At 41.7% G+C, this 45,905-nt stretch carries 40 protein-coding genes; 20 read left to right on the forward strand and 20 right to left on the reverse strand.

Annotation, left to right across the window (positions count from 1 at the left end; all coding sequences use genetic code 11):
- Positions 1 to 351: 351 nt before the first annotated feature.
- The gene (locus tag GTU69_RS14925; RefSeq protein WP_166171642.1) at positions 352 to 921 is read right to left on the reverse strand and encodes a peptidylprolyl isomerase; all 570 of its coding nucleotides are present in this window, start codon (positions 919 to 921) and stop codon (positions 352 to 354) included.
- A 102-nt stretch (positions 922 to 1,023) separates the two neighbouring features.
- Here GTU69_RS14925 and GTU69_RS14930 point away from each other — a divergent pair, with 102 nt between their 5' ends.
- Positions 1,024 to 1,692 (forward strand): acetoacetate decarboxylase family protein, encoded by a 669-nt coding sequence (locus GTU69_RS14930; RefSeq protein ID WP_171522037.1) that lies wholly within the window; start codon positions 1,024 to 1,026, stop codon positions 1,690 to 1,692.
- A gap of 53 nt (positions 1,693 to 1,745) precedes the next feature.
- Here GTU69_RS14930 and GTU69_RS14935 read toward each other — a convergent pair whose 3' ends face one another.
- Entirely contained in the window at positions 1,746 to 2,816 is a 1,071-nt protein-coding gene (locus GTU69_RS14935; RefSeq protein ID WP_166171692.1) for an alpha/beta hydrolase, read from the reverse strand.
- A 1,105-nt stretch (positions 2,817 to 3,921) separates the two neighbouring features.
- Here GTU69_RS14935 and grpE point away from each other — a divergent pair.
- From grpE to GTU69_RS14955, 4 genes are all read left to right on the forward strand, one after another.
- Positions 3,922 to 4,470: a nucleotide exchange factor GrpE gene (gene grpE / locus GTU69_RS14940; RefSeq protein ID WP_086197579.1), complete on the forward strand. Its 549-nt coding sequence runs from the start codon at positions 3,922 to 3,924 to the stop codon at positions 4,468 to 4,470.
- Positions 4,471 to 4,592: 122 nt separating this feature from the next.
- A complete protein-coding gene (gene dnaK, locus GTU69_RS14945) occupies positions 4,593 to 6,539 on the forward strand; it encodes a molecular chaperone DnaK (protein ID WP_166171646.1) in 1,947 nt (648 codons plus the stop codon).
- Between the two features lie 104 nt (positions 6,540 to 6,643).
- Entirely contained in the window at positions 6,644 to 7,555 is a 912-nt protein-coding gene (locus tag GTU69_RS14950) for a matrixin family metalloprotease (protein WP_166171648.1), read from the forward strand.
- 119 nt (positions 7,556 to 7,674) lie between these two features.
- Positions 7,675 to 8,052 (forward strand): hypothetical protein, encoded by a 378-nt coding sequence (locus GTU69_RS14955; protein WP_166171694.1) that lies wholly within the window; start codon positions 7,675 to 7,677, stop codon positions 8,050 to 8,052.
- Positions 8,053 to 8,145: 93 nt separating this feature from the next.
- On the opposite strand, the gene erpA is transcribed toward GTU69_RS14955, so the two are convergent.
- The 4 genes from erpA to GTU69_RS14975 form a co-directional block, all read right to left on the reverse strand.
- A complete protein-coding gene (erpA, locus tag GTU69_RS14960; protein WP_086176706.1) occupies positions 8,146 to 8,481 on the reverse strand; it encodes an iron-sulfur cluster insertion protein ErpA in 336 nt (111 codons plus the stop codon).
- A 117-nt stretch (positions 8,482 to 8,598) separates the two neighbouring features.
- On the reverse strand, positions 8,599 to 9,609 hold the full coding sequence (locus GTU69_RS14965) for a putative solute-binding protein (protein ID WP_166171696.1): 1,011 nt from the start codon (positions 9,607 to 9,609) through the stop codon (positions 8,599 to 8,601).
- Positions 9,610 to 9,844: 235 nt separating this feature from the next.
- Positions 9,845 to 10,855, reverse strand: coding sequence for a putative solute-binding protein (locus GTU69_RS14970; RefSeq protein ID WP_166171650.1), 1,011 nt, complete (start codon positions 10,853 to 10,855; stop codon positions 9,845 to 9,847).
- Positions 10,856 to 11,090: 235 nt separating this feature from the next.
- The gene (locus GTU69_RS14975) at positions 11,091 to 12,098 is read right to left on the reverse strand and encodes a putative solute-binding protein (RefSeq protein WP_166171652.1); all 1,008 of its coding nucleotides are present in this window, start codon (positions 12,096 to 12,098) and stop codon (positions 11,091 to 11,093) included.
- Positions 12,099 to 12,338: 240 nt separating this feature from the next.
- Here GTU69_RS14975 and GTU69_RS14980 point away from each other — a divergent pair, with 240 nt between their 5' ends.
- Positions 12,339 to 14,273, forward strand: coding sequence for an ATP-binding cassette domain-containing protein (locus tag GTU69_RS14980; RefSeq protein WP_166171654.1), 1,935 nt, complete (start codon positions 12,339 to 12,341; stop codon positions 14,271 to 14,273).
- 375 nt (positions 14,274 to 14,648) lie between these two features.
- On the opposite strand, the gene GTU69_RS14985 is transcribed toward GTU69_RS14980, so the two are convergent.
- The 5 genes from GTU69_RS14985 to dnaA form a co-directional block, all read right to left on the reverse strand.
- Positions 14,649 to 15,032, reverse strand: a complete 384-nt coding sequence (locus tag GTU69_RS14985; RefSeq protein ID WP_086197610.1) for a hypothetical protein — start codon at positions 15,030 to 15,032, stop codon at positions 14,649 to 14,651.
- Between the two features lie 176 nt (positions 15,033 to 15,208).
- Positions 15,209 to 17,677, reverse strand: coding sequence for a DNA topoisomerase (ATP-hydrolyzing) subunit B (gyrB, locus tag GTU69_RS14990; protein ID WP_086197586.1), 2,469 nt, complete (start codon positions 17,675 to 17,677; stop codon positions 15,209 to 15,211).
- Between the two features lie 54 nt (positions 17,678 to 17,731).
- Positions 17,732 to 18,814 carry a DNA replication/repair protein RecF gene (recF, locus tag GTU69_RS14995; protein WP_086197587.1) on the reverse strand — a complete coding sequence of 361 codons (1,083 nt, stop codon included), beginning with the start codon at positions 18,812 to 18,814 and terminating at the stop codon, positions 17,732 to 17,734.
- Positions 18,815 to 18,841: 27 nt separating this feature from the next.
- Positions 18,842 to 19,987, reverse strand: coding sequence for a DNA polymerase III subunit beta (gene dnaN, locus GTU69_RS15000; RefSeq protein WP_086197588.1), 1,146 nt, complete (start codon positions 19,985 to 19,987; stop codon positions 18,842 to 18,844).
- Between the two features lie 109 nt (positions 19,988 to 20,096).
- Positions 20,097 to 21,476 carry a chromosomal replication initiator protein DnaA gene (dnaA, locus tag GTU69_RS15005; protein WP_166171656.1) on the reverse strand — a complete coding sequence of 460 codons (1,380 nt, stop codon included), beginning with the start codon at positions 21,474 to 21,476 and terminating at the stop codon, positions 20,097 to 20,099.
- A 661-nt stretch (positions 21,477 to 22,137) separates the two neighbouring features.
- Between dnaA and rpmH the strand changes: the two genes are divergently transcribed.
- The 5 genes from rpmH to mnmE all read left to right on the forward strand — a co-directional run bounded on the left by rpmH (position 22,138) and on the right by mnmE (position 26,237).
- Positions 22,138 to 22,272 (forward strand): 50S ribosomal protein L34, encoded by a 135-nt coding sequence (gene rpmH / locus GTU69_RS15010; protein WP_000831329.1) that lies wholly within the window; start codon positions 22,138 to 22,140, stop codon positions 22,270 to 22,272.
- A 30-nt stretch (positions 22,273 to 22,302) separates the two neighbouring features.
- Positions 22,303 to 22,692 carry a ribonuclease P protein component gene (gene rnpA / locus GTU69_RS15015; protein WP_166171658.1) on the forward strand — a complete coding sequence of 130 codons (390 nt, stop codon included), beginning with the start codon at positions 22,303 to 22,305 and terminating at the stop codon, positions 22,690 to 22,692.
- A gap of 9 nt (positions 22,693 to 22,701) precedes the next feature.
- On the forward strand, positions 22,702 to 23,022 hold the full coding sequence (gene yidD, locus GTU69_RS15020) for a membrane protein insertion efficiency factor YidD (protein ID WP_166171660.1): 321 nt from the start codon (positions 22,702 to 22,704) through the stop codon (positions 23,020 to 23,022).
- A gap of 5 nt (positions 23,023 to 23,027) precedes the next feature.
- Positions 23,028 to 24,782 carry a membrane protein insertase YidC gene (gene yidC / locus GTU69_RS15025; RefSeq protein ID WP_166171662.1) on the forward strand — a complete coding sequence of 585 codons (1,755 nt, stop codon included), beginning with the start codon at positions 23,028 to 23,030 and terminating at the stop codon, positions 24,780 to 24,782.
- A 99-nt stretch (positions 24,783 to 24,881) separates the two neighbouring features.
- The gene (mnmE, locus tag GTU69_RS15030; RefSeq protein WP_166171664.1) at positions 24,882 to 26,237 is read left to right on the forward strand and encodes a tRNA uridine-5-carboxymethylaminomethyl(34) synthesis GTPase MnmE; all 1,356 of its coding nucleotides are present in this window, start codon (positions 24,882 to 24,884) and stop codon (positions 26,235 to 26,237) included.
- 291 nt (positions 26,238 to 26,528) lie between these two features.
- Here the strand turns inward: mnmE and GTU69_RS15035 are convergent, their stop codons facing one another.
- Both GTU69_RS15035 and GTU69_RS15040 read right to left on the reverse strand, forming a co-directional pair.
- Positions 26,529 to 27,704, reverse strand: coding sequence for an MFS transporter (locus GTU69_RS15035; RefSeq protein WP_171522038.1), 1,176 nt, complete (start codon positions 27,702 to 27,704; stop codon positions 26,529 to 26,531).
- A 115-nt stretch (positions 27,705 to 27,819) separates the two neighbouring features.
- A complete protein-coding gene (locus tag GTU69_RS15040) occupies positions 27,820 to 28,086 on the reverse strand; it encodes a metal/formaldehyde-sensitive transcriptional repressor (RefSeq protein ID WP_086197612.1) in 267 nt (88 codons plus the stop codon).
- 54 nt (positions 28,087 to 28,140) lie between these two features.
- On the opposite strand from GTU69_RS15040, the gene dmeF reads away from it, so the two are divergent.
- Together dmeF and GTU69_RS15050 are read left to right on the forward strand one after the other, a co-directional pair.
- Positions 28,141 to 29,094: a CDF family Co(II)/Ni(II) efflux transporter DmeF gene (gene dmeF, locus GTU69_RS15045; protein ID WP_166171666.1), complete on the forward strand. Its 954-nt coding sequence runs from the start codon at positions 28,141 to 28,143 to the stop codon at positions 29,092 to 29,094.
- 132 nt (positions 29,095 to 29,226) lie between these two features.
- Positions 29,227 to 29,928, forward strand: coding sequence for a DsbC family protein (locus GTU69_RS15050; RefSeq protein ID WP_166171668.1), 702 nt, complete (start codon positions 29,227 to 29,229; stop codon positions 29,926 to 29,928).
- Between the two features lie 409 nt (positions 29,929 to 30,337).
- Here GTU69_RS15050 and GTU69_RS15055 read toward each other — a convergent pair whose 3' ends face one another.
- The 4 genes from GTU69_RS15055 to GTU69_RS15070 form a co-directional block, all read right to left on the reverse strand.
- Positions 30,338 to 30,595 carry a GlsB/YeaQ/YmgE family stress response membrane protein gene (locus GTU69_RS15055; RefSeq protein WP_086197596.1) on the reverse strand — a complete coding sequence of 86 codons (258 nt, stop codon included), beginning with the start codon at positions 30,593 to 30,595 and terminating at the stop codon, positions 30,338 to 30,340.
- A 177-nt stretch (positions 30,596 to 30,772) separates the two neighbouring features.
- Positions 30,773 to 31,300, reverse strand: a complete 528-nt coding sequence (gene hpt / locus GTU69_RS15060) for a hypoxanthine phosphoribosyltransferase (RefSeq protein WP_166171670.1) — start codon at positions 31,298 to 31,300, stop codon at positions 30,773 to 30,775.
- 222 nt (positions 31,301 to 31,522) lie between these two features.
- Entirely contained in the window at positions 31,523 to 32,839 is a 1,317-nt protein-coding gene (guaD, locus tag GTU69_RS15065) for a guanine deaminase (protein ID WP_166171672.1), read from the reverse strand.
- Positions 32,840 to 33,053: 214 nt separating this feature from the next.
- Positions 33,054 to 34,010: a TerC family protein gene (locus tag GTU69_RS15070; protein WP_166171674.1), complete on the reverse strand. Its 957-nt coding sequence runs from the start codon at positions 34,008 to 34,010 to the stop codon at positions 33,054 to 33,056.
- 380 nt (positions 34,011 to 34,390) lie between these two features.
- Here GTU69_RS15070 and GTU69_RS15075 point away from each other — a divergent pair, with 380 nt between their 5' ends.
- Positions 34,391 to 34,675, forward strand: coding sequence for a GNAT family N-acetyltransferase (locus GTU69_RS15075; protein WP_166171676.1), 285 nt, complete (start codon positions 34,391 to 34,393; stop codon positions 34,673 to 34,675).
- Positions 34,676 to 34,864: 189 nt separating this feature from the next.
- Here the strand turns inward: GTU69_RS15075 and GTU69_RS15080 are convergent, their stop codons facing one another.
- The gene (locus GTU69_RS15080; protein WP_166171678.1) at positions 34,865 to 35,950 is read right to left on the reverse strand and encodes a zinc-dependent alcohol dehydrogenase family protein; all 1,086 of its coding nucleotides are present in this window, start codon (positions 35,948 to 35,950) and stop codon (positions 34,865 to 34,867) included.
- Between the two features lie 231 nt (positions 35,951 to 36,181).
- Entirely contained in the window at positions 36,182 to 37,552 is a 1,371-nt protein-coding gene (mpl, locus tag GTU69_RS15085; RefSeq protein ID WP_166171680.1) for a UDP-N-acetylmuramate:L-alanyl-gamma-D-glutamyl-meso-diaminopimelate ligase, read from the reverse strand.
- Positions 37,553 to 37,808: 256 nt separating this feature from the next.
- On the opposite strand from mpl, the gene GTU69_RS15090 reads away from it, so the two are divergent.
- From GTU69_RS15090 to GTU69_RS15105, 4 genes are all read left to right on the forward strand, one after another.
- Positions 37,809 to 38,147: a DMT family protein gene (locus GTU69_RS15090; RefSeq protein ID WP_166171700.1), complete on the forward strand. Its 339-nt coding sequence runs from the start codon at positions 37,809 to 37,811 to the stop codon at positions 38,145 to 38,147.
- A 179-nt stretch (positions 38,148 to 38,326) separates the two neighbouring features.
- A complete protein-coding gene (gene purE, locus GTU69_RS15095; RefSeq protein ID WP_166171682.1) occupies positions 38,327 to 38,839 on the forward strand; it encodes a 5-(carboxyamino)imidazole ribonucleotide mutase in 513 nt (170 codons plus the stop codon).
- Positions 38,840 to 38,866: 27 nt separating this feature from the next.
- Entirely contained in the window at positions 38,867 to 39,988 is a 1,122-nt protein-coding gene (locus GTU69_RS15100; protein ID WP_086197604.1) for a 5-(carboxyamino)imidazole ribonucleotide synthase, read from the forward strand.
- Between the two features lie 664 nt (positions 39,989 to 40,652).
- Positions 40,653 to 41,942 (forward strand): lytic murein transglycosylase, encoded by a 1,290-nt coding sequence (locus GTU69_RS15105; protein ID WP_166171684.1) that lies wholly within the window; start codon positions 40,653 to 40,655, stop codon positions 41,940 to 41,942.
- A gap of 81 nt (positions 41,943 to 42,023) precedes the next feature.
- On the opposite strand, the gene GTU69_RS15110 is transcribed toward GTU69_RS15105, so the two are convergent.
- A complete protein-coding gene (locus tag GTU69_RS15110; protein WP_166171686.1) occupies positions 42,024 to 43,151 on the reverse strand; it encodes an anhydro-N-acetylmuramic acid kinase in 1,128 nt (375 codons plus the stop codon).
- 63 nt (positions 43,152 to 43,214) lie between these two features.
- Here GTU69_RS15110 and tyrS point away from each other — a divergent pair, with 63 nt between their 5' ends.
- Positions 43,215 to 44,447: a tyrosine--tRNA ligase gene (tyrS, locus tag GTU69_RS15115; protein WP_166171688.1), complete on the forward strand. Its 1,233-nt coding sequence runs from the start codon at positions 43,215 to 43,217 to the stop codon at positions 44,445 to 44,447.
- A gap of 526 nt (positions 44,448 to 44,973) precedes the next feature.
- On the forward strand, positions 44,974 to 45,267 hold the full coding sequence (locus GTU69_RS15120; RefSeq protein WP_166171690.1) for a hypothetical protein: 294 nt from the start codon (positions 44,974 to 44,976) through the stop codon (positions 45,265 to 45,267).
- Positions 45,268 to 45,905: the final 638 nt, after the last annotated feature.

Consider the following 45,905-nt stretch of genomic DNA (forward strand, 5'->3'; position numbering starts at 1 on the left):
GTAATTTCTACCATCAATCAATGAAAATAATTTCGATCAATCAACCAGTAAAAATCCACACAAGTTGTTCTTCATAATCTCTTAATGATCTGTTTCCTACCTCGTCAGTAGAAAATATAACGCAATAAACATTTAACAACTTAACTTGTTCAGCTAAGTTCGTTTGCTGTATCGCGTCTGGATGAGCTCATTATAGGGCAATTTCTTACCCATGCAAGTGCTTTTAACTGATTGTTTTATTGAGTGTTGTATTTTTATGCACTAAGTTGGTTCATTTTTATTCTAATTCAAATATAAACATATAATTTTAAAGCAAAAATATGAATAAAATATTTCTGCTTTATTTTTTTCTTAATTTTTCACCTCTGCTGCTTTAATGTTCACGCTGATAATTTTCACCACTTGTTTTGGTACATTTTGATGCATTCCAAAGTTTGCAGTCGGTACTTGAGTGATTTTATCGACCACATCCATGCCTTTCGTAACCTTACCAAACACGGCATAACCTGCATTCATCTGACTTCTGTTTAAAAAGTCATTGTCTACTGTATTAATAAAGAATTGGCTGGTTGCTGAATTAGGCATATTGGTTCGTGCCATGGCCAATGTGCCACGTGAATTCTTTAAGCCATTATAGGATTCATTTTGAATAGGCGCTTTGGTCTGCTTCTCGACCATGTTGGCATCCATTCCTCCCCCCTGAATCATGAAGCCAGGAATCACCCGGTGAAAAATGGTGCCGTTATAAAAGTTATCTTTTATATAGCTTTCAAAGTTTTTTGCTGAAATAGGCGCTTTATCATTAAATAGCTCTATTTCAATATTCCCCATTGAGGTTTTCATTTCTACCAGGGTATTTGCAGCCATCACCTGCAAACTCATACATGCAGAACCGATAGCAAATAAGGCCTTTTTTAACATTTCTTTACTCTTCTACGTTAAGTTGTCATTGTGAATGTCTATATATTAATCTTTCAATATAAATATAACAGCTTCTCTTTTTGATATAAAATGAGCATTACAATGAGCGAAGAATTAAATACAACTACTTTTTCCCTTTACCCACCTTGGCATTTACAGGGTGATGCTTTTATTTTTAATTACTGGTTAACGCCCAAATTTATTGCGCAGCATCGGAATTTTTATATTGCTCCTTCTCCAATTGGACGCGTGGTACAGGTCATATTGGTTCGTTATCATGATTCTCCTGTAGGCCCATATGATGAATTGCTGATCTTGGATCATCCTTTAATCAGTAAAAGACGTTTGTCTTCCATTCCGAAAATTTATGTTTCTACCGAAGCCTCTATGCTAAATGGTCAACATTTTTGGGGAATACCAAAACAGCTGGCCCAATTTGAGTGGCTCATCCATGATGATGTGGTGTATTGCAATATCTGCTTTGAGCAACAAGAAATGAGTTTGTGTTTGCAGAAATATAAACATAGCCAGACTTTTTATGTGAATAGTCATCATTTACCTGCACGACTGCTCAAGATCGATCAAGCCTGGCAAGGTTTACGCTATCAATTCACACTACAATTTCGCGGTAAACTGAGTAAATTAAAACAGGTGAGCTGGAAAAACACCCAGGACATTTTTCCCGATTTTTCTCAAGCCCGCTATTTACACAGCTTTTATGTGCCAGAATTTAGCCTCACCTTACCTAAAGCTAAAATCGAGAAAAAATAAAGGTGTTTCACGTGAAACACCTTTATTATAAATGAATGCCCAGCTCAAAAAATTTAAGCGTGTTTATCCCAAAACTTTCTATAATTTTTACTGATTTCAATAAAATACTTTTTAGCACGATAAGAAACGGGTGTGAGATTGACAAAACCATGCGCTTGATCGCTATATTCCTGATAATGCACCTTTACGCCACGATGACGTAATTTATGTGCATAAATTTCCCCTTCATCATGTAATACATCATGACCTGCAGTCACCACAAACGTAGGTGGTAATTTGTCATGCTGACCATAAGTTGGTGAAATCAGCGGATCATCGAGTTCAATCTGATGCGTATCTGCATAATAATGGGTGACAAAATCCACATCTTTACCGGTTAAAACCAGTCCTTCATTGTAGGCATAAAATGAAGGATGACGGCTTTTAAAATCAACTGCCGGATAGAGCAGTAATTGCGCTTGCGGTGCATACACTTTATGAGCTGTACGTTGTGCAACTACCGTGCTGATATTTCCTCCCGCACTGTCACCGGCAACTGAAATTCTATTTTTTAAGATTTTCAGCTGCTTTCTGTTTTGATAAATCCATGCCAAGGCATCTTCACAGCTTTGAATCAGTTGATTCGGACTTGCTTCAGGTGCTAAGGGATAGTCAATACTTAAAACCTGCACTCTTGCATGGACGGCAAGTAAACGGCAAACCTCATCATGCGAATCCAGACTGCCTACAACAAAGCCACCGCCATGAAAATACACCACCATAGGCAATTTTTTAGTGGGTGCAGGATGATAATGTCGCGCAAAGATGGTGCCGCTGTGTAAAGGTAAACGTAAATCTTCCACCTGTTTCACCGGTGTAGGTTTAGCTTTGATGGACTGCATTTGCAAATCAAAGCTTTTACGGGCCTGAATAATATCTTCACTGACCAAACCACTACTGCCCCGTTTTAACTGGGCTGCCATCATGCATTGCACCAAGGGATCAAGTTCAGGATATTGGTGCGGATATCTTAAAATTTTAACTAGAGATTTTTGTGCAAAACTGGGCAATCGATCTAAAGTACGTGCCGCTATACCTTGACCTTTTTCTAACATGGTCTGTAAAGTTCGGCTAAAAGCAACCATCATGGCACCTTCCTTTTATTTTAATCTTGATATTTTCTACATGATCAGCCAATTCGTGACCATACGCTTGTATCAGTCTAATTATCGGTATACACAGTAAAAACATTCATACGCTAATCTTCTTTTCATACCTTGTCATTGACAATTTCCATGTATATTTCGGCGTGTTTTTGCCACTCCAGCCCACAAAAAGAATGAACGTTATGGCTAAAACATGCCTTCTGCTATCATTAGCAAGGCGATTTTTAGCTGCATTATCCCCTTTCCTGAAAATGGCACTTATTAAAATGACTCTTATACTTGCTAGGATTGTCATTATAACCAAGCCTAGGGTTCAGGTTATGACTAGCAATATAAAGGGGAGTAATATCCTCAACGTTGGAAATATGATTCCTTCGCCTATTATTTAGATCCTAATTTAGAGGGGGGGTTCCGCTCAGAATCCTGATAAAATTTTGCTAAACAGATACATAAATTCTATTTATTCTGTATTTACTTAACTTTAGGCAAAAAAAAAAGCTTATCCAGAGGTTGGATAAGCCTAGAAAACACATTTCTAAATACCAAGAAGAAACTACAGCGATAGAATCTGGGTTAAATAATAAGCATATAAAGCATTTTTGTGAAATATATAATTTATTTAATATTAATCGTTTTTAAGTCTAATAAAATCATTGCGAAGTTCCTTCCTCTGCATGCGATCAAGCTTCTCAGATACATGGATAGCAATGCTTTACTTAGGAACAGCCTATTATAACTGCTGTTACAGTTAGTCAATCTATTATAGATCATAGTGTGTATCTATATCATGATCGGCTATTCAAAAGAGTGAAACCGGTAGCTGGCTTTAACCTAGGGTAAATTTAGATATTCACCCGCTACCCCCATCATTTTGCATTCTGGTTTAGAAAAAAATAATGCTTTTTAATAATTTTAATCAAATTAAACAGATTTAATCGCTTGTCTCGCTTGAATTTTTAGCGTCTGCCCCGAACTCTGTATTAATCATGAATTTTATCACTCATGGCAGTTCAGGATTAACGCAGTTAGCACTGAGGCCAAAAGGACTGACATGTTTAAAAACCCATTCAAACGGAGTAAATCTATGGCAACTGAGCAGAATCAAGACGCTCAAGATCTAGGGCAAGAGCAAGCTGAGCAACAAACAGTAGAATCTCAAGCTGAACCTGAACAGTCAGAAGTTACCGTTGAATCTTTACAAGAGCAGATTGCACAGCTTGAAGGTGACTTGAAGTTAGAAAAAGCCCGTACAGCCAATGCAGTTTATGAAGCACAAAAAAGCGTAGAACGTATTCAACGTGAAGCTGAAAAGCATAAAGAGACCGTGATTGAGAAGTTTGCTAAAGAGCTGCTCGACACTGTCGATAATTTAGAGCGCGCCATTCAAGCGGCTGGGGATATTGAATCGCCATTACTTGAAGGCGTTCAACTGACCCATAAATCATTACTCAGTACGCTGGAAAAATTTAACGTTGTAGAAGTCAACATGAACAATGGTTTCAATGCTGATTTACATCAGGCCGTCGGTATTGCACCTGACGTCAAAGCTGGTGAAATCGGTACCGTATTACAAAAAGGTTATGCCCTTTCAGGCCGTTTACTGCGTCCAGCAATGGTCCTCGTAGGTCAATAAGGTATAGAAATTCGAGAGTTTTTCTATTTTTTTCATGCAAACAACTTGAAAAATTTTGAATGGCTCTCATATCGGATAACAAGCAAAAACATTGCAAAAAATAATTTTGAGGAAACATCCAAATGGCTAAAATCATTGGTATTGACTTAGGTACAACAAACTCTTGTGTTGCCGTACTTGAAGGCGACAAAGTTAAAGTAATCGATAACGCTGAAGGCGCGCGTACAACTCCATCTATTATTGCCTATAAAGATGGCGAAATTCTGGTTGGTCAATCTGCGAAACGTCAGGCAGTGACTAACCCTAAAAATACATTATTCGCGATCAAGCGTTTGATCGGCCGTAAGTACCAAGACCAAGCAGTACAAAAAGACATCGGTTTAGTGCCTTACAAAATCATCCAGGCAGACAATGGCGATGCATGGGTGGATGTAAATGATAAGAAACTTGCACCACAACAAATCTCTGCTGAAATCTTGAAAAAGATGAAAAAAACTGCAGAAGACTATTTAGGTGAAACAGTTACTGAAGCGGTAATTACTGTTCCTGCTTACTTCAACGATGCACAACGTCAAGCCACTAAAGATGCAGGTAAAATTGCCGGTTTGGACGTTAAACGTATCATCAACGAACCAACTGCTGCAGCTCTTGCGTTCGGTATGGACAAGAAAGAAGGCGACCGTAAAATCGCGGTTTATGACTTGGGTGGTGGTACTTTCGACGTATCCATCATTGAAATTGCGGACTTGGATGGCGACCAGCAAATCGAAGTATTATCTACAAACGGTGATACTTTCTTGGGTGGTGAAGACTTCGATAACGCTTTAATTGAATTCCTGGTTGAAGAATTCAAGAAAGAACAAAGCGTGAACTTGAAACAAGATCCTCTTGCATTACAACGTTTGAAAGAAGCCGCTGAAAAAGCAAAAATCGAGCTTTCTTCTTCTAATGCAACTGAAATTAACCTTCCATACATCACTGCAGATGCGACTGGTCCTAAACATTTAGTGATCAACGTAACGCGTGCAAAACTTGAAGGTTTGGTGGCTGATCTGGTCGCTCGTACTATTGAACCATGTAAGATTGCACTTAAAGATGCCGGTCTTTCAACTTCAGATATCTCTGACGTGATTCTGGTTGGTGGTCAATCTCGTATGCCTCTGGTACAACAAAAAGTACAAGAATTCTTTGGTCGTGAGCCACGTAAAGACGTGAACCCGGACGAAGCGGTTGCGATTGGTGCTGCAATTCAAGGTGCGGTATTGTCTGGTGACAAAACTGACGTATTGCTTCTTGACGTAACTCCATTGACTCTTGGTATTGAGACTATGGGCGGCGTATTAACTGCAATCATCGAGAAAAACACTACGATTCCTGCGAAGAAATCTCAGGTGTTCTCAACTGCTGCAGATAACCAGCCTGCTGTAGACATTTCGGTTTACCAAGGTGAACGTAAAATGGCTCAACAAAACAAATTGTTGGGTAACTTCCAATTAGGCGATATCCCACCTGCTCCACGTGGTGTGCCACAAATTGAAGTATCGTTCGATATCAATGCTGACGGTATCTTGAAAGTATCTGCAAAAGACAAGAGCACAGGTAAAGAACAGTCAATTCAAATTAAAGCAAACTCAGGTTTGAGCGATGCTGAAATTGAAGCGATGATTAAAGATGCTGAAGCGAATGCGGAAGAAGACCGTAAGTTCGAAGAACTTGCTAAAGCACGTAACGAAGCAGATGCTCTTGTTTCTAGCGCGCAAAAAGCAGTAAAAGATCTTGGCGAACAAGTGACTGCAGATGAAAAAACTGCGGTGGAAACTGCGGTTACAGAGCTTGAAGCTGCAACCAAAGAAAATGACGTTGAAGCGATCAAAGCGAAAACTGAAGCATTGCAAAACATCATCATGCCGATCACTCAACGCGCTTATGAAGCTGCGCAAGGTGCTCAAGGCGGTGCGCAAGGTTTTGATCCAAATGCATTCCAAGGTGATGCTGCTGGTCAACAACAAAAAGCGGATGACGGCGTTGTAGATGCTGAGTTCACTGAAGTTAAAGATGACAAAAAATAATTTGTCGAATTAACAGAAAAAAGACCGCGCGCAAGCGCGGTTTTTTTATTTTTATTTCAGCTTAATTGTTATACAGTATAGAAAAATAATGATTTTAAGCTTTTATGCGCTTAGTGCTACTCAGCCTGTTGGTCATATTTCTGTTCGGCATGACCTATCAAACCCGAAATCATCCTCAAATTCGCCACAATACCCTGTTGGATCGTATTCAACATCCTTTCGATACCCGCTTACGCTATCGCATTGCTGAGGTTGATTCACGTTTTGGTGTTACTGAAAATGAACTGAAACAGATTAGCCAGCAAGCCACTGACATCTGGAAAGCGGGTACAGGCAAAGACTATTTTGTTTATGATCCCGATGCCCGGCTCACCATCCATTTAATTTATGATCAACGTCAAGACGAATCAGTGCAACGTCGGCAGCAATTAGGCCAGATTCAAAACAACCAGCAAGTGTGGGTCAATAAAAATCAACAACTGCAGCAATTTAAAGATGAGCTAGACCGTAACAATACTCTACTCGATGTGAAAAAAGCCCAACTCAATATACAAATAAATCAACATAATCAATATATTGCTATTATTAATCAAAGTGGCGGAATCCCTCCTTCACAACGTAATCAGCTCATGCAGCAGCAAAACCAGTTACAACAGCACATTTTTGTACTGCAGCAGGAGATCAATCTTTATAACCAGAAAATTCAGCAACTTAATCTGCAGGTTGATGAACTGAATCAGCTGAATCAACAGATTGATAGCTCGGTAAAAAGCTTTAATCAGCGTTTTCAGCCGCGATTATTTGATAAAGGTTCATTTAATGGCAAACAAATTAACATTTATGAATTTGAATCCGTTGAGGATTTACGCTTGACGCTGGCGCATGAATTTGGCCATGCACTGGGTTTGAAACATAATCAGGACCCGCAAGCACTGATGTATCCACTGATGAAAGAGCAAAACATGCAAAATTTCCGCTTGTCCGCTGCTGATCTTGCCCTGTTACAGGCGCGTTAGGCTCAACTTGAGATACAATGCAAAAAAACCTTACTTTTTATAAGTCTATGAATAGTAAGATATCGGCAATCAGGCAAATTTCGTGTTATGGTAATAACCAGAAATGACAACAGAAACCTCTGGAGATGCATGTGAGTTACTACCATATTCTTATTGAAGTAAATGATCACATCAGTACGATTGAACAGACTCGTGATATTGAAATTTTTGATATTATTGAGATTCAACCTTATCTCCATTCCATTCTTTTGCCTTATTTCAATGAGCAACTGATTGAACTTGAAGATGAAAATATAGAATTTAAAGATATTCTGCATTTGCAAGTCAAACAGACCCTGTTGCCGATTCAAGATTTGATTGAAGAAGAACAACGTTTACTGCCAAGCGATACTGATATCACCATTAGTGCTTATGAAATTTTTAACAATCGCGATTTAAGCCAAGATGTGACTACGGTTATTTTTGATATTCTAGAAGCAGCAAAACTGCAAGCCTAATAATTTAAATAGCTTGCAACAGCAAATCAGCAGGCTAACCCGCAATAAAAAAGCCCCCATTTTTGGAGGGCTTTTTTATATTTGATTATTCGATTAAATTGAAAAAGATGAACCACAACCACAGGTGGTTGTTGCATTGGGGTTGTGCACGATAAAACGTGAACCTTCCAGGCCTTCTACATAATCTACTTCTGAACCGACAAGATATTGATAGCTCAGTGAATCGACCAGCATTTTCACATCGCCATTAACAAATTCAGCATCATCTTCATTCATGCTTTCAGCAAAGTTAAAGCCATAAGAGAAACCGGAACAACCGCCACCTGTAACATAAACGCGTAACATTAATTCTTGGTTGCCTTCGCTATCACGCAATTGGCGTACTTTATTCGCAGCATTGTCGGTCAACACCAGAGCTTGGGCATTCATGTGGGATTCCTCTGTTCAATTCAGCTGTCTTGAAATATAAAAGACCATATATTAAGTATAGCATACCCAATATATGGTCAGTATTTACAGATTTAAAGTTAAATCAGACTATTTTTCTCAAGATTTTTTATAATTTTCATCCTGCAGACTACATTCAAAATTCTTTGGATCTTGCTTACAACGGAATTGCCACAGTAATTTCATCATACGTTTATCATAAACGCCGCGTTTGGTTAAATCGACCCGCGACTCGCGCATCAATTTTTGATAGCCCACTTTATCTGCTTCAGGAATTTGCATCCAGTATTTTTGCGGAATATCGGCTTTCATTTTGCCTAAAATCCCGAAGGCACGAGGTAACTGGCTTTTCACCCATTCACGTGACTTTTGCCCATATCCTGCCGGAAATTTATCTGGACGGATAATCACATTACCGGTGACTTGTAAAATAGGATAATTCACAATTGCACCCTTATTGCCTAAACCCTTATACAGTTCTAAAGGTTTAAATACGGCAGCAGGTGCACCAATAATATCCACCTGACCATTGTTAAATTTAGCGCCAAAATTGGTGACATCTGCACTAATCGCCTGTGCACCCACTTGCTGAACCATAATTTTTTGCGCTTCATCATAATCAAGCACGGCAATTTTTTTGCCTGCAGCTTTCGCCACGGTATTGATATTACGATCATTAACCATTAAAAAGGCATCGCCGACTGGAATCACACCCACCACTTCATATTTGCTATTCAGCATATGTTTGGCAAAAGTTGGATTGGCTAAACCCTGCATCACTTTTACTGCCAGTTTTAAATCGGGAATCGCACCAATAGCATCCAGTGAACCGGTAAAATGGTTAAACTGACGACCGCGCATACCGGTCACACTGATCCCGTCACACTTTCCAGCTTTAAAATCTTCAGCGATGACTGCTTCATTTTGGCCTACACGTAATTCAATATCGGCGCCCCAATTTTTGGCTGCCAATTGATAATCTTTCATCAGGGCAAAAACATCCCCACTTTTACCTACTAAATCAAATACGCAAATCACTTGTTTGGCCTGAGTCATACTGGTGACAGCACACAAACCTAGACCAAGCAGCAGTGTTTTAAAGCATGGCATCATGATTTTTTTCCTCCTTGTGTCATTATTTTATTCAGTCTTGAATTGAATCGTTTTTGCTTTTTTTATTCATCAGCCAGCAGCCGATTTGAAGACGTGTTTTTGTGGCTGATAAAATTTTACTGTTATTTTTTAAGATTACGCCTTTTTTTACTCACAACAATGGCAAAAATGACAAAATCCAGATGACAAAAAAGCCTAGATTTAATCTAGGCTTTCTTTTTAAAAATCAATACTATTCACCACCAAGTGAACATTCGAAATTGGCTTTATCGACAGAGCAGCGAGCCTTTTTCAAAACCCCCATCATGCCTGGATCATAAATACCGCGGTTGGTCATATCCATACGGCCTTCACGCAATAATTTTTGATATTTGGTTTTATCTTCTGCAGTCAGGTTCAATTTAAACTTGGCCGGAATATTGGCTTCCAGACGATTAATTAGGGCAAAACTTTTTGGTAAGTTTTTCACAAACCAATCACGTGATTTTTGACCAAAGCCTGCCGGGAATTGGTCTGGACGGATGACAAAATCTGCGGTCACCTGAAGTACAGGGAAATTAAACATCGCACCATTAGAACCTAAACCTTTGTAGATTTCTAAAGGTTTATAGGCATAGGCAGGTGCACCTACCATATCGACCTGTCCATTATTGAATTTTGCGACAAAGTTAGATACATCAGAGATCACCGCTTGCGCACCTACACGTTGCACCATAATTTTTTGTGCATCGTCATAACCTAATACCGCAAATTTTTTACCTGCTGCTTTTTCAATCGAGTCAATTTTTTTATCGCGTACAAAAATAAAAGCCGAACCTAAAGGTGAAATACCTGCCACTTCATATTTTTTGCCGCCTAAATTACTGACCATTTTCGGCGCATTACGTTTGTCCAAAGCAAAAGTGATGGCGCGCTGAGCAATCGCATTACTTGGTACACCACCGAGAGCATCAATAGAACCGACAAATTTGTTATATTGACGAGCACGCATCGCGGTCATAAATACGCCGTCACATTTACCGGCTTTAAAGTCATTATCAGCAACCGCTTCGTCTTGACGTGGAATAAGATTAATTTCTGCGCCCCATCCTTTGGCAGCCAATGCCCATTCCTGAGCCATTTGAAAAGATTCACCCGATTTACCCAGTAAATCGAATACACAGACATCGACTTTAGCAGCTTGTGCTGTACTCGCTAAGCCTACAGCAGCAAATGTTGTTAATGTGAAAATCATTTTTTTCATTATTTAGGTCCTTTTGGAATCTTGTTGTTTGACGAGTATCCGTTCACGCCACAAATATTAAGCAAGTTCATTCTAAAAAAATAGAGCATTTACTCCAATTAATCAGGCTTAAAATGCCAATCGTTTTTCATTTTTTTAAGTTAGCAATAAAAATCATAAACTTATGTAACAGCGATTTTTAGGTATAATTTATGAAATTTGCGCTATTTTACAAATGAATACAATAATGATGGATTTATTCACCGCTTAATGAACACTCAAAGTTGGTTCGCTCTACTGTACAACGAGCTTTTTTCAGCACCGTCATCATGGTCGGTTCATAAATTCCTTGTCTGGTCAGGTCTAAACGTCCATCTCGTAATAATTTTTGATATTTATCATGATCTTCCTTAGTTAAATTGACTTTATATCTGGCGGGAATTTCCGCTTCCAGGCGTTTCACCATAGCAAAGCTTTTCGGTAAAAGTTTTACGAACCAGCTCCGTGACTGATCTGCAAAACCTTCAGGAAATTTCTCCGGGCGAATCACCAGATCGGCAGTGACATTGACGACCGGAAAATTAATCATTGCCCCGCTAGAGCCTAAACCTTTGTAAATTTCTAGCGGCTTAAAGGCATAAGCGGGTGCCGCAATCATATCGACTTCACCATTGTTGAATTTCTTCACAAAATTAGAAATATCAGCCATCATCGGCACTGCACCAATACGCTGGACAACAATTTTTTGCGCCTGATCATAGTGCAGAATGGCAAATTTTTTACCTTGTGCCTTCTCTATAGAATTAATTGATTTATCACGTACAAAAAGATAGGCAGTACCAATTTGCCCAATTCCTGCCACCTCATATTTCTCATTGGCAATGCTACTGGTCAGCCGCTTTTTATTACGTTTGTCCAGCACAAAAGCAATGGCTTTTTGTGCAATCTGATTACTTGGAACGCCACCAAGTGCATCAATTGAACCGGCAAATTTGTTATAGGCGCGGGCACGCATTGAGGTCATGTAAAAAGCATCACAGATACCGGCCTTAAAATCTTTTTCAATTTTGGCTTCGTCTTGATAGGGCATTAGATTGACCTCAGCTCCCCAGTTTTTACTGGTTAAGGCCCATTCTTCAATTAATTTATAAGACTCACCTGCTTTACCGAGCAGATCAAATACACAGATATTCTGTTTTGCCTGCGCTAAGCTGGAAAAACTCAAAAGTGTGAGCATAGATAAAATAAAAGTCTTTTTTTTCATGATGTGCCTTATTCTTTTTCGCTTATTTATCTTAGAAAATTACTATAATTTTGTTTTTATAGTAAAAATAGAGCTGCTGAGGCCTTTCTGACGAAAGGCTGTTTTTTTGCATAATTTGTCACATTTTTATTCATCTACTTAAAATCATGCTTTTATAAAAAAGAATCATGCGCTGCCTTTTTCTTTTCTGAGTGGCTTCCTTTAGAATACGCACATTATTCTTCTCATTTAGATATTTCAATGATTCAGTTAGATCAACTTTCTATACGTCGCGGTGGGCGTGTTTTATTTCAAAAAGCGTCTATGCAGCTACATCCAGGATGGAAAATTGGCCTAACCGGTGTCAATGGCGCAGGAAAATCGACCCTGTTCGCTGCATTATTGGGTGGCATGGAGTCTGATGGCGGTTCTTTGACCCGTCCTGCTGCCTGGACGGTGGCTCATATGGCTCAGGAAATTAAAGCGCTGGAGATGAAGGCCATCGATTTTGTCCTGTCTGGAGATGAAGAATATTGGGACATCCAGCATAAACTGGAACATCCTGAAGACCTTAATAACGATGAGTTAGCACATTTATATGGCCGCTTTGATGAAATTAATGGCTACTCTGCTCCATCAAAAGCATCACAATTGATGGCCGGTTTGGGCTTCTTTGAACATCAGTCACAACTGGATGTTTCCAGTTTCTCGGGTGGCTGGCGCATGCGTTTAAATCTGGCCCGCACCCTGATGAGCCGTTCCGACTTGCTGTTACTGGATGAACCGACCAACCATCTCGATTTGGATGCAATTTTATGGCTGGAAGACTGGCTAAAAGCCTATGAAGGCACCCTGATTTTAATTTCGCATGACCGTGATTTTCTTGATGCCGTTACCGATCATATTTTACATATCGAAAATCAGGAACTGATGCTCTATACCGGAAATTATTCTACCTTTGAACGTACACGTAGTGAACGTCTGGCACAACAACAACAAGCGTATGAAAAGCAGCTTGAAACACGGGCACATTTACAAAAATTTATTGACCGCTTTAAAGCCAAAGCCACCAAAGCCAAACAGGCACAGAGCCGGATTAAACAACTAGAACGTATGCAGGAACTTTCTGCTGCACATGTCGATACTCCGTTTACCTTCAGTTTCCGTGAACCGACTAAAATGAGCTCACCTTTGCTGCAACTGGAACATGCGGATATTGGTTATGGTAACAAGCTGATTGTAACCAATGTCAATTTGCAAATAACACCAAGCAGCCGGATTGGTTTACTCGGGATGAATGGCGCCGGTAAATCGACATTAATCAAATCTTTGGTCGGTGACCTGAAACTGCTCAAAGGAACACGCAAAGATTCCGAATTACTGAATATTGGTTATTTTGCCCAGCATCAAATGGATGCCCTAGATGGTAGTGCCAGTCCAATGCTGCAATTATCACGAATCGCGGACAAAAAAATCAGTGAAGCAACTTTACGTTCATTCCTCGGTAGCTTTGGTTTTAGTGGCGAACGTATGGACACCCCAAGTGAAGGCTTCTCTGGTGGTGAACGTGCGCGCCTAGCTTTGGCTTTAATTGTATGGCAACGTCCAAACGTATTGATTCTGGATGAACCGACCAACCATTTGGACCTTGATATGCGTCATGCCCTGACCATGGCTTTACAGGACTTTGAAGGTGCTGTGGTGTTGGTATCGCATGAGCGTCAATTGATTGCCAGCGTCTGTGATGAATTGTTATTAGTCCACAATGGTCAATGCCGTGAATTTGATGGTGATTTGGTTGCTTATGCAGACTGGTTACGTCAGGCACGGATTGACCTCATGAAAAATGGTCAGAAACCTGCTGAACCCGTGAAGTCACAAGTAGAAGTAAAACCGGCAATTTCAAAACTCGATAAAGAAGCTCAACGTAAAGAAACTGCGCGCCGCCGTGAACTGAGCCGACCGATTCGTAAAAATATTGAAAAAAATGAAGCACAGATCAGCAAGCTGCAACCCCGTTTAGCTGAAATTGAAGTATTACTGGGTGATGCGGCAATATATGAAGCCAGTCGTAAAGATGATTTACTCAAGCTGATGAATGAGCAAACTCAGTTAAAAAGCCAGCTGGAAACGGCGGAAGAACAGATGTTAGAGTTAATGATGGAATTGGAAGAGCTGGAAAGTTCTTTTGAATAAGGCATTTTTCCATTCTTAAGTAAAGCTAAAGTGACGTTTATTTTATGATCGCAGCACAATATTTAAGGTGTGCTGCGATTTTTTAATTTTTCTACACAACCATTCTATTCTACACAACCACTCTATATAGCCATTCTACCCAGCTATGACAAGCTATTTTAAATCAAACAACATGATCAGGTTTTAAATTCAAAAACCCTCTTAAAATAAATTTAAATTCAAAATCTGCTTTTAAATTTAAAAAATTTATCCACAACCACTTAAAATTCAAGTTTAAATTTAAAATAAAATATCGCCTTATGCTATGGATAAGTTAATTTTTACTCTTTTATTGAGCTGAAATGGCAGCTTAAAAACTTATCCACACTATACTCGTCATTTTAAATTAGTTTTTTGACTTATCCTGAGCTGTTTTTTGCGTTTTAAAAACCTGAGTTCAATGATTTTCCAGGCGCTCTCATTGACCCATAATTCCCGAATTTGTTTATGATTCTGCAAGCCAATCCAGACCTGGCAATGCTTTAAATCTTCATCATAATCAAATTCTTCAAACTCAACTGCGAGTTTTTGCGGCTTCCAGACACCATTTTTCACGGCATGAGCAATGCGGTCATAGCGAACAAAATTGCTTTCCACGCGACCTTCCTGCTCGTAGACCACTTTGAACTGTTCATGTTCATACTGAGCCAGCACCTCATAATTTCCGCTAAAAAAGGCCTGAGTCCAGATATCGCGGATCTGTTCCAGTTCTTGGTCCATAGTGCTCACCTCGTCATATTGCATGATGATTTCCTCTTTATTTGGAATCATCATGACAGAGGAATACGTCATTTTAATAAAAACAAAGATGGCTAAAAATTAATCGAATTAAAATAAAAACAGCATAAAAAAAGCATCCCGAAGGATGCTTTTTTACAATTTCACTCATCAATGCATCAAGCGTCAATATCCGCATTTAAGGCATTTTCCTCAATAAAGGCACGACGCGGTTCCACATCATCGCCCATCAAACAGGAGAACATGCGGTCTGCCTCAATGGCATCGTCAATGGTCACCTGCAGCATGTTACGGTTTTCAGGATCCATAGTCGTTTCCCACAGCTGTTCCGCATTCATCTCACCCAAACCTTTATAGCGCTGGATCATCATGCCGCGACGTGAGTCAGATAAAATGTGCTGCCAAACCTGATGGAAGGTCGACACCTGAATCTTGCGATCACCTTTCTGCAAATAAGCGCCTTCTTCAAGCAAGGTAAACCAGCTCTTCGAATTTTGCAGTAAACGCTTGTATTCACTTGAACCGAGCAATCCGGTATCCAGTAAATAATGATGCGGCAAGTTGTGCACATACACCGTTACACGTGGCCAGTAATGCACCACTTTGCTACCGTCTGCATGTTCTTTCTCAAACACTTCAAGCGTGATTTCAGGACGTAAACTTGGTTGATACGTTTCAATAGCAGCACGCAACTGTTCAGACCACTGTTTCACATAGTCTTCATCATGACTATGGTCGAGCTTGAACGCATCTAGGCCCAGTAAACCATCCAGCAAGCTTGCTGGATAACGTAGCGTTAAACGCTGCAAGCTCTTTTGTGAAGTCTGATAGTCAGCAATGACTTTTGCTAAAGACTCACCACGAATCGCAGGTGCATCGGCGCTGACATGCAGTTCCAACTCATCAATTGCGTTAGAAATCAGGTAAGTCTCAAGCGCATCATTATCTTTAATGTACTGCTCTTGCTTGCCTTTTTTCAGTTTATATAACGGTGGCTGTGCAATATAGATATAACCGCGTTCTACCAGTTCAGGCATTTGACGGAAGAAGAAGGTCAACAGTAGCGTACGGATGTGCGAACCATCAACGTCAGCATCGGTCATGATGATGATTTTGTGATAACGTAATTTGTCCGGGTTGTACTCTTCACGACCAATACCACAGCCCAACGCTGTAATCAGCGTACCGACTTCCTGACTCGAGATCATCTTGTCGAAACGGGCACGTTCTACGTTCAGGATTTTACCTTTCAGTGGCAGAATGGCTTGCATCTTACGGTTACGGCCCTGTTTGGCAGAACCACCCGCAGAGTCACCTTCGACCAGGTACAATTCAGACAATGCCGGATCTTTTTCCTGACAGTCCGCCAGTTTACCTGGCAAACCGGCAATATCCAGCGCACTCTTACGACGGGTCATTTCACGCGCTTTACGTGCAGCATCCCGCGCACGTGCAGCATCGATAATTTTTCCGGCAATCGATTTTGCTGCTTGCGGATTTTCCAGCAGGTATTCCGAGAATGACTTGTTCATCGCCTGCTCTACAGCAGGTTTCACTTCACTTGAAACCAGTTTTTCCTTGGTTTGTGAAGAGAATTTAGGATCAGGCACTTTTACCGAAACAATCGCGGTTAAACCTTCACGTGCATCATCACCCGATACAGCAACTTTCTCTTTTTTGAGCAAGTTTTCGCTTTCCATATAGCTGTTTAAGCCACGGGTTAAAGCAGCACGGAAACCAGCTAAATGTGTACCACCATCTTTTTGTGGAATGTTATTGGTAAAACAACGCACGTTTTCTTGATACGTGTCATTCCATTGCAAGGCAACTTCTACACCAATGCCATTGTCTGCTTGCACAGTAAAATGAAAGATATCATTCAGATGGGTTTTGCCCTGGTTGATATATTTTACGAATTCAGACAAACCACCTTCATAATCAAACACATGTTCTGCATTGATACGTTCATCACGTAGCACAATACGCACACCGGCATTCAGGAATGAAAGCTCACGCAAACGGCGCGCCAAAATATCAACATTGAAAATAGTTTGACTAAAGGTCTCGGCACTTGGCCAGAAACGAACAGTAGTCCCGGTTTTGTCGGTATCACCCACGACTTTGAGTGGATAGACAGGATCACCATGTTTATATTCTTGTTGGTGAATATGACCGGCTCTGTAAATGGTTAATTCCAGTTTGCTCGATAAGGCATTGACGACCGAAACACCTACACCATGCAAACCACCAGAAACTTTGTAGCTATTATCGTCAAACTTACCGCCGGCATGCAGAATGGTTAAAATCACTTCAGCTGCAGATACGCCTTCTTCAGGATGAATATCTGTCGGAATACCACGACCATTATCGGATACGCTGACTGACTCATCTTCATGGATGGTGACCAGGATTTCGTCACAGTGACCTGCCAAAGCTTCATCAATGGCGTTATCGACCACCTCAAACACCATGTGATGCAAGCCTGAGCCATCGTCTGTATCGCCAATATACATACCTGGACGCTTACGCACAGCATCGAGGCCACGTAATACCTTGATACTAGAGGAATCATAAGCTTTTTCATGGGTTGGTTCTGTTTGAGAAGCAGCTTGATCTTCTGAACTCATGGTTTCTCCCTAGTGAAATATAGGTCTATCCAAAGATGGGTAAAATTTAAAAAGTTATTGCACAACAACCTGAACTTGACCATTTTCAACTTTGAATAATTGATATGAAATAGACAAATCATGTAAATGTTTTTTGACCGATTCATGCTCTAAAGTGGTAATAAAAACTTGACTACCCAGCTGGCTTAATCGCTCAATTAATCGTCGTTGTGCAGTTAAATCTAATTCTGCTGTCAGATCATCTAATAATACCACAGTTTCCTTATTACAGGCATGTAGCATTGCAATCTGTGACAGTTTTAGAGCCATAATCAAGAGCTTTTTCTGACCGCGTGAAAGCACCACATCAGCATCGCCCAACGTTGTTTTTAAACGTAAATCGGCACGATGTGGACCGTATTCAGTATAACGGCGATCCACATCTTTCTGATGATGCACAGTCAGGTCATGCAGCAAGCCCTGTTCGGTATGAAAGCCAGGCATATATTCCAGTTCAACCGCAAGATTGGGTAGCAAGTGCTGCAAATCCTGCTCAAAATAAACTTTCCACTGCTCGACAATGCCGCTACGCTGCGAATTCAGCATTTCGCCATATTCAGCCAACATTTTGTTCCATGGTTCCAGATCATGCAAACCGAGATTTCTGCTCGATTTCAACAAGCTGTTACGTTGCTTTAAGGCACGTGCATAGTACTGCCAGGCATGATAAAAATCCGGTTCCACGTGGAACATCAGCCAATCCAGCAACTGCCGGCGCGGTTTGGCACCATAATCGATAATGTCGGTACTTTGCGGATCAATATGCTGTAAAGGCAGTATTTTGGCCAGTTGACCTTGGGTCGCGATATGATCGCCATTGACCTTAATCAGCTGTTCACCGGAGAGCAGCTTTTGCATGCCAATTTTTTCCGTTGCCGATTGTGCAAACACAATCGCATCGCCGGTTTCATTCTGAATATAATTTTTCGGGATATGGGTACGAAAAGAACGCCCGGTCGCCAGCAAATGAATGGCTTCCAAAATCGAGGTTTTGCCTGAACCGTTTTGCCCGTAAAAGACATTAAACGGCTGCAACTCATGGAGTGCAACCGTCTTTAAGTTTCGAACACGTTCTATATTTAAACGCGTAATATGCATGGTTAAATCTAATTCAATATCGGCAAATTAAACACGCATTGGCATTACAACATAGGTCTGATCCTGTTGTGCCGGATCATGCACCAATACCGACTGATTCGCTTCAGTCATGGTCATCGATACATCTTCACCATCTAATACACTCAGCACATCAAGCAGGTATTGGGCATTGAAAGACATTTCCATCGGTGCATCTGCATACTGAATGGCTAAATCTTCAATCGCTTCATCTTGCTCCGGGTTATTGGCACGCAGCTGCAAAGAATCGGCACCAAAATTCAGGAACACGCCACGTAATTTTTCATTACTGAGAATGGCCACACGTTGCAAGGATTGCTTGAATACATCATGCGCGATCAGTACATTTTTATCTCCACCACGTGGAATCACGCGACGGTAATCCGGGAATTTTCCATCAATTAGTTTAGTGGTGAAACGAACAGTAATATCGCCCTGCTCTTTATCACGACTTGGGGTACTGATGGTCACATTTAACAGTTCACGGCCAATCAATAAAGACAATTGCTCATCTTCAATGCTGAGCAGACGTTGCAACTCAGCTACCGCTTTACGAGGCACAATCGCCTGAATAGGCTGGGTTGCAGTAGATTGTGCAACCGTTTCACACAGCGCTAAACGGTGACCATCAGTCGTTACAGCACGCAATTGATTTTGGTCAATTTCAAGCAATGTACCGGTTAAATAGAAACGGACATCCTGTACCGCCATTGCAAAAGCCGTTTTTTCAAACAGGCGTTTTAACTCGCGCTGAGTCACGGTGACTTGCGTACCTTGGGCATTTTCAGTACTTAACAATGGATAATCTTCAGCCGGCAAAGTACCCAGTACAAAGCGGCTATTGCCCGATTTTAAAATACAGCGATCTTCAGTAATTTGCAGGTCAATCAATGCCGCGGCAGGCAAGGATTTACAGATATCCACCAGTTTACGTGCAGGTACAGTGGTTTCACCCGCCTGCAAGCAAGCCCCTTCAGCCAGTGTGGTACTGGCCACCAGTTCCACTTCCAGATCAGAACCGGTAATGGTCAAGGATTCATTATTGACCTGAATTTTTACGTTAGAGAGAATGTTTAAAGTATGGCGACGTTCAACCGCTCCTACGACATGTGACAGAACATTAAGTAAGCTTTCTTTCGCGATTTTCAAACGCACGGTACATTCCTCTAACAACTGAAGATGAAAATAAATAAATGTGTTTTTTAGCAGTGTACTATGCGGCAGAATATGCCGCATTGCAAGAATAGAATTTGATCAAATCAGATCAGCTTTGCAACAGCCGTTGCAGGTTTTTATAGTCTTCATTAAAGATCGGATCTTGTTCACGCAGACTGATGACTTTTTCACAGGCATGCATCACGGTACTGTGGTCACGACCACCAAAGGCCATGCCAATTTCGGGGAAACTGTCCCCGGTCAGTTCACGTGCCAAGCCCATGGCCAGCTGACGTGGACGAGCATAAATCCGGGTACGTTTGGGACCGACAATTTCCTTTAAAGGAATACGGAAATATTCACTCACCACCCGCTGGATATTTTCAGTACTGATGGTACGGGCACGAATGGCCAGCACATCTTTTAACGATTCACGTACCACATCCAGATCGATCGGTGTGCCTTTAAAACGGGAAATCGCCACCACTTTGTTCAGCGCGCCTTCCAGCTCACGAACATTGGCCACCACTTGCTGGGCAATAAACAGGGCACAGTTACGCGGCAACTCTACCCCACTGCTTTCGGCTTTTTTCAACAAAATTTCAATTCGGGTTTCAATATCCGGTGGTTCCACCCCGACCGATAAGCCCCAGGAAAAACGTGAAACCAGACGTGCATCCAGTTCCGTCAATTCTTTGGGATAACGGTCGGAAGTCAGAATAATCTGTTTTGATTCATCCAATAACGCGTTAAAGGTATAAAAAAACTCCACCAGACTGGCTTCTTTACCGGCCAGCAAATGAATATCATCCACCAACAACAGATCGAGCGAGCGGCAATTCTTTTTAAACTCTTCCACTTTGCCTTGCTGTAAAGAGCTGACAAAATCTTGTACAAAACTCTCGGCCGTCATATACATCACCCGTGCATTGGGTTTGGCCTGTAACAGGGCATTACCAACAGCTTGCATGAGGTGGGTTTTACCCAAACCGGTCGGTCCATATAAAAATAGCGGGTTATGCTGTGAAGCCCCCAACTGGGTTAAAACTTTACGGCAGGTTTCAGCTGCCATCTGGTTGGAACGGCCTTCAACGAATAGTGAAAAAGTAAATAAGGGATTGAGTAAACGTTTACGGCTGTTTTTACTGCCCGTTTCATCTTTTTCTTTTTTCGGCTTGGAAACAGCTGCAGGAACAGATTGCAATGCAGCTGTGGTGGTTGCCGGCTGTTCATTGGCTGACAAGATTGCACCCGGACGTGAATCCACCAGAATCTCGACTTTACGTACCCGGCCTTCGGACATCTGTTCGGCCAAAATCGTAATCAGCTCCAGATGATGTTCCTGAATATAGCGGGTCCAATACGGATTGGGTGCATAGAGTCTTAAAGTATCGTTCAGCTCTTCAGCAACCAGAGGGCGAATCCACATGGTAAAGACATTTCCCGAAAGCTCTTGTCGCAAACGAGTTAGACAGTCTGTCCAAAGCATGTGAAACCCCTATTCATTCCATTGTTAGTAAAAAAATCATGCGAGCCCGACCGAGCGGGTCGCCATTCTATCGAAGTTATCCACATCTGTCATGGCAAAATTCAGGAAATATCATTCAAAAAAGCAAATTTCCGATTAAATTTAAATTTAAATCATGATGTGGATAAGTTTATCCGCAAGCTGTGGATAAAATATAACATAAAGTTATCCACAATTTAATAAAATTATAAAAACATAGATATCCACAATTTAAATTTATGTTTATAAAAAATAAAATAGCCTTTTCCACAGAAAAACACAGTCCTAATAATAATAAATTTAAATTTATAAATTTGAATTTATTTATAAGAAAGCCATTCTTTGGGGATAACTCGGAAAAGTTATAAATTTAAATTCATTTCTCAACACAATCATCTCATTCACAGTAAGCTGTGGATAAGATTGTGAATATTTCTGTTTATAACTTACGTTGTTTTATTAATCAATAATTTATACTGTGTATAAAATAGATACAACTTTTAATTAGCTAATTGTATGTTCAACACATCAATCTTCTAAAAACCGGTTTATTTTGAAAGAAAGTTTGTTTTTGATTGACAGCTCATTGAATGAACACTAAAATCGCGAACCTTCATAGAAAGATCATTTTTGGAGTTTCAATATGAAACGTACATTCCAACCATCAGAATTAAAGCGTAAGCGTGTTCATGGTTTCCGTGCTCGTATGGCTACTAAAGCTGGTCGTCAAGTATTAGCTCGCCGTCGTGCAAAAGGTCGTCATAGCTTAACTGTTTAATCTGTTAACGCTATTACGATTTTGGGTGTTATGACACTTTATGGCTTCAGCACAGATGTACGCATACACTGTGCTGCCGATTATAAAAGTGTGTTTGATGGTGCGCTTTTTAAAGTGCATCAACCCCATTTCTTATTTCTTGCTAAAAAATCCGAGCAGCCGAAAAGCCGTTTGGGTATTGTTGTTGCCAAGAAAAAAGTGCGTCGCGCACATGAAAGAAATAGAGTAAAGCGTCTTGCTCGTGAAAGTTTTCGCCTGCATCAGCAGCAATTAGATTTATTAGATATTGTGGTCATGCCTAAAATGGGTATTGAAGCAATCCCTAATGCGGAATTGCAGCAGCAATTACAATTTGCTTGGCAGAAATTGCAACGCCTTGCCAAAAAGCATAAAAAGATAGCTCCCTCCCCACAAAAGTAGAGAAGGCCAATGGTACGTTTACTGCATTGGTTGATTCGATTCTATCAGATCGCGATTAGTCCTTTATTGGGACCCCGCTGTCGTTATATTCCCACATGTTCTCAATATTCTTTGGAAGCAGTCCATTGTTATGGTGCTGTGCGTGGTGTGTGGTTAGCTACTAAGCGTATTTGTCGTTGTCATCCTTGGGGGGGCTCGGGATATGATCCGGTTCCGCCAAAGGCAATTCGTTTTATTTCATTTCAGCAAATAGATTCTCAAACGCTTCACGTTGTTGTACCCTTTCGTGATCGTTTATTGAACCGAAATCACTCTAACTACTTGGGATAATAGATATGCAACAATGGGCCAGGTTTGCAATTCTAGGGGCCATGTTTGTCGTCGCATATTTGCTTATTTTGGCTTGGCAAAAGGATTATGGTCATGCAGAAACTAAACCGCAGCAAGAAGCTGCCGTGGTTTCACATGAAGTATCTGCAGATTTGCCAAATGGTCAAACCGCTGCTACTGCGTCTGACATGCCTCAAGCGAATATTGCGACTCAGCAAACTACAACAGATGCCACTGCACCTGTAAGTCAACAGCTTATTTCAGTACAAACTGACCTTTATCATCTTTGGATTAATCCTAAAGGGGGTGACATTGTTCGTATTGAATTATTGAACCACGATAAAGATAAAGACAGTAATGCGCCGTTCGTGATGCTGGAAAGCGATGCACAACGTACTTATGTTGCTCAGTCTGGATTGATTGGTTTAAATGGACCAGACAGTAACCGCAATGGTCGTCCTGTATATGAGATTGAAAAAGCATCTTATACACTGGCAGATGCCAAAGCGGAAAAGAACAAAGATGGTCAAGCGGTTAAGGTTTTATCGGTACCGATGGTCTACAAAACTGCTGACGGTGTAGAGATCATTAAGACGTTTACCTTCAAGCAAGGTGAATATCCGGTTATGGTCAGCCACAAAGTGGTCAACCGTAGTAACCAGAACTGGCAAGGCCAGATGTTTGGTCAGATCAAACGTGATAATTCGGATGATCCGGGTAAATCTTCCCAAGGTATTTTCACACTCGGTACATTCCTGGGTGGGGCGTGGGGAACGCCAGATGAACATTATAACAAGCTGAAATTTGCCAACTTCAATGATGAAAAGTTGAATGTTGAAGCCAAAGGTGGCTGGGTTGCTGTCGTGCAGCATTATTTTGTCAGTGCCTGGATTCCGGGTGATCTTAAACTGACTCAAGCCAATGGTCAGCCTTATAGTGCCAAACTGGAATCTCGCCAATCTACCGATAATATGAACATTATTGGTTTCACTTCACCGACCATGAATGTACCTGCAGGTACTGCGGCGGAAGTGGATGCGACATTCTATTCAGGTCCTAAAGTACAGTCTGAATTAAAAGACTTGGCTGTGGGCTTGAATCAAACGGTCGATTATGGCTGGTTATGGCCAATTGCCAAATTATTGTTCTTGGGCCTTCAATTCTTCCATAACATTGTCGGCAACTGGGGCTGGTCAATTATCCTGTTGACCGTATTGGTCAAACTGATTCTTTGGCCATTGTCATCCAAGAGCTACCGCTCGATGGCGAAAATGCGTGTGATTGCACCTGAAATGCAACGCATGAAAGAAGAATTCGGTGAAGACCGTATGCGCTTCTCGCAAGAAATGATGGCGCTGTATAAACGTGAACAGGTCAATCCATTATCGGGTTGCTTGCCATTGCTGTTACAAATGCCGATTTTCCTGGCCTTGTACTGGGTATTGATGGAATCAGTAGAATTGCGTCATGCACCCTGGTTGGCTTGGATTCAAGATTTATCTGCAATGGATCCGTGGTTTATCCTGCCGTTACTGATGGGCGCGACCATGTTTATTCAGCAGTCTTTAAATCCGCAACCGGCTGATCCGATGCAGGCAAAAGTCTTTAAGATTATGCCGATTGTCTTCACCGTATTTATGTTGTTCTTCCCTGCGGGCTTGGTGTTGTACTGGATTGTCAACAACAGTATTACCATCTTGCAGCAAAGCCTGATCAATAAAGGTGTGGCGAAAGAACGCGAAAAACGTGACGTTGTTTAAGTAACGACTGATTGCGAATAGCTGAATAAATCCGCTTAAGATGGTAATCTTAGGCGGATTTTTCTTTGGCTGTGATTTGGGATTTTTTAGGTGAATTTTATGCAAAACCTTACTACGATTGCTGCGATTGCAACTCCGCCTGGGCGCGGTGGTGTGGGGGTAATTCGTCTGTCGGGTCCGAAATCTTATGCTATTGCTGAAGCTTTAACCCGAAAAGCTTTGCCTAAAGCCCGTTTCGCCGGTTTTCGTCAGTTTTATGATGCATCTGGTGAAGTCATGGATGAAGGCTTGGCCATTTGCTTCCCTAACCCACACTCGTTTACCGGTGAAGATGTGGTGGAGTTACAGGGGCATGGTGGTCCGGTGATTCAAAATGCCCTGCTCGGCCGACTACTGGAGCTAGGTGCAACCGCTGCTAAAGCTGGTGAATTTTCCATGCGTGCCTTTGAAAATGGTAAGCTGGATCTGGTCCAGGCTGAAGCGATTGCCGACCTGATTGATGCTACTTCACAGGCCGCAGCACGTTCTGCAGTACGCTCCTTGCAAGGTGCTTTCTCTACCCGGGTTAATACCGTGCTGGAGAAATTGATTCACCTGCGTCTGCATGTGGAAGCTGCGATTGATTTCCCGGAAGAAGAAATCGATTTTTTGGCTGATGGCAAAATTTTAACCCTGTTAGAAGATGTACAAAGTTCAGTCGCTGCCGTTCAGACCTCGGCACGCCAAGGCCAGCTATTGCGTGAGGGCTTACAAGTAGTGATTGCGGGTAAACCGAATGCAGGTAAGTCTTCCTTGTTGAATACCCTTGCGGGCAATGAACGCGCCATTGTGACTGATATTGCCGGCACCACCCGTGATGTATTGCATGAAAAAATCACCTTGAATGGCTTGCCGATTACCCTGACCGATACCGCTGGTTTACGTGAAACCGGTGATGTGGTGGAAAAAGAAGGCATTCGCCGTGCGATTAAAGAAATTGAACAAGCCGATTTGTTGCTACTGGTCTATGACTTAAGCCAAGGGGAAGATCCGCTGCAATTGGCACAAAACTATTTTGCCGAACATTTGGAACCACGCCGTTTAATGCTGATCGCCAACAAGTGTGATTTAACCGGTGCAACTGCTGCAATTGGTGATTATCAAGGTTTCCGTCATATTACCGTTTCTGCCAAGCAGGAAACCGGGGTGCAGTCGCTCATAGATGCGATTACAGCGCATGCAGGCTTCCAGCCGGAAGAAGATACCTTTATTGCCCGTACCCGCCATTTAGACGCAATGAAGCGCACTCAGCACTATCTGGCAGAAGCGCGTGAACAACTGGTGGTGTTCCATGCCGGTGAGCTGGTGGCGGAGTCATTGCGACTTGCCCAGAATGCCTTGGGTGAAATTACCGGGGACTTTAGTGCAGATGACTTGTTGGGCAAGATCTTTGGATCATTTTGTATCGGAAAGTAATTTAAAATTAAAGAGTTATGTAATAGGCTCTAATAAATTCCAGTATGTGAAAAATAGCATTAAGTTTTAATCACTTAGTGCTTTTTTTATATCACTGAATGATTCACGATAGGCTAAAAATTTATCTAATGGCATGATATTTTATTCTGTTATAAGTCACCAGATAGGAGAACGCCTGAATAAAAATTTGGGCAATTTAACCCTGTCGAGATTGAATACAATACGTTCAAGCGTTTTGAGAATGAGCCTACAATCTAGACTTCTAAGCAAGATCATTAAAGCTGAGGATGATTATTTATCATTTATTTTTTTATGCCAAATTAACAAAAACAGACACAGTAAACAGAACGCAGCACAAAAACTGAGTACGCTTGCGGTTAAACCAAAATGATCGGCAAGATAACCCACTGCAAGAATGGGTAAAATGGTGCCTAAATAGGCTACAAATAAATAAGTCGACATGACTGCAGCCCGGTTGTGCAGGTTGGTCATGGCATGAATTAAACCAAATGCCCCGATCAGCGCTAATCCATGCCCAACGCCAACCAGTACATCACTGATAAAAAACAGAAAGCTCCAGTGTAGATAGATACATAAACCCAGGATCAATAAACTGAACAACAGCGTATACAGCCCATAATTCAGGCATTTTCTTGCAGGAATCGATCTGGAAAAATACTGTACCATGGCAGAAATTAGCAAAATACAGGTAATGGCTAATCCACTGACCAAAGGACCATGCCAGGGAATGATGAACTGTACAAATGAGGGAGAAAGTGAAGCGAATAGGCTAAACGCTGCAAAGGCACAAAAGGCAGTCAAACCGGTAATATAAAATTCAACATGAAATTGTGCTTCAGGACGTTCTAAATGCGGTGCAATCGAGAATGCCTGTGCGCTAAATTCAGGCTGTGGCAGACGTAACAAACCTACGAAGCACAACATTGCCCCAACAATGATAGGAATATACGGGGTAAATAGCGGTGTAGCAGAAAACTGGGCAATCAGTCCACCGACCAACGGGCCTAAACCAAAACCAACTGCGGTAATTACTGAACTGAGCTGGGGTGCATGGCTTTTATGTGATTCAGGAATGCTCCACATCAGACCAATCAATGCTGATGTAGTCATCAATCCCGAGGCAATTCCGATAATAAAACGCCCCAAAGACAGCCATAGCACATTATTCGCAAACATGGACAGTAGAAGCCCAAGTGTGATGATGACCAAACCAAGTTCTAAGGTTTTTAAAAAGCCAATGCTGTTACTGGTACGGCCTAAAAACAGGAGCGTGGCTAAACAGCCCAACATATAGGTGACAAAAATATAGGTGATATGACTCGGCAACAGATGCCAAAGTTGCTGATAGATGGGATATAAAGGGCTGGCCAGTGCCGTCCCCATCGTTCCAATACAAAGAGCCAGGCTCACCATCAAAAACGGGCGCCAGGATTGTTGATTTGTCATAGAGTGTCGCAAAAATATTTGCCACAGCGTTCAAAATGGCAAATAGGGGGGAGAAAAGGAGAATTTAGCGTACTGGTTATCGATCTATAGCGTCAATGGATAAAATGTAAGAAGTTTAGCTATAACGCTTTAATAATTTAAGAAATTCTTCCAGTTCTGTTTCATTAATTGCTGTCTGTTCTCCAATCACGTGATGACGCAAATGTGCTTCAATAAGCTCATTTATCAGACCATTCACCGCACCTTTAATCGCGGCAGCCTGCTGCAATATTTGAATACATGAAGCATCAGGTGTATTTAAAGCCAGATCCACTGCATTAATCTGACCTTGTAAACGTTTGACCCGATTCTGAATTTTCTTGTCCTGATATAAATGACCCAACATTATTCTCCAAAAATAAATATACTATGGGGGAGTATATTGAAAATCTAGATTATGCAAGACGCCCCATTGACCCGAACCCATAGTCATCAGTTTGATGAAGGCAACCCGCTCGCACAAAAACGCATTTTATTGGCGACCATTCTAACGGCAGTGATGATGTTATTAGAAGTGATTGGTGGCTGGATTTACAACTCTATGGCCTTGCTGGCCGATGGCTGGCACATGAGTTCGCATATGCTGGCGCTGGGACTGGCTTATTTTGCTTACCGTTCTGCACGTCGTTATGCACAGGATCATCGTTTTAGTTTTGGTACCTGGAAAATTGAAATTTTGGCAGGCTATAGCAGCGCCATCTTGTTGATGGTGGTGGCGGTGTTTATGGCCTTTCAATCGATTGAACGACTGCTCAATCCGATTGATATTCTTTATAATCAAGCCATTCCGATTGCAATATTGGGCCTGGTGATTAATGTAATCTGTGCATGGTTACTGCATGATGATCACCATCACCATCACCATCACCATCACCATCACCATCACCATCACCATCACCATGATCATGAAAATGAGCATACTCATACCGAGCATGACTTAAACCAGAAAGCCGCTTTTATGCATGTGGTTGCCGATGCTGTGACTTCAGTTTTTGCCATTATTGCCCTGTTTGCTGCCAAGTATTTGAATTGGACTTTTCTGGATGCCGCACTGGGCATTATCGGATCCATTCTGGTGGCGAAATGGGCTTGGGGCCTCATTCAAGAAACTGGAAAAACCTTACTGGATGCAGAAATGGATCATCCGGTCGTAGAAGAAATTCGCGAGGTGATTGCAGAATTTCCTCTGGTAGACATTACTGACCTGCATGTCTGGAAAGTCGGGAAAGGTAAATTCTCCTGCATTTTAGCTTTAGCCACCGATTCCAATTTGAATGCAGACCAGATTCGTGCAGCCCTGTCCATTCATGAGGAAATCGTACATGTTTCGGTAGAAATTAATCCACGCTAAGTCCATGTTCCACGTGAAACCTTGCTGGGTAAATATGTGTATTTTCAGTAAGGCGAGCTAAAATTTTAAGATTACCTGGCTGGTTTTTGAGTAGAATCAGCGGGAAGGATTTTAAAGCGATGAGCAAAACAGATGATTAAAAAAACATTGGTATGTGCCTTGGTGAGTTTTATTTCCACTTTAACTTTGGCAAATGTCGATACAGTGAAAACCAACCTGAGTAAGCAACATCCTAAACTGAACATTGAAAATATTCAAACCACCGAAATGAAAGGGATTTATAGCGGCTCAATGGATGGCCAAGTGGTGTATTTGGGGGAAGATGCTCAACATATTCTGGTCGGTTCCATGTTCCGATTAAGTGATCAGAAAAACCTGACCAAAGATTTAATACTGAAGCAGAACAGTATTGACTGGAAAAAATTGCCGTTACAGGATGCAGTCAAAACCGTGCGAGGTAATGGTAAACGCCAGATTGCGATCTTTTCTGACCCAAATTGCCCGTATTGTAAACAGCTTGAGACTGAACTAAGCAAATTAAAGGATGTGACTATTTACACCTTTATTTACCCGATTAAAACTCAATCTGTGGCGGCTTCCAAACAGGTATTTTGTGAGAAAGATCCAGCTTTGGCCTGGTCAAATTTGATCGCTAAAGGGATTCAACCCAATGCTAATAAAAGCTGTGCCAATCCGATTGAGCGTAATTTAAGTTTAGGTAAAACTTTAGGGTTAACCGGGACACCAGCCATTGTTTTCTCCAATGGCTTTAAAGTTATGGGGGCCTACCCTGCCCAGGAAATTGAAAAAATCTGGAAAGAACTGGGTTTATAAAATAGATCTGCGCTGATGCGAGGAACTATAAAAAAGCGCCGTGTACGGTAATGTCAGTCAGTTAAGAAATTGACTGGCATTTCTTTTTAAATTCATGATTGTAGTTGATATGTGGAAAAGTCATCCGCAACTGTTTGAGGCAGGACTACATTAAAAAATGATTGTTTCTGCGATGAATTTGCTAGTTGATAGTGGCTGACGAGTTTTGCGGATGACAAATGCCATTGGTCTTACGAAGCAGTGCTTCTCAGGGCGAAACCAAAGTAACAAATGAGCTGCAAGGGTTTGATTTAAAATGGTAAGATTCCGCCATGAATTACTAAAAAATTAAAGAGTCTATTTCTAAACTCCTTAACTGAAACCATGTACGGTACTTTTTTATGAGTGACTCTATTATGTGAGGGAGTATTTAACCCCTGGAATTCTTGGTCACCAGGTTATAAAGAAACAGAATAATGATGGCCCCGATCACCGAAGCAATAAAACCTGCTGCAGAGTTTTCACCATACAGTCCGAGTAAGCGTCCACCATAAGTGGCCAATAAAGAACCTGCAATACCGAGCAAGGCAGTAATAAAAAATCCTGCCTTATCATTACCCGGATGAATAGCGCGTGCAATTAAACCTGCAATAAAACCGACCACAATTGCAACGATCAGTGACCACATCAGTCTTCTCCTTTTGTTATCATTTATTTACTTTCAATTCGCTTTCATTTTTATAATTAATCATTTATCCAACACGAAACAGATGAATCCTGCTAATAACTGTTGTTTTTTTGTGCCTGTTGCAATTTAAATCATAAAAAAGTGGCCTTCGGCCACTTTAAGTATCTTGGGTCAGTCTTATAGACCAATTTCACCAATAAATGGAATATGGCGATATTTTTGATCATAGTCCAAGCCATAACCGACAATAAATTTATCTTCCACTTCAAAGCCCAGGAATTTCACTTCAAGTTCAATTTCACGGCGTGAAGGTTTGCTGATGAGCGTACACAGTTCAATAGAGTTGGGACCGCGCGTGCTCAAGATTTCCAGGACTTTGCTCAGGGTATTACCAGAGTCGATAATATCTTCCACAATCAGTACATCTTTACCGCGAATTTCACCGTCCAAATCTTTTAGAATTTTGACATCACGGCTTGAAACCGTACCGCTACCGTAACTGGATACGGTCATAAAATCGAGTTCATGCGGTTTGCTGATTGCACGACATAAATCCGCCATAAAAATGACAGAACCGCGAAGTAAACCAATCAGCACCAATTCTTTGTCACTATTGGCATAGTGAGCATCAATTTTTGCACCAAGCTCTTTGACTTTGGCTTGAATTTCTTCAGTTGAGATCATCACACTCATATGAACGGTCATGGGGAGATACCTAAAAGCAAATCAAAAAATAAAAAAGGTGTTGACCAGCAACACCTCTAAAGTTGTTTTAATTTTAATACATCTGTTTAAGAGATGCATCTTTTTTGCGCTTGTAAATCTAATCAGACCTTGTGCTGCACCGTATCGCGTTTCAGTAAAAATGCACACACCAGGGCAATTCCAGCCCACACAATGATATTTTTAGCAGATTTTTTCCTCACTTCACTTTTTGACATAGGCTGCTGCTCCATAAATATAGGTGGCATGGATATTACGATCATCGCCCATGGTCATCAGGGCAAATAAAGCATCTTCAATGCTTTTGGCATGTTTCTGACGTAGTGCCTGCAGTGCAGTGGCTTTTAAATCCAGCACAATAAAATCGGCTTCTTTGCCCAGGTTAAAGTTACCCAGTTTATCCTCCAGATCCAGCGCTTTGGCGCCGCCCAAGGTCGCGTGATACAGAGACTCAAATGCAGAGAGTTTATCGCCCTGAAGCTGCTGTACTTTATAGGCTTCATTCAAGGTTTGCAGCTGACTGAAGGACGTCCCTGCCCCAATGTCTGTGCCTAAGCCCACTTTGACCTGTTTCTCCCAAGTTTTTTTCAGGGGAAATAAACCACTCCCCAAAAATAGATTTGAGGTCGGACAAAAGGCAATGGCTGAGTCGGTCGCATGCATACAATCCCACTCAGTATCTTCCAAATGTACGCAGTGGGCAAATACCGAACGTTGTCCGGTTAAACCATAATGGTGATAGACATCCAGATAACCTTTTTGCTCAGGAAATAAATCTTTGACCCAGGCAATTTCATTCTTGTTTTCACTTAAATGGGTATGCATATACACATCAGGATACTCGGCTTTCAGCTGCCCTGCTTTAGCCAGTTGCTCTGGCGTCGAGGTTGGTGCAAAACGTGGGGTAATGGCATACAGGTTGCGGCCTTTGCCATGCCATTTTTCAATCAATGCCTTAGAGTCCTGATAAGCAGTCTCTGGCGTATCACACAAATCTTCTGGTGCATGACGGTCCATCATCACTTTGCCGGCAATTAAACGCATTTGATACTGTTGTGCCGCTGCAAATAAGGCATCGACCGATTCCGCATGGACTGTACAAAAAACCAAAGCTGTGGTGGTGCCGTTTTTTAATAATTCCTGGATAAAAAACTGCGCGATTTTGTCGGCATAGGCTTTGTCTTTAAACTGCAATTCAGTCGGAAAGGTATAGCTATTCAGCCATTCAAGCAGCTGTTCCCCATAGGCCCCGACCATCTCCGTTTGCGGAAAATGGATATGGGTATCAATAAAACCCGGTACAATCAGCTTGTCGGGATAATGATGAACTTCAGCATCAGCCGGAATATGCTGCTGGCCAGTTTGCCAGTCGCCAAACCAGCGAATTTTGCCATTTTCGGTAATCAGTAAACCATCTTCTACATATCGCACTTGGTCGTGAATATCACGCGCTTGGGCAACCGTATTCTGAATATCTAGGAAGCGACCGCGAACTGCCGTCGTTGCAACTACAGAAGACATTGAAAACCTGCGATTTTGAATTTTTTCGATTGATTGTACCTGATTTTTCCCTTAAACCCGATCTGATGGGGTTAATCCTCTCCCCTGTACGATGCATTGAGCTGCATGCTAAAGGATGAAAAACTCTACTTGTAAATATCCAGTCGCTTGAAATATGGGTCATAAAAAAGCCTTCCATTTATAAGATGAAAGGCCGAATCATTTTATTTAAAAATTAAAGTGACTGTTGTTGCTTGTTGTAGCGAATCGATAACCATGCAGTAATGGACAGGACCATCACAATAAAGCCCAAAGATATCCAGATTGGCATATGGAACACGTCCAGCATCAACATTTTGAAACCAATAAACAGCAGGATAATACCGAGACCATACGGCAGATAATGCATTTTGGATGCTGCACCTGCCAGCAAGAAAAACATGGCACGTAGACCTAAAATGGCCATTAAGTTTGCAGTTAATACGATAAAGGGATCACTGGTGACCGCGAAAATCGCCGGAATGGAATCTACTGCAAAAATGACATCGGAAGCTTCAACCAAAATCAAGACCAGGAATAACGGCGTGGCCCATAACAGACCGTTTTGACGGACAAAGAATTTATCTCCTTCCAGCTGCGGGGTAATACGCATATGTTTACGTAACCACTTGAGTAAGGCCATATCTTCAATATTGGGGTCTTCGTCATGACCTTTAAGAAATTTAAAGCCGGTATAGACCAGGAAAGCACCGAAGATATAAAGTACCCAAGAGAACTCCTGAACGAACCAGGCACCAATAAAAATAAAGATGGTACGTAATACAATGGCGCCGAGTACCCCATAGAGCAATATTTTACGTTGCAATGCCGGAGGAATAGCGAAGGCAGCAAAAATCATTAGCCACACAAAAACGTTATCAATCGCGAGGGATTTCTCTAATAAGTAACCAGCAAAATACTCCATGACTTTGGTATTTGCGATGGCTACTCCAGCTGTCTGTTGCAGGTAAAACCATAAGCCACCACCAAATAGCACGGCGACAGAAACCCAAGCCATACTCCAGTACGCTGCGGTTTTAATTTTGACTTCTTGGCCCTGTTTTTGTCTGAAGCCCAAAAAGTCGATGATGAGCATAACGGCAACTAAACCGAAGAATGCTAAATACAGCCATAAATTGCCAATGGATTCCATAAAAATCTCCACACCTGACAACCGGCCATAAAAAAACCTTGACCTGTTGCCAGATGATTTAAACATCTGTGTCAACATGATCAAGGTCTTGCCTACATCTGAATATTAATATTATGTAAATTCAGATGCTCAGATACCGACTTTTTGCAAAGTGTAATGACGATATTCTGACACCTGATCATTTTAAAACGGCATCATGATCAGGCTTGGAGGAGGCTACTCCCCTTGTTCAACTTAATTTTGTTTTGGATTTCATCCAAATATGGCTGAAGAATCGCATATTTATTGTAATTGTGCAAATTTTATCTATTCACAATATTTTAAAATAATCTACTTTTAACGTATTCTGGTTTCAGTCAAATAAAAAGTGAGGACTAGCGATGCAGTTTCAACACAAGGATAACGGCCAACAAGGTGAGTTTTTTACCTTGAATGATGCAGGTCAACGAATTGCAGAAATCAGTTATGTTTGGCGCAATGAAAATACCATAGTGGCTGATCATACCTGGGTGGATGATTGTTTGCGTGGCCAAGGCGTAGCACGAAAATTGTTAGATGTTTTAGTTGAATTTGCACGTGAAAAACAGTTAAAAATTATTCCCACCTGTTCCTATGTGGAGGTAATGTTTAAACGTGATCAGAGTTTTGCAGATGTTGTAGCCTAAGTTTAAGGGTGCTAGCCGATAGAGAGATTGTCTGTCATTTGGTTTTTAAATCTGGCAGATCAAGGCTTTGCAGTAGGGTATAAAATTCAGAAGCTGCCGTCAGGCCAATAGAGGACCACTCTCCTATTTCTGATTCAGGCTAAAATAAAAAAGTCCGCAGCGCGGACTTTTTTATCGAAGACTTAAAGCTTAAGCCATGTCGATCATCACCTTCAGGGCCTTTTCATCAGCGGCATGCTTGAAGACATCATAGGCTTTTTCAAACTCAGCAAACTTAAAGTGATGGGTCGCCAGTTTTTCCAGTGGCAATTTGCCGGAACAGCAGGTTTTCAGCAACATGCCAGTGGTGTTGGCATTGACCAGACCGGTGGTGATAGTCAGGTTCTTGATCCAGAGCTTGTTCAGTTCAAAGTTGACAGATTTACCATGCACACCCACGTTGGCAATATGTCCTCCCTCTTTCACCACATGTTGGCAGATATTCCACGTTGGTTCCACACCCACGGCTTCAATGGCACAGTCAACACCACGACCACCGGTAAGCTCTAGAATCTTTGCAATGGCGTCTTCTTTAGCAGAGTTGATGACATGGGTAGCCCCTACAGTCTTGGCAAATTCCAGTCGGTTATCATCTGTATCCACCATAATAATATTGGCAGGTGAATAGAATTGTGAGGTGAGCAGACAGCTCATCCCAATCGGGCCAGCACCGACAATCGCCACGTTATCGCCGGGTTTAACATCGCCATACTGCACCCCAATTTCATGTGAAGTTGGCAGAATATCAGACAGGAAAACTGCGACATCTTCATTCAGTCCTTCCGGCAAATGATAGAGTGAAGTATCTGCAAATGGAGTCCGGACATATTCGGCATGGGTGCCATCGATCATGTAGCCCATGATCCAGCCCCCTTCATTACGGCAATGTGCATAAAGTTGTTTCTGGCAGTTTTCACAGGTACCACAGCGGCTAACACAGGAAATAATCACCCGGTCGCCTTTCTTGAAGTTTTTTACGGCTGAACCGACTTCTTCTACAATGCCGATGCCTTCATGACCGAGAATCCGGCCATTAAAGCTGCCGGTTTTTTCTTTTTCCACCTGTTCAATTTCGGGGTTTTTACCTTTCCAGATGCCGAGGTCAGTCCCGCAGATCGTGACTTTGGTGAGTTTGATAATCGCATCATCGGGATGCAGGATGGTAGGAATGGGACGTTCTTCGAAACGGATATCATTGGCGCCGTAGTAAACCATTGCTTTCATTGTATTTGACATGGTGACCATCCTTCTTAATGATTATTGTAAAAGACATCCAGCCGCCTGGTTTATATATAGCAACAGTCATGTTGGCGGGATGCTATCCAGTTAAATTAACAAGTCTTGATGACAAGGTCATTAGCAAAATAGTTATTTGAATAAAAAATAATATATGATTTATTAATTTATAAGTGAAGGACCGCAGAACGATTGGCTACGGTCCTGATCAAGCTTAGGCTGAAAAGAAGTTTAAGCGTTTTGCTGTAAGGCACTAATCAATTTTTGGTGTAATCCGCCAAAACCGCCATTCGACATAATCACCACAGCATCGCCCTCACCTGCCTCAGAGACAACCGTTTGAATGATGTCATCTAAGCTACGTGCCACCACGGCTTTGTTTGGTGCGGAGTCAATTACCGGCTGTAGATCCCAGTCCAGCCCTTCCGGTTGATACCAGATTACTTCATCTGCCAGACGTGCGGAATGCGCCAAACCATCTTTGTGGCTACCCATACGCATGGTATTGGAGCGCGGTTCAATAATGGCCCACAGTTTACGTTCACCCAGGCGTTTGCGTGCGCCGTCAAGCGTGGTTTCAATGGCAGTTGGGTGATGGGCAAAATCATCATACACCTCAATGCCTTTTACGGTATCCAGCAATTCCATACGGCGTTTCACGCCGCCAAAGTTGGAAAGTGCTTTACATGCAGTTTCGATCGAAACGCCCACATGTTCCGCCGCTGCAATGGTCGCCAAGGCATTGGCCACACTGTGCTGTCCGGTCATGTTCCATTTCACGATACCTTTAACGATACCATTTTCCAGTACTTTAAAATGTGAACCATCATTTAATAACTGTTCGGCAGAAAGTAACGCTTTGTCATTGGCATCCAATGAAGTGCGAACCACAGGTGTCCAGCAGCCCATCTGCAAAACTTCATCAATATTGGTTTCGGTAATTGGCGCAATAATGCGGCCTTCACTTGGAATGGTCCGTACTAAATGATGGAACTGTTTTTGAATCGCAGCCAGATCATCAAAGATATCAGCATGGTCAAATTCAAGGTTATTTAAAATCGCGGTTTTAGGATGATAATGTACAAACTTGGAACGCTTGTCGAAGAAGGCAGAATCATATTCATCCGCTTCTACACAGAAGTATTTGCCGCCGCCCAAACGTGCACTTTCACTAAAACCCAAAGGTACGCCGCCAATCAAAAAGCCCGGATTTAAACCGGCCTGATCCAGTACCCAAGCCAGCATAGTGGTTGTGGTGGTTTTACCATGGGTTCCTGCAACGCCCAGCACATGTTTGCCTTGTAAAACATGATCGGCCAAAAATTGCGGACCTGAAATATAAGGCAGACCTTCATTGAGCATGTATTCCACCGCATCAATGCCGCGCTTCATGGCATTCCCGACAATGACCAGATCGGGATGTGGCTGCAAATGACTGCGGTCATAACCCTGCATTAAGCCAATGCCTGCATTTTCTAGTTGGGTTGACATGGGTGGATAGACATTTGCATCCGAACCCGTCACTTTATGTCCTAAATCACGTGCCAATAGTGCGAGCGAACCCATAAAGGTGCCACAAATACCCAAAATATGCAGATGCATGCGTTTTAACTCCACTGCTTTTTAGACACATCACGTTGTTATTGGTGGTGTTGTCATTATCGATTCAATTTGAAAGCAACGATATCAAGGGTTTTGCGGAAAAGATAGTCTTTCTTGTATCTATTCCCAGCATTGCATCCGGTAGTTTAGGGGGCTGTTGGATCGGGATTTCTCCACGCTAAAATCCGTCCGGAAATCACATGCTTTTTTACTGGAAAAACGTAAAATATTTGCAGTTATTCCAGATCAATTGACTATGTACTTTGCCCTGCTGCTTTTAATTATTTCCAACTGCTTTATGACTTTGGCTTGGTATGGTCATCTTAAATTTTTACATGGAGCTCCGCTTTGGCAAGCGATTTTATTCGGCTGGCTGATCGCTCTGCTGGAGTACAGCTTTATGATTCCCGCCACCCGTCTGCTTGCACAACAAGGCTGGGCCGTGGGACAAATGAAAATTACCCAGGAAGTGGTGACCTTGCTGGTCTTTGTACCTTTTATGATTTTTCTGTTTAAACAGCCCTTTAAACTGGATTATTTGTGGGCAGGTCTCTGTTTGGTGGGATGTGTTTATTTTGTATTTCGTAGCCAATAAATTGGCCACTGCCCTATTTTTAGCTATTTCTATAAAAAAATTGAAAATATCCGCCTGCTTGCGCTGTTAAATTTTGGTGAGATGAAAAATCAGTCTATAATAGCGAGCTTGTGATTCATTTAAAACTTGGCTCTTGTCGAGATTTATCCTTCCTTACATTCGTTTATGGAACATTTGCAATGAATGCGGCTGCTGCAGACACTCAACCTCTCGTTGGAATTATCATGGGTTCCCAATCTGACTGGGCAACCCTGGAACACACTGCCAATATGCTGAAACAGCTTGGCGTCCCATTTGAAGCGGAAGTTGTTTCTGCACACCGTACCCCAGACCGTTTATTTGAATATGCTGAAACAGCACGTGAACGTGGTATTCAGGTGATTATTGCCGGTGCTGGCGGTGCAGCGCATCTTCCAGGCATGTGTGCAGCAAAAACCGACTTACCGGTTCTGGGTGTACCAGTGAAATCTTCTATTCTTAATGGCGTAGACTCATTGCTTTCAATCGTGCAAATGCCTGCCGGTATTGCAGTCGGTACATTGGCAATTGGTCCTGCCGGTGCAACCAATGCAGCCATTATGGCAGCACAAATTTTAGGTTTAACACGTCCTGAAATTGCCAAAAATGTTGCTGAATTCCGTGCTGCGCAAACTGAAAAAGTGGCGAGCAAAAATATTCCTGGTCAAATCTAAAGCCAAGCTTAAAACGGGACACACGTTATGGATAAAACCATCGGTATTTTTGGTGGTGGTCAACTCGGCCGTATGATGGCACAAGCTGCCCTACCGCTGAATATTCAATGCACTTTCTTTGAAGCCAATACAGATTGCCCTTCTGCAGCGCTGGGTCAGGTCATCTCAAGCCAAGCTGAAAATGGTTTAAATGAGTTTATTCAAAGTGCAGATGTATTTAGTCTGGAGTTTGAAAATACCCCGCTTGCAGATGTGGATATTTTAACCCAGCAAAAACAATTACACCCGCCGCGTCAGGCTTTGGCTATTGCGCAAAATCGTTTGCTGGAAAAAGCTTTATTCGATCAACTCGAGATTCCAGTTGCGCCTTATAAGGCAGTCGATTCGCTAGAAACCTTACAAGTGGCTGTTGCTGAACTGGGTTTGCCAATCGTCTTGAAAACGGCAACAGGTGGCTACGACGGTAAAGGTCAGTTTGTGCTGCGTTCTGTAGATCAGGTTGATCAGGCATGGGCTGAGCTTGGTCCGGCTGGTTCACTGATTGCAGAAAGTTTTGTGACCTTCTCACGTGAAGTATCGATTATTGCGGTACGTGGTCAAAACGGTGAGGTGAAAACCTGGCCATTGGCAGAAAACCACCATCATAATGGTATTTTGTCGCACTCAATTGTGCCTGCACCTAACAGCGCCGATTTACAGCCTGTGGCACAAGACTACATCACTCGCCTGCTGAATCATTTGAATTATGTCGGTGTGTTGACGCTAGAGCTATTTGTCACTGACAAGGGCTTGTATGCCAACGAAATGGCACCACGTGTGCATAACTCGGGGCACTGGTCAATTGAAGGTGCTGTTTGCTCGCAGTTTGAAAACCACATTCGTGCGGTGGCGGGCTTACCTTTAGGTTCAACTGAAGTGGTTCGTCCAACGGTGATGATCAATATTATTGGTCAACATCCTAAATCTGAAGATGTCTTGGCTTTAAATGGCGCTCATTTGCACCTTTATAACAAGACTGAGCGTGAAGGTCGTAAAATTGGCCATATCACCTTGATGCCAAATGACAGTGCTGAACTGACTACTTTATGCCGTGCATTGGCGAAAATTTTGCCGAATCCACTGGCACTTAGCGAAGATATGAGCATTTAAACCCAAGTTTGAATGATAAAAAAGCGGTCATGCCAATGATCGCTTTTTTTATGCCTGCACTTCGGGCATGATTGCGCCTCTTTTCAAGAATGCGCCATTTATCGGAACAGAATAAAAATAATTGTGTGTAATTTATACAATGCTTTATAAATATACTGCATAAAAAACAAACAAATAGAATGGTTCTGTATTTTAGTTTTATTGTCGTAAAACAATGCAGAAATTTTTAAATTCAAAAGATAAAAATAAATTCAAAATATGAATTTAAATTTAAACTCGTGCATTTGAATTTAAAAAAATATGAATTCAAAGTATTTGAGCAGAAAATGAATTTAAACTTTTAAATTTAAAAAGTAGGATTTTAAATTTAAAGTATGAGCTTTCTAAGATTATAAAAACGGTCAGAATTAACTTATCCACAAGCCGTTTGAATTTAAAACTTTGCTTTAAATTTGAAATAATGAATTTAAATTCATATTTCCTTATGTTTTGAATTTAAAAAATTCTAAAAATAAAGCCTGTGGATAAAATTTTTAAATTTAAAAGTAAAATATGAATTTAAAATGAAGAAAATGAATTTAAATTTACGATTTGATTCAGAAACGATGTGCTGATGGTGGTATGGTAAAAGCATAATTTAAATTCAAAGATCGTAAAGGATACTATGCAGCGCTTAGCTTTCGTTTTAGGTTCAGTTTTCCTTGCCATGACTCAAGCCAATGCTGAGCTGATTATTAATGGTCAACCTGTCACAGTCACTTCAACCCCACCAGCCAATCAAATTTTGACTTCGCAAAATAATTTTCAGCAATGTCTGGCAAACTTACGTAGTCAAGCCATAACTTCGGGTGTGAGTAGCTCTACCTATGATCGCTATACGCAAAATTTAACGCCTGATTATTCTGTGATTGATAAATTGAATTATCAGCCTGAATTTTCGACCCCGATTTGGGACTATTTATCCGGTCTGGTTGATGAAGAGCGGGTACAGTTGGGGCAACAAAAACTGGCCCAGCACCGAGAGGTGTTAAATCGTGTTGCAGCCACCTATGGGGTGCCGGCTGAAACCGTGGTGGCGGTTTGGGGTGTAGAAAGTAACTTTGGCGATATTTCCGGAAGCTATCCTTTATTGCAGGCTTTGGGAACTTTAAGTTGTGAAGGGCGTCGCCAGGGGTATTTCCGTGGCGAATTTTTTACCACCATGCGAATTTTGCAGCGCGGTGATTTAAGCGAACAGCAAATGAAAGGCTCGTGGGCAGGGGCATTTGGCCATACCCAGTTTATGCCTTCTACTTATGATGAGTTGGCTGTCGATTTTGATGGCGATGGACGCCGTGACCTGGTGTCCAGTACTACAGATGCTCTGGCTTCAACCGCCAATTTTCTGAAAAAACGCGGCTGGCAAACTGGCATGCCTTGGGGCTTTGAAGTCAGAATTCCGGAAGGCATGTCTATTGCGGGTGAAAGCCGTCGCAATAAAAAGGCTTTAAGCAGCTGGATGAGTCGTGGTGTAGTTCGTGCGGATGGCAGTCCTTTGATTCAAGGCAATTTATCTGACAGCAGTGCTGCAGGTTTAATGACACCTGCGGGTGCAAATGGCCCGGTATTTTTAGTCTTTAAAAACTTCGATGCCATATATAGTTATAACGCTGCGGAAAGTTATGCTCTGGCGATTGCACATTTGTCTGATCGCTTACAGGGTCAGAGTGCCGGCTTTAGTAAAACCTGGCCCACCGATGATGCAGGAACATCACGTGCAGAACGTCGTGAAATTCAGCAATTCTTGATCAATCGCGGTTATGACATTGGTACTGTAGATGGCCTTATTGGGGATAAAACCCGTCAAGCGATCCGTCAGGAACAGATTCGTTTGGGGCTTAGCCCAACCGGACGAGCTGGACAACAAATTTTAAATGCCTTGCGCAGTGAAAATGCTAAAAAAATGATGCAATAGATAGCGCTATAAACGTATAAAAATAAAAAGGTCTGCATCAAGCAGACCTTTTTTATGCTGAAGCTTTGCATTAAAAAATATTTAGACGGCCGTTATGCTTCCCAAAATACGATAGCCAGCCGCACCGGTGACTGCAGGCAGATTACCACTTTGCTGATTCACAAAGCGCATAGCCAGCCAGGCAAAAGCAGTTGCTTCCACCCAGGTTGGGCTCAGCCCTAAATCTGCTGTAGTTTGTACTGTCCATTCGTGTTTGCGTAAACGCCAGCGCAATTGTTCAAGCAGGTTCGAGTTATAGGCTCCGCCACCGCAGACATAAACTTCACCGGTATCCATGTCGGAACGGTAAATAGCTTTTTTAATGGCGCGGGTGGTCAGTTTCATTAAGGTCGCCTGAACATTTTCAGGGGTATCTTCTAACTCGTCATATTCAAGGTCATTACGCCAGTCGAGAATCTGTTCATCCAGCCATTCCAGGTTGAAGTCTTCGCGGCCAGTACTTTTTGGTGGTTCTTTGGAGAAAAATTCATGCGCCTGCAAGCGGTCCAGCAGGCTGCGAATGGGTTGTCCGTATGCTGCCCAGTTGCCATTTTCATCATAGGACTGACCAGTATAACGCTGACACCAGGCATCCATAAGAATATTGGCAGGACCGGTGTCAAAACCAAATACTGCTTCGGGTTTGCCGGCAGGCAGCATACTGACATTGGCAATTCCGCCTAAATTCAGAATTACACGATGAATGCTGTCATGCTGAAACAAGGCTTGATGAAATGCAGGAACCAGAGGGGCACCTTGACCGCCAGCCGCCATATCACGACGACGAAAATCTGAAATGACCGGAATTTGCGTCATTTCGGTAATGATGTTGGGATCACCAATTTGCAGGGTGAAGCCATGTTCAGGACGGTGACGTATGGTTTGTCCATGCGAACCGATGGCTTTAATTTGGCTACGATCTAAATGGTTCTTTTCAATAAGCGTATTAATCCCTGCACCAATCATGCTGGCTAAGGCAACGTCGGCTTTGCCCATACGGTCAATTTCATTGTCGCCCGGTAGGGTGAGTGCCATCAGTTCGTCACGAAGATCGGGATCAAATGGCAAAGTGAGGGTCGCATGAAGCTGTAAGGGATCAAAAGAAGCAGCAACAATATCGACACCATCCATGCTCGTGCCGGTCATTACCCCAATATAGATCGCTGTCATGATTATTCTTAAGCCTGCAATGTGCTGAAAAAGTGTTAGTATATCGCACAAATTGAATAACTGATGTGTTTGGGTTTTGTGATGTCAAATTTCCTGCCGGCTGAAGAACAACTTGCCCTCATTCAACGAGGCACGCATGAAATTATTTCTGAAGAAGATCTTCTGAAGAAATTAAAAGAAAATCGTCCGCTTAAAATTAAAGCGGGTTTTGACCCAACTGCACCTGACTTGCACTTGGGTCATACGGTTCTGATTAATAAATTGAAAGTGTTCCAGGATTTGGGGCATGAAGTTTATTTCCTGATTGGTGACTATACCGCCATGATCGGTGATCCAACAGGTAAAAGTGCAACACGTCCGCCATTGTCACGTGAAAAAGTGCTGGAAAATGCAAAAACCTATCAAGAACAAGTATTTAAAATTCTTGATCCGGCTAAAACCAAGGTGGTATTCAACTCTGAATGGTTTGCTCAAAAAACTGCAGCTGATTTAATCCAGCTGGCTTCACAGCAGACTGTAGCACGTATGCTGGAACGTGATGACTTTACCAAACGTTATAACAGCCACCAACCGATTGCGATTCATGAATTTTTATATCCATTGGTGCAAGGTTATGACTCGGTCGCATTACATGCTGACGTAGAGTTGGGGGGGACAGACCAAACCTTTAACCTGTTGATGGGGCGTACCCTGCAAGGTCGTTATGACCAGGAAGCACAAGTCTGTATTACGGTACCGATTCTTGAAGGTTTAGATGGCGTGAATAAAATGTCTAAATCTTTAGGTAACTACATTGCAGTGTTTGATGCACCGGGTGCGATGTACCAAAAAGTCCTTTCAATGCCCGATTCCCTGATCGAGCGTTATTTTGATTTGTTAAGCTTCAGGTCGATTGAAGAAATCCAGCAGCTGTTAAAAGAAGTGGCTGAAGGTCGTAATCCGCAAGAAGTGAAAAAGATTCTTGCACTTGAATTGGTTGAGCGTTTCCATGGTGCCGAAGCTGCGGCAACTGCACATAAAGGTGCGGGTAACCTGATTACCGAAGGTGAGTTGCCTGAAGGAACACCTGAGGTGACCATTTCACGTGGCGAATTTGGTGGTGAAATCTTTATTACCTCTATTTTACGTGCTGCGGGTTTAACTAAAAATGCGGCTCAAGCCAAAGATGCGATCGGTCGTGGCGCTGTTAAAGTAGATTGGAATGTGGTTGATGGTAATTTTTCTGTGAAAGAGAATGTGACTTTGATCGTTCAAGCCAGCAAAAAAGCAATTGCAAAAGTGACTTTTGTAGACTGAGTATTATTCTAAGTTGTTGAAATAAAAGCAGGCTTTGGCCTGCTTTTATTTTTTTAGTTATATATGAATTCTATAAATATAGAAATTCAAAAAAAAGCTTATAAAAACAATACTTAAATTTTTCCAATTGTCTTGATTTTGTCATATTTTATGTTTAAGATTTATTCATCTAGACATTGTGTAGAAACATATCTAGAGGGTATGTAAAAATAACTCCACAATTTTAAGTCTCTTCCCCAAGAGGCTTTTTTTAAATTTTTGTAGATAACTATAATAATGACACGATGGATCACATAAAGATTCAACTCCAGGGAAGAGATTTTGGGAGAGATCTCTTCCTTTTTTATTTCTGAATTTCCACGATTGCTGCTGATTTTTTATTGGACTGTTGCGTTTTTCATTTGCTTGAAATACGGGCTAGACTGCAGTATGAATGCTGAGATTGAATCCCATCATTAGCGTGCTTGAGATATGGAATCTCAAAAATATTTATAAAAGTCATAAAAAAAGAGGGTAAGCATTATTTATGTATCATTACCAAACTAAGGATATTTTTGATCAGGAAATCGATTTTATTTTACGTTTTCTATTTGAATACGATACGCCTGAACAGAAGCAGGAATCTTTTGAGCAAGCCTATGCTTTATTACAGCGATTAGATATTGCCTCTCACTATCTTTTATTTTCATTGGTTAAAGAACGCTTACCGCGTCGGGCTAAATTATTATTTGCTGCTGAAGACTATAAGGGGAAGAAAGAAATGATTGCAGAAGTCATGTATTACTGGTTGGGGCGTAATGACTCGCCCTATGTGGCTTAATCTATCTGAATAGGCTGTTCAATCTTTATGAACTCTTCATTTTTTGTGGTTGAAAATGAGATGGAGAGATAACGGATTCATTTTAAATCGCAAAAAATCTGTCTAAAAGTAGAAAGCTGCTTTGAATAAAGTGTTGTATATCTATAAGTCGGATGGAAAAGAGCAAAATATCGTCTGTAATCAGAGAAAGCTTTAAAAAATCCTTTATAGTGAAAAGGAATTTTACGGTTTTATTGGAATTCCGTAGTTTTTTGATCGCTATCAGGTCTTAAAAAAATGGGTTGTTTTTATTTGAATCACAATGAATCCGCTATTTTTTTAAGAAAAATGCTCAAAATTTAGATAAAAAAGCGATTTTTTGGCAATTTTCGTAGAAAAAAGAGACATACGTGAAAAATATAGTGAATTGGGGGTTGCAATGATTCTGAAATCCTCTAGAATGCACCCCATACCGACGAGATAGACGGAAACGAACGAAGCACAAAGTGTTAAGTTAAGTTGTTAAGTTTATTAAAGTCCAGCTTCTAATACTGACGAGGTATTAGAAAGATCATTAAGAGATTATGAAGAACAACTTGTGTGGATTTTTACTGGTTGATTGATCGAAATTATTTTCATTGATTGATGGTAGAAATTAC

Source organism: Acinetobacter sp. SA01 (assembly GCF_011319235.1).
Classification (GTDB): Bacteria; Pseudomonadota; Gammaproteobacteria; order Pseudomonadales; family Moraxellaceae; genus Acinetobacter.

Coding starts and splice junctions, on each gene's coding strand:
- GTU69_RS14925 (WP_166171642.1), bottom strand. CDS start 921: ATGTTAAAAAAGGCCTTATTTGCTATCGGTTCTGCATGTATGAGTTTG.
- GTU69_RS14930 (WP_171522037.1), top strand. CDS start 1,024: ATGAGCGAAGAATTAAATACAACTACTTTTTCCCTTTACCCACCTTGG.
- GTU69_RS14935 (WP_166171692.1), bottom strand. CDS start 2,816: ATGGTTGCTTTTAGCCGAACTTTACAGACCATGTTAGAAAAAGGTCAA.
- grpE (WP_086197579.1), top strand. CDS start 3,922: ATGGCAACTGAGCAGAATCAAGACGCTCAAGATCTAGGGCAAGAGCAA.
- dnaK (WP_166171646.1), top strand. CDS start 4,593: ATGGCTAAAATCATTGGTATTGACTTAGGTACAACAAACTCTTGTGTT.
- GTU69_RS14950 (WP_166171648.1), top strand. CDS start 6,644: ATGCGCTTAGTGCTACTCAGCCTGTTGGTCATATTTCTGTTCGGCATG.
- erpA (WP_086176706.1), bottom strand. CDS start 8,481: ATGAATGCCCAAGCTCTGGTGTTGACCGACAATGCTGCGAATAAAGTA.
- GTU69_RS14965 (WP_166171696.1), bottom strand. CDS start 9,609: ATGCCATGCTTTAAAACACTGCTGCTTGGTCTAGGTTTGTGTGCTGTC.
- GTU69_RS14970 (WP_166171650.1), bottom strand. CDS start 10,855: ATGAAAAAAATGATTTTCACATTAACAACATTTGCTGCTGTAGGCTTA.
- GTU69_RS14975 (WP_166171652.1), bottom strand. CDS start 12,098: ATGAAAAAAAAGACTTTTATTTTATCTATGCTCACACTTTTGAGTTTT.
- GTU69_RS14980 (WP_166171654.1), top strand. CDS start 12,339: ATGATTCAGTTAGATCAACTTTCTATACGTCGCGGTGGGCGTGTTTTA.
- GTU69_RS14985 (WP_086197610.1), bottom strand. CDS start 15,032: ATGGACCAAGAACTGGAACAGATCCGCGATATCTGGACTCAGGCCTTT.
- gyrB (WP_086197586.1), bottom strand. CDS start 17,677: ATGAGTTCAGAAGATCAAGCTGCTTCTCAAACAGAACCAACCCATGAA.
- recF (WP_086197587.1), bottom strand. CDS start 18,814: ATGCATATTACGCGTTTAAATATAGAACGTGTTCGAAACTTAAAGACG.
- dnaA (WP_166171656.1), bottom strand. CDS start 21,476: ATGCTTTGGACAGACTGTCTAACTCGTTTGCGACAAGAGCTTTCGGGA.
- rpmH (WP_000831329.1), top strand. CDS start 22,138: ATGAAACGTACATTCCAACCATCAGAATTAAAGCGTAAGCGTGTTCAT.
- rnpA (WP_166171658.1), top strand. CDS start 22,303: ATGACACTTTATGGCTTCAGCACAGATGTACGCATACACTGTGCTGCC.
- yidD (WP_166171660.1), top strand. CDS start 22,702: ATGGTACGTTTACTGCATTGGTTGATTCGATTCTATCAGATCGCGATT.
- yidC (WP_166171662.1), top strand. CDS start 23,028: ATGCAACAATGGGCCAGGTTTGCAATTCTAGGGGCCATGTTTGTCGTC.
- mnmE (WP_166171664.1), top strand. CDS start 24,882: ATGCAAAACCTTACTACGATTGCTGCGATTGCAACTCCGCCTGGGCGC.
- GTU69_RS15035 (WP_171522038.1), bottom strand. CDS start 27,704: ATGACAAATCAACAATCCTGGCGCCCGTTTTTGATGGTGAGCCTGGCT.
- dmeF (WP_166171666.1), top strand. CDS start 28,141: ATGCAAGACGCCCCATTGACCCGAACCCATAGTCATCAGTTTGATGAA.
- GTU69_RS15050 (WP_166171668.1), top strand. CDS start 29,227: ATGATTAAAAAAACATTGGTATGTGCCTTGGTGAGTTTTATTTCCACT.
- GTU69_RS15055 (WP_086197596.1), bottom strand. CDS start 30,595: ATGTGGTCACTGATCGTTGCAATTGTGGTCGGTTTTATTGCAGGTTTA.
- hpt (WP_166171670.1), bottom strand. CDS start 31,300: ATGACCGTTCATATGAGTGTGATGATCTCAACTGAAGAAATTCAAGCC.
- guaD (WP_166171672.1), bottom strand. CDS start 32,839: ATGTCTTCTGTAGTTGCAACGACGGCAGTTCGCGGTCGCTTCCTAGAT.
- GTU69_RS15070 (WP_166171674.1), bottom strand. CDS start 34,010: ATGGAATCCATTGGCAATTTATGGCTGTATTTAGCATTCTTCGGTTTA.
- GTU69_RS15075 (WP_166171676.1), top strand. CDS start 34,391: ATGCAGTTTCAACACAAGGATAACGGCCAACAAGGTGAGTTTTTTACC.
- GTU69_RS15080 (WP_166171678.1), bottom strand. CDS start 35,950: ATGTCAAATACAATGAAAGCAATGGTTTACTACGGCGCCAATGATATC.
- mpl (WP_166171680.1), bottom strand. CDS start 37,552: ATGCATCTGCATATTTTGGGTATTTGTGGCACCTTTATGGGTTCGCTC.
- GTU69_RS15090 (WP_166171700.1), top strand. CDS start 37,809: ATGTACTTTGCCCTGCTGCTTTTAATTATTTCCAACTGCTTTATGACT.
- purE (WP_166171682.1), top strand. CDS start 38,327: ATGAATGCGGCTGCTGCAGACACTCAACCTCTCGTTGGAATTATCATG.
- GTU69_RS15100 (WP_086197604.1), top strand. CDS start 38,867: ATGGATAAAACCATCGGTATTTTTGGTGGTGGTCAACTCGGCCGTATG.
- GTU69_RS15105 (WP_166171684.1), top strand. CDS start 40,653: ATGCAGCGCTTAGCTTTCGTTTTAGGTTCAGTTTTCCTTGCCATGACT.
- GTU69_RS15110 (WP_166171686.1), bottom strand. CDS start 43,151: ATGACAGCGATCTATATTGGGGTAATGACCGGCACGAGCATGGATGGT.
- tyrS (WP_166171688.1), top strand. CDS start 43,215: ATGTGTTTGGGTTTTGTGATGTCAAATTTCCTGCCGGCTGAAGAACAA.
- GTU69_RS15120 (WP_166171690.1), top strand. CDS start 44,974: ATGTATCATTACCAAACTAAGGATATTTTTGATCAGGAAATCGATTTT.